Source organism: Planococcus sp. SSTMD024 (assembly GCF_041320495.1).
GTDB lineage: Bacteria > Bacillota > Bacilli > Bacillales_A > Planococcaceae > Planococcus.
The window spans coordinates 84,470-141,884 of record NZ_JBGGNS010000023.1 but is presented as its reverse complement, the minus strand read 5'-3'; the positions used below and the strand labels follow the sequence as shown (position 1 = coordinate 141,884).

Annotated in this window: 55 protein-coding genes, 1 tRNA gene and 1 other annotated feature; of the genes, 17 read left to right on the top strand and 39 right to left on the bottom strand. The window is 48.4% G+C overall.

All coding sequences use genetic code 11. The features are described from left to right. Nucleotides 1–87 precede the first annotated feature (87 nt). The gene (locus tag AB9R92_RS14900; protein WP_370670237.1) at nt 88–549 is read left to right on the top strand and encodes a YkyB family protein; all 462 of its coding nucleotides are present in this window, start codon (nt 88–90) and stop codon (nt 547–549) included. 37 nt (nt 550–586) lie between these two features. Here the strand turns inward: AB9R92_RS14900 and AB9R92_RS14895 are convergent, their stop codons facing one another. Both AB9R92_RS14895 and AB9R92_RS14890 read right to left on the bottom strand, forming a co-directional pair. Further along, complete coding sequence (locus tag AB9R92_RS14895) at nt 587–1,456, bottom strand: NAD(P)-dependent oxidoreductase (RefSeq protein ID WP_370670236.1); 870 nt, start codon at nt 1,454–1,456, stop codon at nt 587–589. A gap of 229 nt (nt 1,457–1,685) precedes the next feature. Continuing rightward, on the bottom strand, nt 1,686–1,874 hold the full coding sequence (locus tag AB9R92_RS14890) for a hypothetical protein (RefSeq protein ID WP_274843807.1): 189 nt from the start codon (nt 1,872–1,874) through the stop codon (nt 1,686–1,688). 136 nt (nt 1,875–2,010) lie between these two features. Between AB9R92_RS14890 and AB9R92_RS14885 the strand changes: the two genes are divergently transcribed. Together AB9R92_RS14885 and AB9R92_RS14880 are read left to right on the top strand one after the other, a co-directional pair. Continuing rightward, nucleotides 2,011–2,625: a CPBP family intramembrane glutamic endopeptidase gene (locus tag AB9R92_RS14885; RefSeq protein ID WP_370670235.1), complete on the top strand. Its 615-nt coding sequence runs from the start codon at nt 2,011–2,013 to the stop codon at nt 2,623–2,625. Nucleotides 2,626–2,725: 100 nt separating this feature from the next. After that, a complete protein-coding gene (locus AB9R92_RS14880) occupies nt 2,726–3,364 on the top strand; it encodes a hypothetical protein (protein ID WP_370670234.1) in 639 nt (212 codons plus the stop codon). 30 nt (nt 3,365–3,394) lie between these two features. On the opposite strand, the gene AB9R92_RS14875 is transcribed toward AB9R92_RS14880, so the two are convergent. The 10 genes from AB9R92_RS14875 to AB9R92_RS14830 form a co-directional block, all read right to left on the bottom strand. Next, a complete protein-coding gene (locus AB9R92_RS14875) occupies nt 3,395–3,838 on the bottom strand; it encodes a MarR family winged helix-turn-helix transcriptional regulator (protein ID WP_370670233.1) in 444 nt (147 codons plus the stop codon). Nucleotides 3,839–3,919: 81 nt separating this feature from the next. Then, complete coding sequence (locus tag AB9R92_RS14870) at nt 3,920–5,269, bottom strand: TrkH family potassium uptake protein (RefSeq protein ID WP_370670232.1); 1,350 nt, start codon at nt 5,267–5,269, stop codon at nt 3,920–3,922. A 220-nt stretch (nt 5,270–5,489) separates the two neighbouring features. Next, nucleotides 5,490–6,836 carry an anti-sigma factor domain-containing protein gene (locus AB9R92_RS14865; protein WP_370670231.1) on the bottom strand — a complete coding sequence of 449 codons (1,347 nt, stop codon included), beginning with the start codon at nt 6,834–6,836 and terminating at the stop codon, nt 5,490–5,492. A 23-nt stretch (nt 6,837–6,859) separates the two neighbouring features. Continuing rightward, the gene (sigI, locus tag AB9R92_RS14860) at nt 6,860–7,606 is read right to left on the bottom strand and encodes an RNA polymerase sigma-I factor (RefSeq protein WP_370670230.1); all 747 of its coding nucleotides are present in this window, start codon (nt 7,604–7,606) and stop codon (nt 6,860–6,862) included. Nucleotides 7,607–7,797: 191 nt separating this feature from the next. Beyond that, complete coding sequence (locus AB9R92_RS14855) at nt 7,798–8,556, bottom strand: TerC family protein (RefSeq protein WP_370670229.1); 759 nt, start codon at nt 8,554–8,556, stop codon at nt 7,798–7,800. A 217-nt stretch (nt 8,557–8,773) separates the two neighbouring features. Further along, nucleotides 8,774–9,853 carry an SDR family oxidoreductase gene (locus tag AB9R92_RS14850; RefSeq protein WP_370670228.1) on the bottom strand — a complete coding sequence of 360 codons (1,080 nt, stop codon included), beginning with the start codon at nt 9,851–9,853 and terminating at the stop codon, nt 8,774–8,776. Nucleotides 9,854–9,954: 101 nt separating this feature from the next. Next, the gene (locus AB9R92_RS14845; RefSeq protein ID WP_370670227.1) at nt 9,955–13,041 is read right to left on the bottom strand and encodes an efflux RND transporter permease subunit; all 3,087 of its coding nucleotides are present in this window, start codon (nt 13,039–13,041) and stop codon (nt 9,955–9,957) included. Between the two features lie 194 nt (nt 13,042–13,235). Further along, the gene (locus tag AB9R92_RS14840) at nt 13,236–14,804 is read right to left on the bottom strand and encodes a peptide chain release factor 3 (protein ID WP_370670226.1); all 1,569 of its coding nucleotides are present in this window, start codon (nt 14,802–14,804) and stop codon (nt 13,236–13,238) included. 146 nt (nt 14,805–14,950) lie between these two features. After that, nucleotides 14,951–16,414: a UDP-N-acetylmuramoyl-L-alanyl-D-glutamate--2,6-diaminopimelate ligase gene (locus AB9R92_RS14835; protein WP_370670225.1), complete on the bottom strand. Its 1,464-nt coding sequence runs from the start codon at nt 16,412–16,414 to the stop codon at nt 14,951–14,953. Between the two features lie 17 nt (nt 16,415–16,431). After that, a complete protein-coding gene (locus AB9R92_RS14830) occupies nt 16,432–17,481 on the bottom strand; it encodes a M42 family metallopeptidase (RefSeq protein ID WP_370670224.1) in 1,050 nt (349 codons plus the stop codon). Nucleotides 17,482–17,584: 103 nt separating this feature from the next. Between AB9R92_RS14830 and AB9R92_RS14825 the strand changes: the two genes are divergently transcribed. Continuing rightward, nucleotides 17,585–19,156, top strand: a complete 1,572-nt coding sequence (locus AB9R92_RS14825) for an ATP-binding protein (RefSeq protein ID WP_370670223.1) — start codon at nt 17,585–17,587, stop codon at nt 19,154–19,156. A 53-nt stretch (nt 19,157–19,209) separates the two neighbouring features. Here AB9R92_RS14825 and AB9R92_RS14820 read toward each other — a convergent pair whose 3' ends face one another. The 6 genes from AB9R92_RS14820 to AB9R92_RS14795 all read right to left on the bottom strand — a co-directional run bounded on the left by AB9R92_RS14820 (nt 19,210) and on the right by AB9R92_RS14795 (nt 25,052). Continuing rightward, complete coding sequence (locus AB9R92_RS14820; protein WP_370670222.1) at nt 19,210–19,692, bottom strand: PepSY domain-containing protein; 483 nt, start codon at nt 19,690–19,692, stop codon at nt 19,210–19,212. Nucleotides 19,693–19,886: 194 nt separating this feature from the next. Beyond that, nucleotides 19,887–20,603: a PepSY domain-containing protein gene (locus tag AB9R92_RS14815; protein WP_370670221.1), complete on the bottom strand. Its 717-nt coding sequence runs from the start codon at nt 20,601–20,603 to the stop codon at nt 19,887–19,889. 2 nt (nt 20,604–20,605) lie between these two features. Next, a complete protein-coding gene (locus AB9R92_RS14810; RefSeq protein WP_370670220.1) occupies nt 20,606–21,976 on the bottom strand; it encodes a sensor histidine kinase in 1,371 nt (456 codons plus the stop codon). After that, complete coding sequence (locus AB9R92_RS14805; RefSeq protein ID WP_370670219.1) at nt 21,960–22,655, bottom strand: response regulator transcription factor; 696 nt, start codon at nt 22,653–22,655, stop codon at nt 21,960–21,962. The genes AB9R92_RS14810 and AB9R92_RS14805 overlap by 17 nt, the downstream gene beginning before the upstream one ends. A 67-nt stretch (nt 22,656–22,722) precedes the next feature. Continuing rightward, nucleotides 22,723–24,111 (bottom strand): aldehyde dehydrogenase, encoded by a 1,389-nt coding sequence (locus AB9R92_RS14800; RefSeq protein ID WP_370670218.1) that lies wholly within the window; start codon nt 24,109–24,111, stop codon nt 22,723–22,725. 20 nt (nt 24,112–24,131) lie between these two features. Further along, complete coding sequence (locus AB9R92_RS14795) at nt 24,132–25,052, bottom strand: Gfo/Idh/MocA family protein (RefSeq protein ID WP_370670217.1); 921 nt, start codon at nt 25,050–25,052, stop codon at nt 24,132–24,134. 98 nt (nt 25,053–25,150) lie between these two features. Between AB9R92_RS14795 and AB9R92_RS14790 the strand changes: the two genes are divergently transcribed. The 4 genes from AB9R92_RS14790 (at nt 25,151) to AB9R92_RS14775 (ending at nt 26,843) form a co-directional block, all read left to right on the top strand. Beyond that, nucleotides 25,151–25,288 (top strand): hypothetical protein, encoded by a 138-nt coding sequence (locus tag AB9R92_RS14790; protein ID WP_167549935.1) that lies wholly within the window; start codon nt 25,151–25,153, stop codon nt 25,286–25,288. A 141-nt stretch (nt 25,289–25,429) separates the two neighbouring features. Continuing rightward, nucleotides 25,430–26,149, top strand: a complete 720-nt coding sequence (locus tag AB9R92_RS14785) for a thermonuclease family protein (protein WP_370670216.1) — start codon at nt 25,430–25,432, stop codon at nt 26,147–26,149. A 16-nt stretch (nt 26,150–26,165) separates the two neighbouring features. Beyond that, nucleotides 26,166–26,672, top strand: a complete 507-nt coding sequence (locus tag AB9R92_RS14780; RefSeq protein WP_370670215.1) for a hypothetical protein — start codon at nt 26,166–26,168, stop codon at nt 26,670–26,672. Between the two features lie 98 nt (nt 26,673–26,770). Next, nucleotides 26,771–26,843 (top strand) — tRNA-Val (locus AB9R92_RS14775). A gap of 378 nt (nt 26,844–27,221) precedes the next feature. Here AB9R92_RS14775 and AB9R92_RS14770 read toward each other — a convergent pair. The 4 genes from AB9R92_RS14770 to AB9R92_RS14755 all read right to left on the bottom strand — a co-directional run bounded on the left by AB9R92_RS14770 (nt 27,222) and on the right by AB9R92_RS14755 (nt 31,536). Next, nucleotides 27,222–29,255 (bottom strand): TRAP transporter permease, encoded by a 2,034-nt coding sequence (locus AB9R92_RS14770; RefSeq protein ID WP_370670214.1) that lies wholly within the window; start codon nt 29,253–29,255, stop codon nt 27,222–27,224. Further along, complete coding sequence (locus tag AB9R92_RS14765) at nt 29,248–29,769, bottom strand: DUF1850 domain-containing protein (RefSeq protein WP_370670213.1); 522 nt, start codon at nt 29,767–29,769, stop codon at nt 29,248–29,250. Before AB9R92_RS14765 ends, AB9R92_RS14770 begins: the two co-directional genes overlap by 8 nt. A gap of 76 nt (nt 29,770–29,845) precedes the next feature. Then, nucleotides 29,846–30,823, bottom strand: coding sequence for a TAXI family TRAP transporter solute-binding subunit (locus AB9R92_RS14760; protein WP_370670212.1), 978 nt, complete (start codon nt 30,821–30,823; stop codon nt 29,846–29,848). 125 nt (nt 30,824–30,948) lie between these two features. After that, on the bottom strand, nt 30,949–31,536 hold the full coding sequence (locus tag AB9R92_RS14755) for a phosphatidylglycerophosphatase A family protein (RefSeq protein WP_370670211.1): 588 nt from the start codon (nt 31,534–31,536) through the stop codon (nt 30,949–30,951). Between the two features lie 105 nt (nt 31,537–31,641). On the opposite strand from AB9R92_RS14755, the gene AB9R92_RS14750 reads away from it, so the two are divergent. The 3 genes from AB9R92_RS14750 to AB9R92_RS14740 all read left to right on the top strand — a co-directional run bounded on the left by AB9R92_RS14750 (nt 31,642) and on the right by AB9R92_RS14740 (nt 33,387). Next, the gene (locus AB9R92_RS14750; protein ID WP_370670210.1) at nt 31,642–32,364 is read left to right on the top strand and encodes an alpha/beta hydrolase; all 723 of its coding nucleotides are present in this window, start codon (nt 31,642–31,644) and stop codon (nt 32,362–32,364) included. A 75-nt stretch (nt 32,365–32,439) separates the two neighbouring features. Beyond that, on the top strand, nt 32,440–32,958 hold the full coding sequence (locus AB9R92_RS14745) for a YjcG family protein (RefSeq protein ID WP_068869551.1): 519 nt from the start codon (nt 32,440–32,442) through the stop codon (nt 32,956–32,958). Next, complete coding sequence (locus AB9R92_RS14740) at nt 32,959–33,387, top strand: GNAT family N-acetyltransferase (RefSeq protein ID WP_058383410.1); 429 nt, start codon at nt 32,959–32,961, stop codon at nt 33,385–33,387. Between the two features lie 42 nt (nt 33,388–33,429). Here the strand turns inward: AB9R92_RS14740 and fabI are convergent, their stop codons facing one another. Beyond that, entirely contained in the window at nt 33,430–34,200 is a 771-nt protein-coding gene (fabI, locus tag AB9R92_RS14735) for an enoyl-ACP reductase FabI (RefSeq protein WP_058383409.1), read from the bottom strand. A gap of 104 nt (nt 34,201–34,304) precedes the next feature. Further along, complete coding sequence (mgtE, locus tag AB9R92_RS14730; protein WP_370670209.1) at nt 34,305–35,675, bottom strand: magnesium transporter; 1,371 nt, start codon at nt 35,673–35,675, stop codon at nt 34,305–34,307. An 87-nt stretch (nt 35,676–35,762) separates the two neighbouring features. On the opposite strand from mgtE, the gene prpE reads away from it, so the two are divergent. Continuing rightward, complete coding sequence (gene prpE, locus AB9R92_RS14725; RefSeq protein WP_370670208.1) at nt 35,763–36,500, top strand: bis(5'-nucleosyl)-tetraphosphatase PrpE; 738 nt, start codon at nt 35,763–35,765, stop codon at nt 36,498–36,500. Here prpE and AB9R92_RS14720 read toward each other — a convergent pair. From AB9R92_RS14720 to yjbM, 3 genes are read right to left on the bottom strand one after another with little or no spacing between them, the layout of a single operon-like run. Then, nucleotides 36,497–37,372 carry an RluA family pseudouridine synthase gene (locus tag AB9R92_RS14720; RefSeq protein ID WP_370670207.1) on the bottom strand — a complete coding sequence of 292 codons (876 nt, stop codon included), beginning with the start codon at nt 37,370–37,372 and terminating at the stop codon, nt 36,497–36,499. The two genes, prpE and AB9R92_RS14720, sit on opposite strands and share 4 nt — an antisense overlap. A 4-nt stretch (nt 37,373–37,376) precedes the next feature. Further along, complete coding sequence (locus tag AB9R92_RS14715) at nt 37,377–38,186, bottom strand: NAD kinase (protein ID WP_370670206.1); 810 nt, start codon at nt 38,184–38,186, stop codon at nt 37,377–37,379. Continuing rightward, nucleotides 38,183–38,860, bottom strand: a complete 678-nt coding sequence (gene yjbM, locus AB9R92_RS14710; protein WP_058383404.1) for a GTP diphosphokinase — start codon at nt 38,858–38,860, stop codon at nt 38,183–38,185. Before yjbM ends, AB9R92_RS14715 begins: the two co-directional genes overlap by 4 nt. 270 nt (nt 38,861–39,130) lie before the next feature. On the opposite strand from yjbM, the gene AB9R92_RS14705 reads away from it, so the two are divergent. The 3 genes from AB9R92_RS14705 (at nt 39,131) to AB9R92_RS14695 (ending at nt 40,989) form a co-directional block, all read left to right on the top strand. Further along, nucleotides 39,131–39,700, top strand: coding sequence for a CYTH domain-containing protein (locus AB9R92_RS14705; RefSeq protein WP_370670205.1), 570 nt, complete (start codon nt 39,131–39,133; stop codon nt 39,698–39,700). 96 nt (nt 39,701–39,796) lie between these two features. Continuing rightward, nucleotides 39,797–40,195, top strand: coding sequence for a globin domain-containing protein (locus AB9R92_RS14700; RefSeq protein ID WP_370670204.1), 399 nt, complete (start codon nt 39,797–39,799; stop codon nt 40,193–40,195). Beyond that, nucleotides 40,192–40,989, top strand: a complete 798-nt coding sequence (locus AB9R92_RS14695; protein WP_370670203.1) for a ClpXP adapter SpxH family protein — start codon at nt 40,192–40,194, stop codon at nt 40,987–40,989. The genes AB9R92_RS14700 and AB9R92_RS14695 overlap by 4 nt, the downstream gene beginning before the upstream one ends. A gap of 423 nt (nt 40,990–41,412) precedes the next feature. On the opposite strand, the gene pepF is transcribed toward AB9R92_RS14695, so the two are convergent. The 10 genes from pepF to AB9R92_RS14645 form a co-directional block, all read right to left on the bottom strand. Next, complete coding sequence (pepF, locus tag AB9R92_RS14690) at nt 41,413–43,221, bottom strand: oligoendopeptidase F (RefSeq protein ID WP_370670202.1); 1,809 nt, start codon at nt 43,219–43,221, stop codon at nt 41,413–41,415. Nucleotides 43,222–43,274: 53 nt separating this feature from the next. Further along, nucleotides 43,275–44,363, bottom strand: a complete 1,089-nt coding sequence (locus tag AB9R92_RS14685; RefSeq protein WP_370670201.1) for a competence protein CoiA — start codon at nt 44,361–44,363, stop codon at nt 43,275–43,277. Between the two features lie 125 nt (nt 44,364–44,488). Then, the gene (gene mecA, locus AB9R92_RS14680) at nt 44,489–45,145 is read right to left on the bottom strand and encodes an adaptor protein MecA (protein ID WP_370670200.1); all 657 of its coding nucleotides are present in this window, start codon (nt 45,143–45,145) and stop codon (nt 44,489–44,491) included. A 300-nt stretch (nt 45,146–45,445) separates the two neighbouring features. Continuing rightward, entirely contained in the window at nt 45,446–45,841 is a 396-nt protein-coding gene (gene spxA, locus AB9R92_RS14675; protein WP_008429739.1) for a transcriptional regulator SpxA, read from the bottom strand. Between the two features lie 406 nt (nt 45,842–46,247). Then, complete coding sequence (locus AB9R92_RS14670) at nt 46,248–47,408, bottom strand: putative glycoside hydrolase (protein WP_370670613.1); 1,161 nt, start codon at nt 47,406–47,408, stop codon at nt 46,248–46,250. Nucleotides 47,409–47,624: 216 nt separating this feature from the next. After that, nucleotides 47,625–48,566 carry an ABC transporter ATP-binding protein gene (locus AB9R92_RS14665; protein WP_370670199.1) on the bottom strand — a complete coding sequence of 314 codons (942 nt, stop codon included), beginning with the start codon at nt 48,564–48,566 and terminating at the stop codon, nt 47,625–47,627. Then, the gene (locus AB9R92_RS14660; protein WP_370670198.1) at nt 48,566–49,621 is read right to left on the bottom strand and encodes an ABC transporter ATP-binding protein; all 1,056 of its coding nucleotides are present in this window, start codon (nt 49,619–49,621) and stop codon (nt 48,566–48,568) included. The genes AB9R92_RS14665 and AB9R92_RS14660 overlap by 1 nt, the downstream gene beginning before the upstream one ends. Before the next feature lie 15 nt (nt 49,622–49,636). Continuing rightward, nucleotides 49,637–50,656, bottom strand: coding sequence for an oligopeptide ABC transporter permease (gene opp3C / locus AB9R92_RS14655; protein ID WP_370670197.1), 1,020 nt, complete (start codon nt 50,654–50,656; stop codon nt 49,637–49,639). Continuing rightward, nucleotides 50,656–51,591 carry an oligopeptide ABC transporter permease gene (gene opp3b / locus AB9R92_RS14650; RefSeq protein WP_112231149.1) on the bottom strand — a complete coding sequence of 312 codons (936 nt, stop codon included), beginning with the start codon at nt 51,589–51,591 and terminating at the stop codon, nt 50,656–50,658. Before opp3b ends, opp3C begins: the two co-directional genes overlap by 1 nt. A 184-nt stretch (nt 51,592–51,775) precedes the next feature. Next, entirely contained in the window at nt 51,776–53,497 is a 1,722-nt protein-coding gene (locus AB9R92_RS14645; protein WP_370670196.1) for a peptide ABC transporter substrate-binding protein, read from the bottom strand. A gap of 243 nt (nt 53,498–53,740) precedes the next feature. On the opposite strand from AB9R92_RS14645, the gene AB9R92_RS14640 reads away from it, so the two are divergent. Both AB9R92_RS14640 and trpS read left to right on the top strand, forming a co-directional pair. Then, complete coding sequence (locus tag AB9R92_RS14640; protein WP_370670195.1) at nt 53,741–54,082, top strand: DUF3899 domain-containing protein; 342 nt, start codon at nt 53,741–53,743, stop codon at nt 54,080–54,082. A 51-nt stretch (nt 54,083–54,133) separates the two neighbouring features. After that, nucleotides 54,134–54,348: a binding site (T-box leader), on the top strand. 68 nt (nt 54,349–54,416) lie between these two features. After that, a complete protein-coding gene (gene trpS / locus AB9R92_RS14635; RefSeq protein WP_370670194.1) occupies nt 54,417–55,409 on the top strand; it encodes a tryptophan--tRNA ligase in 993 nt (330 codons plus the stop codon). 66 nt (nt 55,410–55,475) lie between these two features. Here the strand turns inward: trpS and opp4C are convergent, their stop codons facing one another. Both opp4C and opp4B read right to left on the bottom strand, forming a co-directional pair. Further along, nucleotides 55,476–56,393, bottom strand: coding sequence for an oligopeptide ABC transporter permease (opp4C, locus tag AB9R92_RS14630; protein WP_370670193.1), 918 nt, complete (start codon nt 56,391–56,393; stop codon nt 55,476–55,478). Between the two features lie 15 nt (nt 56,394–56,408). Next, complete coding sequence (opp4B, locus tag AB9R92_RS14625; protein WP_370670192.1) at nt 56,409–57,374, bottom strand: oligopeptide ABC transporter permease; 966 nt, start codon at nt 57,372–57,374, stop codon at nt 56,409–56,411. Nucleotides 57,375–57,415 lie beyond the last annotated feature (41 nt).

The window sequence follows — 57,415 nt, the reverse complement described above, 5'->3', positions numbered from 1 at the left end:
GCACTATCCGGTTTATGTACAGTGACTGAAAATTTTGATATGATGGACAAAGACTGATCAATCCACTATTGCGAAAGGAATGAGCCCATGTCCTCAACGATGAAAGATTCGGAAATCGCACAAGCCATTTTCACTGTCAACCGCCACGCAAAGACCGCTCCTGACAATCAATTTCTGTATGCCTTAAAAAAGCAAGCCTTGAATCTGATGATCCAACAAAAACGGGCACAAAAGCTTGGCCTGCACTTCAGCAAAAACCCCCGAAAGAGCCAACAACAATCATCTGTCCTCGTGAAATGCGGCAATTATTATTTCCACATGCTTCCCAAAAAGGAAGATTTCCAGTCACTCGAGCATTTTGGCGATTTGGATGAATCCTATCGCAATCCGCCGAGCCGCATGAACTTGAAGCATGCAAAAGAATTGCTTCAAAATTACACCGGGCTGGAGCCTCCAGAAAAGAAGCCGGCCATTTCGGCTATTTCCAAACGCTACGAGCCGAAAGAAATGAATCGTTTCTATTCACCGAAAAAATCCTATTTTGATTGACCCTGCCGGCAGTTCAACACTGCCGGTTTTATTCTGCTTATTTTTCCGCAAAATCGAAATGGCGGATCAATGCCTGGGTGCCAAGGTCACCGTCCCCTGCACGTTCCAATTCCTCATAAATGCCCAGCGATAATTTCAATCCCGGAAGGTCCAGGCCCCATCGTTCGGATTCCTCTACCGCTATTTTCATATCCTTGATGAAATGCTTGATGTAAAATCCCGGACGGAAATCGCCTTCAATCATTTTCGGGGCCAAATTCGACAATGACCAAGAACCGGCTGCCCCGGCCGAGATGGAACGCAATACGTTCTCGGGGTCCAGTCCTGCCTTTTTCGCATAGATGAGTGATTCGCAGACACCCAGCATATTATTCGCGATGTTGATCTGGTTGCACATCTTTGTATGCTGCCCAGAACCTGCCGGGCCTTGAAGAATGATATTGCCGGCAAACAGCCGAAACAGTGGAAGCATTTGATTGAAAATATCTTCTTCACCGCCAACCATTACGGATAGAACGGCATTTTTCGCCCCGATATCCCCTCCAGAGACAGGTGCATCAAGGGCATGCAAGCCATTGGCCCGAGCAGCTTCTGCAATTTCCTGTGCCAGTTTCGGCTGGGAAGTGGTCAAATCGATGAGCACCGTTCCTTTGGCGGCATTTGCCAGCAAGCCGTTTTCGCCGAAATAGATTTCTTGCACATCCCTTGGGTACCCGACCATCGTAAAAATCACTTCTGTAGATTCAGCCAGCTCACGCGGATTGTTTTTCCAAACTGCGCCTTTTTCCAGTAATTCTTCTGCTTTTGCAGCCGTTCTCGTGAAGACGGATAATTCATGTCCTTCCTCCAGCAGATGGCGCCCGATGCTATTGCCCATGACCCCGGTCCCGATAAATCCAATTTTCATTTGATTGCCTCCTTTATATTTCCATAATAGCAAAAATCATCAGTCTATTCACTCTTCTTTTTCGGCATAAAAAAAAGGCCGGTCCATAAAGGGCCGACCACAAAAGGGGGAAATGAGAATGTTGCTGTGTTCAAGTATACTATGCCCCCTCAAAACATAGGCTAAACCTTTTTTTGCGAAAAAAATTTCATTGCATGATTTTCTTGCGATTCCGCCGTAATCCAACACATCATTTAGACGGTTCTACCGTATATTCATATTGCGTTTTGCCGTGATGGAAAGCCGTTCCCCTAAAATGTTTGAAATCTTCCCGTTCAGTCAATATCTTGCGAAACTCCAAAAACTCTTCTTTTGGAATATCCAGTGTGTCGATCTCGCCATTTTTCAATCGCTCCAGTTCGTTCGCATAATCAGTCATGAAATGTTCTCCTTTCCTTTCGTTTTGTTAAAATCCTTCTGTTATAATACTATACGGACGAAACCATGCCCGTCCAGCCACATTGCGCTTTGCCCACAACACGGGAAGCCTTTGTTGATTTAGGAGGATTTTTTCTATGCTTACTCTATTAAAGCGCCATACGCTAATCTGGCTATTGCCGCTTTCACTTTATTTATATCATCTAGCTTTCGAAAATACAGCCATCTTCTGGTATATGTACACTTTCGCCATTTTGGTGCTGATGTCGATCGCGCTCGTTAACTACTCTGTATTCGACGAATTGAAAACTTGGAAATCATTGGCATATGGCATGTTGTTCGGAAGCCTCATCTACACCGTCCTGGCACTTGGCTACCTGTTCTTCGATGTTCTTCCGCTTAATGTGGAAGGCCCAGTCTCCGCCATCCAAACCTTATTCGGCCCAACCAGCATTTGGCATTACCTATTGTTGATGTTTGTCATCGTTCCAGGCGAGGAACTTTTCTGGCGCGGCTATATCCAGCAGCAATTGAAAAAATACATGAAACTGCCGTTCGCCATTTTGGGCGCATCACTTTTATTCGGCATCGCGCTGGCCTTCAGCGGCTTCTGGCCAAGTATTGTGGCCGGCATTGTAGCAGGTGCATTGCTCGGTATCCTTTATGAATGGAAACGCAGCATGCCGCTATTAATCATCACTCACTTGGTCGTCCTGGTCTTCCTGTTCATCATCATGCCATTGCCGGTTTAAAGTTGTCGGCGATTTCAAAGCGCGGAAGATGACAAATGGTTTGAAACATTTCCTCTTTCTGCCCGTCTAATAGGGAAATCGGAAGGGAGGAATTTGATTCATGAAAAAGAATGCATTATTCACTCCATCACTGCTCACGATTGGCGTGCTTCTTGCAGGCTGCGGAACTGCAGAGCTTGCCGGGGAGGAAGCTGATACTGAGCCGGCTGAGAGCGCTGAGGAAGAAAGCGGTGAAACGACTGAAGAATTGGAAACGACTGAAGAATCGGCGGAAGAAACAGAAGGCATTTCAGGTGATGAACACAGTGAAACACCTGAAGGCGAACTGACGATGAGCGACGGGCAGGCTTACCAGCTTTATGTGCTGGAGGGCTATGAGTTCACTGCAGAAGAACCAAATCGCGATGTCATCTTCCTTCAAGAAAACGATGCCGTCTTCATGCGTGTTGAAACTTATTATCCGAGTGACATCGATTTCGACGAGCTGGTCAGCAATACACAAGATACCGTCCAGGCCTCCAATCCCGACGCTGAATTGGCTGAGTTCACAGGCTACGATAGCTCAGCATTCAGCAATTCAGCCGCCTATGAAGTGGAAACGGCTGAAGGCCACGTAACAGGCATCGCCTTCGAAGCCGACAATATCGTGGGCCGTGTGACGATCTTCGACCACAGCACCGTCGAAGCGAGGGACGATTTCATCCAAATGGCCCAAACCATCGAGCGTGTACAAAAATAAAAAAGATCCTCCCAAGCGGAGGATCTTTTTTCAATAGGACAAGTCTTTGATCGACAAGCCGATTTTCTTCATCAATTCGATGGCCTGCTCTTTTTCTTTCGAAGATAAAGCTGCCATCAGTTCGTGAAGCTTTTGCTCGTGTGCCGGGAAGATGTTCGCCATGAATGTCTTGCCTTCTTCCGTAATTTCCGCATAGGTGATGCGACGGTCGGTCGGGCAATTGACACGCGTGATGAACCCGCGTTTTTCCAGCTTGTCGATGACATACGTGATCGACCCGCTGGCCAGCAGGATTTTCCCGCCGATTTTTTGAAGCGGTTGGCGCCCCTTGTGATAAAGCAGCTCAAGTACAGCAAACTCTGTCGGATTGACGCCATTCTCCTGGAAAAATTGATTGGTTTGTTCCGAAATCGCTTTATGCGCACGGGACAAAACGATAAACAGTTTCAATGACTCTTTGATGTCTTCATTCATTTTCGTTCACTCATTTCCGCTATGATTACTCGATTGCTACAATTATATCCTTTTAACGGACGAATAGCACGTGCAGGTGACTTATCCGATGATGACGCGTTCTTTCGGATAATGGAATTTTGTCGGGTCCGTCTTGCCGCCGATAGTGAACAGGAACGAAATCAAGCCGACCCGCCCGATGAACATCAGGACCATGACAATCACTTTGCCGATCGAGGATAATTCACTCGTCAGCCCAAGCGACATCCCGCACGTACCGAACGCTGACGTAATCTCAAAGAGAATCTCCACAATCGATGCATTCGGTTCGGTAATGATCAATAACATCGTCGCTAGCAGCACCATCGCCCCTGCAAGGAACAGCACCGCAAATGACCGGAATACGTCAATCAATTCAATTTCACGGTTGAAAATTTGGATCGTGTTCTTGCCTCTCGCAAAATTGATCAAAAACAAGATGGCGATCGCAAAAGTGGTCGTCCGGATGCCGCCGCCTGCCGAACTGGGCGAGGCCCCGATGAACATAAGCGCACTCATGAATACGTTGGTCGCGTCGCTGAACTGCGTGATGTCGATGGTGACCAAACCACCGGAGCGGGATGATACCGAATGGAACAATGCCCCGAAAAAGGTCTGGTGCCAAGACATCCCCTTGAACGCGTTGACCGACTCCAAAATTAAGATGCCGACAGTGCCGACGACCAAGAGCATGCCGAAGATGCTCGTCGTAATTTTGGTAAACAGCGAGAATCGAAAATTCTTTGTCCCGTTCGACAAGAATTCCTTCAGTTCGATCAATACCGGAAAACCGATCGCCCCGAGGATAATCAGCAGCATGTTGACGATCTGGACGAAATAATCATCGACATAAGGCTGCAGTGACGCCCCTGTGATGTCGAATCCGCCGTTGGTAGTAGCCGTAACTGCCCCGAACACTCCGTGTAACAGAGCTTCGCTGAAAGTATAGAAGTATTGTGTGAAGTAGACGGTCAAAATCAATGCGCCGATTGCTTCGATCAGCAACAGGATCTTGACAATTTCGGTGATCAATTTGACAACACCGGCCATGCTCGATTGGTTGTGGTCGACCATGATCAATTGGCGCTCACGGAGCCCGATTCGTTTGCCGAGCAGTATCCAGAAAAACGTCCCGATCGACATAATGCCGATGCCCCCGAATTGAAGGATGACCATCAACACGATGATGCCGAATACCGATAAGGTTTGCGAGACATCGATGACCGTCAGGCCGGTGACACTGACTGCGCTGACGGCGGTAAATAAAGTGTCGATATAGGTCATGCTTACTCCAGGCTGCAGGACTCCCGGAAGCCGCAGGAGCAAAAAGGAAAAAGCAATCGCTACGAAATAATACGCCACGATTGCCTGTGCAGGTGTAAGATTTCGGACACGTTGAAATGATTTATTCATAGGCGTAAAATTCCCTTCCGCAACTGATTCTCTTCCCATTCTATGTAAAGTACAGTAAAAAGAAAAGGGCTTTTTTGTAAAGCCCAGTCTACTATAGCTATTCCAATTGAAAAGCACTGCTTTTTATGCCTGATTTTTTTGTGTCATAAAAAAACGCTTATCCCTTAGTCTGCTCGTTGAATGCAGATTCAAAAGAATAAGCGCTATTCATGGAAAAACATTATTGGTTCTTCTTATCTTGCTTATCAGCTTTCGGGTTTTTCTTTTCTTCGGTTTTAGGTTTCGGCACTTCATTATCTTTCACGGCAGGATTGGCTGGTTTTTGTTTCAAATCCTTCGGTTCTGCTGCTTTCATGCCATTCGCCTTGGATGAATTGCCGCTATTGTTGCTGTTGCTGTTGCTGTTGCTGTTGCTGTTGCTGTTGCTGTTGCTGTTGCTGTTGCTGTTGCTGTTAGGATTGCCATTTTTACTGTTCTTTTCTTTTGGATTGCCCTTGCCTGGATTGTCTTTAGGTGGCTGTCTGGCCTTGTTTTTTTCAGCAGGCGGCGCTTCGTTTTTTGGTTTTGTTTCCGCTTTTGAATTTCCGGAATTATTGCCTTTTCCAGCATTCGGGTTTTCCGGTTTTTCAGGTGCGGGTTTTTCTGGTTTTTTCGGTTGGGCAGGCTCCGTCTTTTCAGGCTTTTCCGGTTGTTTTTGTGCTGCTGGAGCGGTCGGGGCAGGTTCTTTTGGTTTGCTGTCAGGTTTCTGTTTCGGGACAGGTTTTTCCTGCGGCTTTGGCTTCTGTGATTTTTCCGCTTTGTGATTTTCCGAAGTGGATGGCTCGTTTTTCGTATTGGCTTTAGGAACAACAGGATCTTCTGCTTTAGAAGGAGCGTCCTGGCTTTTTGGTGCTTGTGTTTTCTCTGTATCTTCATTTTGTGCGGGCTGCACATCATTCTCTTGTTTATGCGGAGAAGTGAAGGTTCTGTCTTTTTCGATCAGCTTAGCCACTGGCACTTGCTGTTCTTTCGCCTCGCGCCACTGCTTTTTATTTGCTTCTTTCAGATGGACGCGCAAGTTTTTATTGCTGCCGGCAAACAAGGCTGCCAAAGCGATCTGTTCCACATTGACCGAACCATTCGTTTCCCCGTCTCCTTGCACCGTGGTAATCGTCACATGCTCCGTGTCTTCATTCACGGATAAGGCAAGCACGTTTTCTAAAACCACTTCGAGTTCCCGATTTTCCCAATCGGATAATTCTGCTATTAATTTCTTGCCGTCCTCATTCAGTTCTCGCAGCGAAATGACGTGCCAGGCATCATTTACGCCAAGCTCAATTCCTGGATTCGATTCGACTTGCACATAACCATACGCTTCTTCGGCGGGAAGCAGCCATGTGGAAATCAGCAAGACTAGCGCTGCGACCGACGCAATGAGCGGCATGGTAAAAGGCTTGAAGCGGCGATTCGAAGCTTTTACGGATTCGAAATATGCCTCTTCGCCTACTCTAGTGCCTTCTGTCGGCCTGCCGGTTACAAAGCTGCCATCTGCAAGCATGTAGACAGAACGGTCTCCGTCAAGTTCCATACATATGCCTTTTTGCACTCGCATCAGTTCAACCGCTCCTTTAAATAATCTTTTAAATAATACAACTCGCTCATCATCAATAGCGACATTGCAATTATGTATTTCCGGTTTCTCTCAATGGTTTTTCTCGAGACCTGGACATGTTCCTCGATGTGTTTGACCGGAAGTTTTTTCTTATCTAGCAGAAAATCTTTGTATTCATCCGTTTCTGCCACCAACTGGGCGATTTGGATTGCATTTCTCCTGGCATCTTCATGTGCCGGTGAAACTTTGGCAATCATCTGGAAAGACAAGCCGAACTCTGAGAGCATTTCCTCGAATTGAGTAATCTCTTCACGCCGCTTGTCAATCTGTTGCTGTTCCGAATGAAAGGCCGATGATGCACGATCGCCGATATGGTTGTGATGGTCTTCGTTTGGCGAAGCGTTGAAATCGTGGCTGAATTCCATGCGTTTGCTTTCTTTCCGGATATGGTCGATTACTCTCCGCCTGATGACCATATGCGCGAAAGTCAAAAACGAAGCGTCATGCCCGGGACGGTATTGCCGTATCGCTTCATGAAATGCCAAGAGTGCAATGCTGAATTCATCCTGATTATCATCGATGAATCGTTTGCATACTTGTGCAGCGGTTTTTTTCACAAATGGGATATGCGAAGAAATCAATTGCTCTTCGGCTTCTTCATCGCCTTGTTGTGCGAGCTTCACCAATGATTCAGCGGGCATTTCTGCTCCATATCCAAACAAACCGCCCAAAGCAGTCAATAGCATGCAACTCACCTCATTTCAATTCCTTTTTCTCTATTGTAGCTTTCAGTCCAGGAATTTGGAAGATTGAGGGGGCTTGCTACGTATTACATTCGTGTGACAGCCAGTGTTTGTGTCCGTCTTTTTGTGGATTGCTCAAAAATAGCCTTGCGGAGAAAATGCTCCACAAGGCTATTCAAGAATCCTTTATACGCTTAAGCGTTTTGATGCTTATTCTTTTTAATTCCCGTAAATACTCCGGTCAAGACAATTCCTAACAACACAAGCCAGAATGTGATAGTCCATGGCGTCGAATGCGGGAAATCATGCGGCAGTACCCCTAGTTTTTCATGGGATAAAGTCAAAACGACCAATTTGACCCCTACCCAGCCGACCACGACGAATGCCGCCGTTTCCAGCTGCGGATATTTTTCCAATAGCCGGACGAACTTATGGGCAGCAAAACGCATGATGATCACGCCAATCAACCCGCCTGCAAGCATGACGCTGAACTGGCCGCCATTGATGCCGCCGATGTCGAAATCGCCGAGATGGGGCAATGTCACCGCGAGCGCAACGGCCGCGAGCATTGAGTCGATGGCAAAGGCAATATCTGCCAGTTCTACTTTCAGAACGGTCATCCAAAAACCGGATCCTTTTGTTGTTTCAGGTTCTATCGTATGTTCTTTGCCTTTGCGCTGGTCATAGATATGCTTGACTGCGATAAACAGCAGGTAGGCGGCGCCAAGTGCCTGGATCTGCCAAATGTTCACCAGGAAAGTAATCATGAACAAAGCGGCGAAACGGAAGATAAAAGCTCCTGCTAAACCGTAGAACAAGGCTTTTTTCTGCTGTTGTTTTGGCAAATGCTTGACCATGACCGCCATCACCACCGCATTATCTGCAGCAAGCAAGCCTTCGAGTCCGATAAGCACAAGCAAAACCCATGCATACTCCAATAAGATGGTATCCATAATTTCCCTCCTGATTTTACCCGACAAAAAAGACCCATGCCTAATAAAAGGCAAAGGTCTTGCTAAGCGTTGTAGTGTGCCGCTATCACAACCGATGGCCAGAAGCCACGTCTTGACGACTGTGAAATAGGTTTCCCTATAGCTACTCCCCTTTGTCGAGAGTTTGTATTATTGTTCTGTAGATGTATTATAGCCCATGTGCCCGAAGTGTAAACATTTAGGCAATCGTTACGTGGTAATCTGGGTCTCTCTTATGTTCATTGTAAAACGCCACCATTGCCGGAATGGTTTCCAGGAAATCTGCTGGGCGAATACCGCTTCCTTCCAATAAGGACTGAGCGTTTCGCGTATCAAATTGCGCTTGCCAGTCCATATAATCCAAAGTCTCGGCTTCGACCCCGAGGTATTTCCGGATGGCCGGCATAGCCATCGATAAAGCGGCGAGCTTTTTGGGAATCCTTCCTTTTGAATATCGCCCGGTCATTTCATGAACCATTGCCCGGTACACTTCTTCCACAGGATGAGGATTGGGGTCAGTCAAATGGACCGTTGCAGACTCGGCCTTTTTAAGCTCGCTCAAATAAACGGAGGCATCCAAGATGTAATCGACAGGAACGACGTTAATGGCTGTATTCGAGCGCCCGATGTACGGGATGGCAGGCAAATGCTTCATCCGGTCGATCATATTCAAAAAGAAATAAGGCCCATCGAATTTAGAGGTTTCACCACTTGCGGAATGGCCCCTGACAATTCCCGGACGGATAATGGTCGTCGGCACTTCCTTTTTTAACTGTTCGACGAGGAGTTCTGCTTCAAATTTGGTTTCTTCATAATGATTTTTAAACGATTCCGGGCGGATGAGCTCACTTTCGAGCAACAGCCCCTCACGCGTTCCAGCGACATACGCCGTGCTGAAATACATATAGCGCTCAAGCCGATCGAGGGTTTTGACCAAATCATTGACGTTTTGAGTGCCTAGGATATTGACTTTTTCCGCAATATCCTTAGGTACTGCCAAATCATAGATTGCCGCCAAATGCCAAAAGACGAGTTGCTGGTTTTTCAGCCAGGCCAGGTCCTCACCTGAAAGGGCCAACCCTTGCACAGTGATGTCTCCAGCCATCAAACGGATCGGCCCACAGCCTGTTTGTTCTTCAATACTGATTGCCTGGTTTCGTGCTTTTTCCATTTCACTCGGCAGAACAATCGCGGCCAGGCCCCATCCTTTTCGGGTACAGGCTGCCATTAAACGCGTTGCGATAAACCCGGGAAACCCGGTAAACACCATCATCTTCATCCACTCACACCCCTTTTCTGTATTCTACTAAAAAATGGATGGGGGTGGAATAGAATTTTCAGATGAAAAAATCCTGTGCAGACTCATCTGCACAGGATTGATTATTTCTCGGCTTTTGCTGCTTTTCTCTTCTTGCTGTTCATGAAACGTGTTTCCCGGTCAAACAAGCTGTAGACGACCGGCACGACGTATAAGGATAGGAAAGTTGAACTGATCAGCCCGCCGATGACGGCAATTCCCATCGGCTGGTTGATTTCCGTGCCTTCCCCGATGCCGATGGCTAATGGCAAGAGGCCAAGAATCGTCGTTAAGGCCGTCATCAGGATTGGCCTTCTCCGGTCATGGACTGCCGTTACGATCGCTTCAAAGGAGCCCATTCCATCCGCTTTGCGCTGATTGATGTAATCGACGAGCACAATCCCGTTATTGACGACAATCCCGACAAGCACCAGCACGCCGATGACAGCGGTAATACTGATCGGTGTTTGTGTTACAAATAGAGCGATAGAGACCCCGATGACCATCAATGGCACTGTGAACATGATGACAAGCGGGTATTTGAATGATTCAAATTGTGCAGCCATGACGATGTAGACGAGAACAATCGCCAATACGACCGCAAGCAGCATATCGTCGATCGCATCCTCAAACAGCTCTCGGTCTCCTCCGAACGAGACTTCCGTCTGGTCCGACAGGTCAAGATCCGCTATGGCCGTGTCGACAGCTGTCGACATATCGCCCAAGGTCTGGCCGGACGGATATTGCAGTGTAAAGGATACGCTTTCCGCCTGGTCGACTCGGCTGATCGAAACAGGACCTTGTGCAATTTCGATGTCCGCCAGTTCCTGAAGCTCGACGAATGCACCGGATGGCGTGCGAAGCGTCAATTCGCGCAAGCTTTCCACACTGTTCCGCTGTTCTTCGTCATAGGAAACAAAGACGCTAAGCACGTCGTCCCGCTCATCGATGACTTGTGTAGCGAGCACGCCACGCGTGATGTTATTGACCGTCTGGGCAATTTGTGCCGGCACCAAATTATTTTCAGTCGACGCTTCCCTGTCGATTGTCATTTGGATTTCATCGATGGTCTCCTGACGGTCATTCGTCAATTCAACTACATTCGGCAGGTTCGATAACTCCTCATCGATTGAAGCGACCGCTTCATCAAGTCTCGGCTTATCTGTGTCGGTTACGGTAAAGCTTAGTGTATTCGGTGTAGAACCGGCAGCTGTCTGGAGATTGAAACTGACGAGTGCATCGTCGCCGATTTTCTCCAGCACTTGCGGCTGAACGTCATCCACGAATTCGAAGACTGACCGTTCGCGTTCATCCAGCGGCAATAATTTCACGTAAATTTCTGCCGTATTGGATTCCGCGTTGCCTTGTGCCTGTCCTTGTTGAGTCGTACCGATTAAGCTGACATACACATCAACGTCTTCTTCAGCTTGCAGCTCTTCTTCGATGCTCCGGACCACTTCATCCGTCGCGGACGTAGAAGAACCGTTTTCGAGTTCGACCGTGACACTGACAAACCCTTCATCCGTCGCCGGCAGGAATTCCGTACCCACTTGGGAAACGCCGAATGCGCCGATCCCGAGGAACAGCAATGCCGTCAAGAGTACGAGGATTCGGTGGCGCAGCGCCCATAGAACACTTTTTTCAAAGCGCTGGACGCCTTTGGAATCCGCTTTTACCGGTTTTGGTACGCCGTCTTTTTGGCCGAGCATCCTTGAAGCCATCATCGGAATGACGGTCAGGGCGACAGCAAGCGAAGCGATCAAGCTGAATGAAATCGTCAACGCAAATTCAAAGAAAATTTCCCCGATCAAGCCGGAAATGAAAATGACCGGCACGAATACAGCGATGGTCGTCAAAGTTGAAGCAGTGATAGCTCCGGCCACTTCACGCGAACCGTCGGATGCTGCTTTTTTCGGTTTTTTGCCCATCGCCAAATGCCGTTCGATGTTTTCGATGACGACAATGGCATTATCGACAAGCATCCCGATACCGAGCGCCAATGCACCGAGTGTCAAGATATTCAATGCGAAATCGGCAAAGAACATCAATACGAAGGTCACGATGACCGAGTACGGGATCGCGACACCGATGATGATCGGGCTTTTGATTCCGCGAAGGAAGAAGAACAACACGAGCATCGCGAAAATTCCGCCCAGTATCAAAGTTTGGCCGATATTGTTGATCGCCAGTTTGACGTAATCACCCTGGTCGAATAAGATATCGGCTTCTACTGACGAAAAGCGCTCTTCGGCAAGCAATTCATCAAGGCGTTCCTGGAATGCCGTCGAGACGTCCGCTGTATTGCCTCCAGACTCCTGCAGCACAGACAGCAAAACGGCAGGCTCTTCATTGGCACGCGTTTCGCTATTGGTCTCCCGTTCTGTCACCGCTACTTCAGCTACGTCGGCCACGGTGACATTGTCTCCGGACATCGGGTCGACCGTCACAATGAGATCTTCAATGTCTTCCACACTTTCCAAAGTGCTGACGATGCGCGTCGTTAAATTGCGGCCGTCTTCTGTTTCAATCGGGTCGCCTGGCAAGGAAATATTATTCGCTTGGATCAGCTGGACAATATCCGCCTGCTGCAAGCCACGCTCTTCCAATTGTGCCGGATCCAGCTTGATTGAAATGTCTTCAATCAACGAGCCCGAAACATTTACGCTCGCCACGCCGTCCGTCTGGCGCAGCTGCGTTTCCAATTCTTCTGCGACGACCCGCACATCCTGCTCTGCATCAGTCGCGCGCAGCGATAGTTGGATGATCGGGAATTGGGAAGGGTCGAACTTCAAAAAACGGGGATCGTTCGAGTCGTCAGGAATCGGCGTCTGGTCGATTCGCTGCGTGACTTCCGCCTGGACATCATCGATATCCGTGTCCCATCCGAACTCCAGCAGGATGAAATTGGATCCTTCCTGGCTGTTCGACTGAATTGATTCGATTCCAGGCAAAGTCGCCAAGCTCTCTTCCAGCGGTTTTGTCACTTTTTCGTTCACTTCTGTGGGGCTAGCCCCTGGATAGTTTGTGACCACGACCCCGATTGGTGGATTCAATTCCGGAATCAAGGTGACAGGTATGCGGAGAAATGACACTGCCCCTAAAATGATGACCAACAGCATCGTGACGATGGTCAGTACTGGTCGTTTGATGGAAAAATCGCTTAATTTCATCTGTTCAATCCCTCTCTATGCCTGGTCCCTTTATCATAAGAAAAATCGCCCCACACCGCAAACTTGAGGCCGTGTGTTCACAAGAACGCCATGTTTTTCCTGATGAGCTGAAAACCGGAAAAACTGCGGCGTACGATGTTCCAAGTGCAAAAAACAGCCTGCCGGAAAAGGCAGGCTGTTGAAGCTTCCACTTCCTATAGCAGGCTGTACAGGCGGATTTCCGGATTCTTATCTTGGAACCAACGTGTGGCAAAGTCATTTTCAAACAAGAACACCAAATTGTCATAGCGGTCTTTGACCAGCATCGAACGCCCGCTCGACATCGACTCTTTGACATCCTCTTCGTTCTCGATCCAGCGTGCAATTTTATTGCCGACTGGCTCCATTCTCACATCGACATTGTATTCGTTTTTCATGCGGTGTTCGAACACTTCAAATTGAAGTTGGCCGACCGCACCGAGAATGACTTCTTCGAGGTGCAAAGTTTTGTAATACTGGATCGCGCCTTCTTGGACGAGCTGCAGGATTCCTTTATGAAAATGCTTTTGCTTCATGACGTTTTTCGCCGTGACTTTCATGAACAGTTCCGGGGTGAATTGAGGCAAGGCTTCGAATTCGAACTTCTTGCCGCTCGTGATGGTATCGCCGATCTGGTAATTTCCGACGTCGTGCAGGCCGATAATATCGCCGGCAACCGCTTCGGATACCATTTCGCGGTCATCCGCCAAAAATTGGGTCGTTTGGGACAATTTGAACGATTTACCGGTTCTAGATAAGGTAACGTTCATGCCGCGGTCGAATTTCCCCGAGACGATTCGGACGAAAGCGATGCGGTCGCGGTGGGCTGGGTTCATATTGGCTTGGATCTTGAAGACAAATCCGGAAAACGGCGTTTCCACAGGATCGATGATGTCTTCTTCTTTCGTCAGGCGGGGCTGCGGCTGAGGCGCAAATTGCAAATACGTCTCCAGGAAGGTTTCCACACCGAAATTGGCAAGTGCAGAGCCGAAGAAGACCGGCGTCAATTCGCCTTTTTTCACTCGGTCGATGGAAAACTCATTTCCGGCTTCTTCCAACAACTCGATATCTTCAAGAGCTTGTGTATAATAGGAAGTTTTCGTCATTTCGTGCTCCCCGGCGAGGTGCCCGTTTTCGTCAAGATTCATGAAACGGTCTCCATCCGTGCGGAACGGCTCGATGCGCTTGTTATAACGATCGTAAATTCCCATGAATTCTTTCCCCATGCCGATCGGCCAGTTCATGGCATAGGATTGGATGCCAAGCACTTCTTCCAATTCTTCCATCAATTCAAGCGGCTCTTTTCCTTGGCGGTCCATTTTATTGATGAATGTAAAGATGGGAATGCCGCGCATTTTACAGACTTTGAATAATTTCACGGTCTGTGCTTCGATTCCTTTGGCGACATCGATGATCATGACGGCACTGTCAACCGCCATCAACGTACGGTATGTGTCTTCACTGAAATCCTGGTGCCCTGGGGTATCGAGGATGTTGACGCGATGTCCGGAATAATCGAATTGCATAACGGACGAAGTGACAGAAATGCCGCGCTGCTTCTCGATTTCCATCCAGTCGGATGTAGCGAACTTTCCGGTCTTTTTCCCTTTGACCGTCCCGGCATCGCGGATCGCGCCGCCGAACAGCAAGAGTTTCTCGGTTAAGGTTGTCTTCCCGGCATCCGGGTGAGAGATGATTGCGAAGGTTCTTCTGCTTTCAATTGCTTGTTGTAATTGGTCTGACATTGTATACGCTCCTTTAATTTCCTCTCTCTATCTTAGAGAAGGGATGTGCAAAAAACAAGAACTATCGCCTGAAGCTGTGGAAAGCGGCACCTTCAAAAACGCAAAAATGAACGGAGAAAAATGCATCGATTTTCCCCCGTTCCATTTTATGAGCCGAATTTACGCTGGGCTTCGTTTTCTGCTATTTCTTTGTCGCTATGCGGATATTTCGTATTTTCGATGATCTGGTAATCTTCATGGCCTTTACCGGCCAAAATGATGATATCGCCCGCTTCCGCTTGCTGCACAGCGTGGCGCACCGCTTGTTCGCGGTCGCCGATGCAGGCGTACCGGTCATGTTGCATGCCCGCTGCCAGGTCATTTAAAATGCTGTCATACGGTTCATAGCGCGGGTCGTCCGTCGTCAACACGACGTAATCCGCAGTCGAAGCTTTTTCCGCCATGATCGGGCGCTTCGTCTTGTCGCGGTTGCCTCCTGTGCCGACCAAGAAAATAAGGCGGCCGGTCTTGAAATCTTCGACAGCAGCAATGGCTTTTTCAATCGCATCCGGTGTATGGGCATAATCGATGAACACCGATATCGGTGCATTGATTTCCGCTTTTTGCATGCGGCCTTCGACAGGCGAAATGGCTTCAAGGGCAGCGATTACCTGGTCAATCGGGTGTCCTTCTGCAGACAAGGCGGCAATGGCAGCCAGTGCATTATAGACATTGAAATGCCCGAGCAGTTTCATGGCGACCGGAAACTCGCCTTGTGGGCACATCAGCGTAAACGATGTGCCTTTCGCTTCCAGCTGGATATTGGCTGCACGGAACATCGCTTCGTTCTCCAAGCCGTAGGTGTAGACAGGAAAAGGCGTCATGGCCGCGAATTTTTCGGACCATTCATCATCTGCATTCAATACCGCCCGCTTGTTCTGTGTTAAATCCTGGCCAAGCTGCGAGAACAACAGCCCTTTGGCGTGGCCGTATTCTTCCATTGTCCCGTGGAAATCAAGATGATCATGCGTCAAGTTCGTGAAAATCGCAGTGTCGAATTCAACACCGGCCAAGCGGCCCAACACAAGGCCGTGGGAAGAAACTTCCATCGTCATATGGGAGCTTCCGGCATCCAAGGCGCGGCTGATCATTTGCTGGGTGGTCAGTGCATCGCTCGTCGTATTCGCCGACGGATGCACCTGCCCGTTCAAATTAAACCCGATCGTGCCGGTCAAAGCGGAAGTTTTCCCGAGCTCCATGAGCATCGCGTGAAGCATGCCAGCCACACTGGTTTTTCCGTTGGTTCCCGTCACGCCGATCATGTTCATTTTCTTGGAAGGATGGCCATAAAAACGCGCCGCCAACAGGCCGAGCGCACGGCTTGTATCGGCTACCGTGACGACCGCTGCGCCTTCTATAGCCAGCGGTTTTTCCGCCAATATGACCGCAGCCCCTTGCTTCACTGCTTGTTCGGCGAAATCATGTCCGTCGACAGTGTACCCTTTAATGCAGACAAAAAGAGAGCCTTGCACAATCTCTCTGGAATCCATTGTCATATGGGGAATGGATTGTGGCAATTCCCCTTTTATGGATGAAATTGGAATTTTTAAAAATAGTTGCTTGCTGTCCATCTGAAATCCTCCTAATATTATGAGCCGAGCGGTGAGTTGATATACGCATGAAGAAGCGCTGCCGTCGCTTTTAATGAGTCGGTATGCGTTCGCTCATACGCATGGGACGCTTCGATTCCAGGGCCGAACAAGGCGTGTTTCACATCTGCGCCTGCCCCGATCGCTGCAGAAGCATCGGATCCATAATACGGATAAATATCCACTTTGTAATCGATGTCCTGTTCTTTTGCCAATGCGATTAATTGGCGTGTCAGCCCATAATGGTAAGGCCCACTTGAATCTTTTGCGCAAATGGAAACCGTGAATTCATCGGAAGCCTGCCCATCTCCGATCGCCCCCATGTCAACGGCAATGTATTCTTCTGTCTCAACGGGAATATTGGAATTGCCGCCATAGCCGATTTCTTCATTATTGGAGATGTAGAAATGGGTTGTCTGGGGCAAAGCTTCGCTGTTTGCCGCTTGCTTTGCCAGTTCCAGCAGCAGTGCCGTGCTCGCTTTATCATCCAAGTGCCGCGATTTGATAAATCCGCTTTCCGTTTTGGTGAAGCGCGGGTCGAATGAGACGAAATCGCCCACTTCGATGCCGTGCTCGCGCACGTCATCTGCGGAATTGCATTTGATATCCAAGCGCACTTCCATATTGTCAGCCGAACGCTCCACTGTCCCGGACTCGCGGTACACATGGACAGTCGTCTGATGAAGCAGGATTGTGCCGGTGATGGTTTCACCGCTCGCTGTATGGATCAGGCAATTCTCGCCTTCGATGGCATTGAATTTGAATCCGCCGACAAGCGATAGCTTCAAACGCCCTGAAGGTTTAATTTCCTTCACCATGGCGCCGAGCGTATCGACATGTGCCGTAAGCAAGCGGTGGCGCTGGTCGTCCTGCCCTTTGATAGTGGCAATGACGCCGCCTTTATTGCTGATTATGTATGGAATGGTTTCCTGGTCAAAGAAATCCGTGACGAAATCCATCACTTGCATCGTGTAGCCGGAAGGACTCGGAATTTTCACCAGTTTCTCCAGCGTGCTGATTGTTTCTTGTTCTTTCCAGTTAAAAGCCAATTTAATCACTCCCTGATTTTTTAATCATATCAAAAACTGCCATTTTCGCACAGTCCCGACTATAGTAAGATGAATAAGACTCTTAGCATGAAGAGGTGCAATTATGGAACGCTCACTGACAACCCTTAAGCGCAATCAATTATTTATCCATCTGTTCGGCTTTGGCAGTCTTGCCCATTTGGTGCTGAATTATTTTGTCGACTTCAACGCTTCCATTATAGCGCCGATCTTTGGCATGCTCGCCTACTCGGTGCTATTCACTCTACTATATACGAAATTGCCCCCCTCACGGTTGCGTTTTGCCATATTGTTTGCGTTAAATGCCTATATTTTAATTCTGCAATTCGAATCGCTGTCGTTTGTCACGGCCATTTACTTCATCATTCCGATCGTTGCGGCCTCCCTTTATAACGATACCCGGTCCATCATCGCACTGTCGCTCCTGACCATTATCGAAGTGGCTCTTTTGACATTTGCCTTCGGGCGTTTTCAAACGAGCGGTTCATTGGAGTATATCCATGTTTCGATGGTCATGTTTTTCAGCCTTGTAATGCTATTGACAATTTTACATAGCTTTTATTTCAGCAATTATTGGCGGCAACTGGAATTGCGCAATGCGTCGATGGAAAAAGCGCTCACTTCAAAAGAAGGCTACCTCGACTTGTTCTTCCAAGCAGCCAAAGACGCAATCGCTGTATTTGATTTCGAAGGGCGCATTATTGCGATCAATCCCGCTTTTGTAAAGTTATACGGCTGGACGGCGGAAGAATGCCTCGGAAAAGTGATTGCGCTTTATCCGCCGGAACATGCAGAAGCCGCGGAATTGCGTGCCGAACAAGTCCGGCAAGGCGAAAGTTTCACGCTCGAAACGGAGGATGTCAAAAAAGACGGCACGCGTTTTCCGGCGCAAATTACGCTGTCGCCGATTTTCGATTCACAAGGGCAGGTCATCGCGACATCGGTCATTTCCCGCGATATCAGCTACCGCAAAGAAACCGAACGGATGCTTTTGCAAACTGAAAAACTGAAGATGGCGGGTGAAATTGCCGCTGGGGTGGCACATGAAATCCGCAACCCGATGACGGTCATTTCCGGCTTTGTCCAAATGATGCATAACGACCCAAACCACCGTTACCCGAGCTACACCTCCTTGATGCAATCGGAACTCGACCGCATCAATTTGATCATCAGTGAATTCTTGATCCTTGCGAAACCGCAAGCGCCTCAAAAGAAACAACTCGATATCGGGAAAATTCTCGATGAATGCATTTTCCTGTTCGGCCCGGAATTTGTACTCCACGATATTTCGGCTAAAGCGGAAGTGCCAGGCCCGTTTATCGCGGAAGGTGAAGAGCATCATTTAAAGCAAGTGTTTATTAACTTATTAAAGAACGCAATCGAAGCGATGGAAGACGGCGGCACCTTGAGAATAATTGCCATACGCGAAGAGGAAAAGCTGAAGATTTACTTTAAAGACAACGGCCCTGGCATTCCGCCTCAACTGGCGGAACGTGTATTTGAGCCGTTCTATACGACAAAAGCGACAGGAACCGGCCTCGGCTTATTGATTTCCCAGAAAATCACACAAGAACATGGAGGCAGCTTGGCGATCGGCAGCACGGAAGAAAAAGGTGCCTGTGTCATCGTCACGTTGCCGCTATTGCCGGAACAATAAAACACCAAAAACCTCCCGCCCTTAAAGTCAGGCGGGAGGTTTTTGGGTTCACATCAATCATCGTCGAGGTCGTCTTCATCATCATCATCATCGTTGTCATCGTCATGGTCGTCGTCATCGTCATCGTCATCGGATTCTACTGACACCACAGTCCCATCCGCTGCATCTACAATGACATCGTAATCGATTTTTCCATCTTCAAGCTCCACTTCGTAATACACCCAGCCGTCGTCGCTCTCACGTTCGATATCCTCTACTTTTCCTGGAGCTGCGTTTTGTGCTGCTTCGATCGCTTGCTGTTTTCCGATGAACTGCTGGCTATTTCTCCCGGCTTGCTCAGGGTCGCTTGCTTCTGCCGTCGTAGCGCCAGCTGCTGATTGCCCGTTCGAGTTGTCCGCTCCTACATCTTTGATTAGCTGTTCACTTTGGATATTTTGCGTTCCTAACTTCTCACTTGCGTCATTGGAATCTGCCAAAACAATTCCGCCAAATGCCAAAATCCCTGCCGCTGCTGAAATGTAGATGATTTTTTTCACTTTAATCTCCTCCTGTTCTGTTGTTACTTTGAATATAGCCACCGGAGCTTAAGCTGCGCTTAAACAAAGATGAGAAATTCATGAGAACAAGCGGATTCGCCATCACGCATACAAAAAAGCCGCTTTCGGATCACTATCACAACCGGTCATCAATCGGTCATGCCAGCCCGAAAACGGCTCTCCCACAATTCTTTTCAATCATCCCATTCCACTGTCATCGTCTCTCCGCGGATGGCGTGGATTTGAATGGTCGCTTCCCGATCGGATGCGTCATCATCCATTTCAACTAAATAATAGCCGCCGTCTGTTGTTTGGACGAATTCGACTTCATCGACTGTCCCATCCAAAGTCTCTTTGGCGATAGCGATTGCTCCATCTTGGCTGATGATGCGTTCCGGTTCTTGTTGCGTGGGCACTGAATCCGGTTCGGGCTCAGCCGGGGTTTCCAGCGTTTCTGTTTGGACATCCATTACTTCTCCGGTCTCTGCGGAAATGAACAAGGTTTTCCGTTCCGTCTCACCGTGGATTTCAACTTCGTAACGATTATCCGATTCTATATATTGGATTTCTTTTATTTCACCTGGCTCCGCTGCTGAGGCTGCATCGCTCGCCTGTTCTTCAGAAAGCACTTTTGCCGGGCCCATTTTTTCCAGCAATTCAAGCGACTCGACCCGCCCATCGGCACGGTTGATCGCCGCTAAATATGTTCCATCGTCTCTTTTGAATTCGAACTGGTAAAATCCTTCTGTTTCAGTTGCATTTTCAATCGCACCGCCGTAAAGCTGTTCAATCGTTTGAGTCGCTTCATCCAACGTCACGGAATCAGCCGCCGTTCTTGGAAACAGGGAAAAAGCCAGTGCCGCGGCGGAAAATACAATAATGACTATTCCGATAGCCCACCATTTTCGCATGATCATCCCTCCTGCCCTGATTGTAACTCCACAACATTAAAATTCTCTGAGAAAACGACCGTTACCGTCGTCCCCAATTGTTCAATGCTGTCGATTTCGAGACGCAGGTGAAGTGAATCAGCCAATTCCTTGGCAAGGGAAAGGCCAAGCCCAAATCCGCCGGTCTCGCGGCTTCTCGCTTTGTCGACGCGGTAAAAACGTTCAAACACATGCGGCAGCGAATCTTTCGGGATGCCGACGCCGTAATCGCGGATTTTGATATATACCGCACCGTCCTTGCCGGCTTCCATATCAATATTGTCTTCGCTATACTTGCGGGCATTGTCCAGCAGAATATAAAGCAATTGCTTGAGTTGCTGGACATCGGTTTCGACAATCAGCGGCTGTTCGGCTTGCAGGTGGAACTCCCTGTCGTAGGAGGCGTTCATTGCCGTCATGACTTGGCGGAGCACCGGTTCCAGGTCGATTTTTTGCCAATCCATTTGGGCATGGCTGCGCCTTGCGATATGCAATAATTGTTCAATCAATTGGCGCATTCGTTCCGTTTCGTTGCGTATCGCCTTCAAGGCTTCTCCCTGCAGTGCCGGATCCTGTGAACCTCTGCGCTGCAATAAATCGGCATAGCTTGAAATGACCGTCAGCGGCGTTTTCAGTTCATGGGAGGCGTTCGAAACAAATTCTTCCTGCTTGCGGTAGTTTTCCTCCAATAAACCGATCATTTCGTTAAAAGTGATGCCCATTTGGCTCAATTCATCCCGCGATTCTCCGGCGACGGGGAGCTTTTCGAAAGAGCCGTCGCGCTGGATGCGCCGCATTGTTCCGGTAAGCCCTTCGATCGGCCGGGTCAAGACACGGCCAAGCAATGCACTCGATAGGAAAATCGGGATCATTGAAAGCAAAGTGACAGAAATAAGCACCAGCCGTAAAGTCGAAAGGTTTGCTGCCACTTCCCTGAGGGATTGGGCAACAATCAATTCCACCACTTCACCACCGGGCCAGATCACAGGCGCGGCAACGTATGCGAATTGCTCTCCGTCAACGGCCATTCTTCCCGAATTCCCTTCCACATCATTCGGAAATTGAACACTAACAGATGGATCTTGGATGATTGTGTCCAGCAAACCGCTGCTTTGGTTCTTCTCTTTGATCAATCCATCCACCGGCACGTAAGCGCGCAGGATATTATCCGGCGATTCTTCCGTACTGTTGGCATTGAATGTCGCCACCATCACTTCCACTTCGGATTCCAGCCGTTCGACTTCGGTTTCATACGCCAGGCTGCTGAAGGAATAGTAAATGACCACAGCCAGCACCACTAGCACGAAGAACATCAATAAGGTCGAGGACAGATGGATTTTATGCTTGAGTTTCATGCGGCTGCTCCTTCAAGACGTAGCCGACGCCGCGAACCGTTTGCAAATAAGTGGCATCTTCGCCGAAATCGATCTTCTTGCGCAAATAGCGGATATAGACATCGATGACATTCGTGTCGCCGTAATAATCGTAGCCCCACACCGCATTCAGCAATTGTTCGCGGCCCAGCACTTGTTTCGGGTGGCGCATCAGATACAGTAGCAGATCGAATTCACGTGGCGTCAACTCGATTTGCCGTCCCGCTCTTTCGACTTCTCTCGTGCTTTCATTGAGTGTAAGTTCCTCAAAACGGTGTAAATTTTCATCAGCTGGATTTTTCACCCTTAAGTTGGCGCGGATTCTGGCAAGCAGCTCCTCGATTTCAAACGGTTTCGTCACATAGTCATTGGCTCCAAGGTCAAGCCCCGCCACTTTATCTTTAACATCGTTTTTAGCGGTCAGCAAAATGACCGGCAATGTGGCATCAGATGCACGGATTCGTTTCAGGATATCGAGCCCATGGATTTCAGGCAGCATCAAATCGAGCAGCACCAGATCCCATTTCTGTTCCCTGAAATGAATCAAAGCTTCTGAACCCGTCAAAGCAACCGCCGTATCATAACCTTCGAATTTCAGTTCCAGCTCCAAGACGCGGGCGATGCTTTTTTCATCTTCCACAATCAATATGCGCTCCGTCATCTGCGTGCCCCCTTTTTTCTTAATCATAGCAGGTTCAAAAAGAAAAAAGCGACCTAAAGGCCGCTTTCTACTTCAATACTGTCCGAATCCATTTCGCCCGGTTTTTATAAGGGGGATACGTCAGATTGGTCGACAATTTCGTGGACTTCTTGACGATCGATTTAGCATGCGTAAAGGTTTCAAAACTCGCTTTGCCATGGTAAGAATTCATGCCGGATGGCCCGACACCTCCAAATGGCAAGTAATGGCTGCCGACATGAGAGACGGTATCGTTGATGCAGCCGCCTCCGAATGGCAATTGATCCAGGAAGAACCGCACGGCCCGGTCGTTCTCGGAAAACAGATAGGCAGCAAGCGGCTTCGGCAAACGCCGGATGTCCCGCAGCAATTGCGGCAAATCGTTATAAGTGATGACCGGCAAGACCGGCCCGAACAATTCATCTTCCATCGATGGGCTGTCCCATTGTATGCCATCGAGCAAGGTCGGCTCGATATAACGGTCGGCGCGGTCGGTGTCGCCGCCGTAAACGATATGGTCCCGCTCTTTTTCAATGATTTGCGCCAGCCGGTCATGGTGTTTTTCGTTGACGATGCGGCCATAATCAGGGCTGTCCTGGGCATTATCGCCGTAAAAATTACGGATGGTCTGGATGAAAATTTTCATGAAAGATTCTTTCACCGACTCATGGACGCAAATATAATCCGGCGCTACGCAAGTTTGCCCGGTATTCATGAATTTGCCCCAGGCAATGCGTTTTGCCGCAAGTTCCAGGTTGGCCGTCTGGTCGACGATCGCCGGGCTTTTGCCGCCGAGTTCCAAAGTAATCGGGGTCAGCCGCTCGGATGCCGCTTTCATGACCACTTTCCCGACCGGCACGCTGCCGGTAAAGAAAATATAATCAAACGAGGCATGGATCAGTGCCGTCACTTCCTCGCGCTCCCCTTCGACCACTCTCACGTAATGCGGCTGGAAGCTACCTTCCAAAACGGCGCGGATGACGCGTGCGACGTTCGGTGTCGCCTCGGAAGGTTTGACGATGGCGCAATTGCCTGAAGCCAAGGCGCCGATGAGCGGTTCCATCACCAATTGGAACGGGTAATTGAACGGGCCGATGACTAGCACCGAGCCATAGGGTTCACGGATGATGAAACTTTTTGCCGGCTGCAGGTGGATCGGCGTTTTTACTTGCTCAGGCTTCATCCAATCTTCAAGATGTTTCGTCATATAGCCAATGCTATCGAGCACAAAACCCACTTCCGTGGCATATCCCTCAAACTCGCTTTTTCCAAGATCTAATTGCAAGGCTTCGATAATATCGCCTTCATGTGCTTGGATCGCCGATTTCAGGCGTTGCAGCTGCGCAATGCGGAAATCCGCCGATTTGGTCACGCCTGTAAAATAATAGCCTCGTTGATCGGCTATCATGTCCTCTACTTCATTGGCTGTAAAATTCACTGTAAAAAACCTCCTATGGGTCATCGCAATAATTGGTCGATATAACGCTGAACGACTAGTCCTTCGTCAAAGCCGACGAGGAACGTCGATTGCTCTTTCATTTCATCGAATAGGGAAGGCACTGATTTTTCGGTTTGTACTTCTATACGTGTTTCCCCCCGTTCTTCCCGGTACAAACGCGACCAGTTTTCAAGCGTCAGCACTCCGTCTTCGCCGTAAACTTTAAATTGCAGCAACTCGTCCTGCCCTATATCGCTCATGCCCGACAGTAAAAACGGCGAACCTTGCTGTGTCTTGCCGTGGGCGATGATGCCGGTTTCACATTTTTCAACGTCTTCCGGAAAATCCACTTGGTGCGCGGAAATGTCCAATGTGCCGAACAGGCGATGCATTAGCTGCAAATAATGAGGAAAGACTTCCCGCACAAATCCTCCCTGGTCCCTGGTGGCAATCCACGGATTTTGCTGCCACGCCCGCGGCCACTCCGGAAATACCGTATGCAATTCGATGCGGCGGACTTTTCCGATGTCTCCGCTCTTGATGCGCATCGCCATGTCGCGGACAATCGGCGAATACATTAACGGAAAATGCATGGCGGTATGGATCCGGTTGTTCGTCGCCGACTCCGCCATCGCCTGTGCTGCCTGTGCGTCATGGGCAAGCGGCTTTTCGCATAATACATGCAAGCCCCTTCTCGCCGCAGTTTCCGCAAGCTCGGCATGGCTGTTCGGAGGCGTGCCGATGTATACCCAGTCGATGTCGGCTTGGAACAGCTCATCCAAGGAATCGGTGACGGCTACCCCATATTGCTTTTCGATATAGTTCAGCCGGTTGCTGTCCGTGTCATAAACCGCTTCGACCTGTGCGGCATCGTCTTGCTGGATTTGCTTGATGATGCGCTCGCCGACAATTCCAGCACCAATAATTCCAATCGCTATCAAAACCATCGCCCCTTTTTTCGTTTCATTGTTTATAAGTGTAACCTTCCGGGGTATAGAATAGTCAAACAATTACATTCGGAAGAATAGGAGGAAACATCATGAACGAACAGAAAAACTGGTGGGAACCAATATTTACGGGAACATTGGAAATGGGCGTCGACAAAGAAAAGCTGGAAACAATCAACGAAGACAGCCTATTGTACTTCGGTGAAACCACGAGCACGCTGGAACAATGAAGATGTCCAACCATTTCGCAAGTACATAGCAGCGCTTGATCCGGAATAATGCGGAGCAAGCGCTTTTTTATGGAATCCGGGCCGTTCATTGTCGCCTGCTATTGTTTTCGCTATAATTCGAAATAGAAAGCAGGGATTTTCATGAAACCATTCATCCTATTATTGATCAGCCTGCTATTGTTGTCAGGGTGCACTTGGCCTGGCACCACCGATACGGGCGGCACTACCGGCAGGACGGCGGTTGAAGTCACCGAGATCATCGACGGGGACACGGTGAAAATCATTTATGACGGAAAAGAAACCACGGTTCGTTATTTGTTGATCGATACGCCCGAAACGAATCACCCGAGATTCGGCGAGCAGCCGCTGGGGCCTGAAGCGACAGATCGCAACCGCGAATTGATCGAACAAGCACAGCAAGTCGAGATTGAATTCGATGTCGGCGACCGTTTCGACGACTACGACCGGCTGCTGGCGTATTTGTACGCTGACGGGGAAAGCATACAGGAACAATTGCTGTTAGAAGGCTTCGGTCGCGTCGCCTATATCTTCCCGCCGAATACCCGCTATGTCGATGAATTCCGCGACGCCGAGTCTGAAGCAAAAAATGAAGAAATCGGTATATGGGAATACGAAAACTATTCGACGGACCGCGGATTCAATGCAGATGCCTACGGGCAAACCGAAGCAGATAATACCGATGCCGCTGATGACTGCCGCATCAAAGGCAATATCAACCGGAGCGGCAATAAAATTTATCACATGCCCGGCTCCCCTTCCTATGAAGAGACCAATCCCGAGCAATGGTTCTGCACAGAACAGCAAGCCAGAGACGCTGGTTTCCGCAGTTCCGGTCAGTAATAAGAGGAGGAATACGATGCAATTGCTTGTCCTGCGCCTTGATTACCGAAGCTCTACAACGATCGAGAATCTTCAAAGGCAGCTTCGCCAGCCGAATTCCAAACTGGCGTTGCAATTGCCGCATATCCCGTTGCTAGCATATGAAAATACCGCCCCGCTTCAATTGAAGGCAGCACTAGAACCGATTGCCAAAAAAGTCCAGGCCCCTTCTTTTCGTGCCAGTGATATCGGGTTTTCCAAAGACGGTGCGCAATTTTATGTGCAGGTCCACCCGACTGAAGCACTCGACGAACTTTACAGCTCGATGAAATTGGCGGGACACGGATTTTCCAAAGGTGCAGAAGTGCGTTGGCAGCCGCATATTCCCCTCATCGGCAATATCCCCCCTCCGTTTTGGGGCCCATTGTTTGCAAGGCTGGCACTCGAGTTCGATCCGCTGGACGCAACAGGCGCTGCGTTGGAATGCTGGTCTGTGATCGGCAATCGCACGACAATCGAATGGAGCATTTTCTTGGACAGTTAAGAAGTGAATGCGGTTTTTAAAAAGCGAAAAGTTTTTTCACAAAAACTATTGTCTTTTTCCAAAATGGCATATATAATAATAAATGTCCTTGAGATTGCGATTCCTTAGCTCAGCTGGGAGAGCGCTACCTTGACAGGGTAGAGGTCGCTGGTTCGAGCCCAGTAGGAATCATCATAAGCATGCTACGCGCTGCCAAAAACACCAACCGGTTTTCCGGTTGGTGTTTTCAGAGTTTTAAATAAGTCCACTAATCAGTCAGGAATTAGAATAGGGTCACCTTTTCGATATTCAAAAATTAATGACCTATCTAAGTATTTGGAGAAGCGTTCGCTCGACTCCAGTGGATCAGCGAGACGACCGAGACCCCGCAAGCAGCGAAGCGGCTGAGGAGGCTTGGGCGCGAGCCCACGGAGTCGTGCGGTAAGCTTCGGAAAATACGAGTTCTTACCTTTCTCGACATGCTGAAAACACCAACCGGTTTTCCGGTTGGTGTTTTTTTATTGACGCAACCAAAAAAGATGGAAGCCCGCGGGCTTCCATCTTTTTTTATTATGCAGTTTGAACTTTTTTCGTCTTTTTGTCTCTCGACATCCACTGGAATGCGAACAAGACGATAAAGACAGCCGCCCCGATAAGATCCGTGAAACCTTCCGGATAGATCAAGGCAATCCCTGTCACGAATGTGATGATCCGCTCCAGCCAATTGAGCTTGCGGTACCAATAGCCGATCAATCCGGCACCGATGGCGATCATTCCCGTGATGGCGGTGATCAATACCCATATCAATTGTGTCCAGGTTGTATCGATCATCAATAGTTCTGGGGACAAGACGAACATATACGGAATAATAAATGCCGCGATGGCCAGTTTCGCAGCGTTGAACCCTGTCCGTATTGGCTCCCCTCCGGAAATCCCGGAAGCTGCGAATGCAGCGAGGGCAACCGGCGGCGTGATGTCTGCGATGATCCCGAAGTAGAAGACGAATAAATGCGCAGACAATGCGACCACGATCGGTACTGCCGCGCCAGCAGGCTCATCGACCATCAACAAGGTAATGATGGCAGGAGCAGCAATGGTTGAGGTGATGACATAGTTTGCCGTTGTAGGCGAGCCCATGCCGAGCACGATTGCTGCAAGCATCGTGAAGAACAAAGTCAACAGGACGTTCCCGCCGGATGCTGACACAAGGCCATTTGCCAAGGATAGGCCGAGGCCGGTTTTTACGACAACCCCGACGATGATCCCCGCCGTCGCTGTGGCCGCTGCGACCGCAAGTGCGGTTCTCGCGCCGTCCACAAGCGCATGGATGATATCTTTAAAGCCGAGGCGTGTTTCTTTATTGAAGGCACTGACGAAAATCGTCAGCAATATGCCATACAAAGCCGCTTGCATTGTCGGGATACCGACTAGCAAGAACAAGATGATTGCAAGGATCGGCGTCAACAGATAAATTTTCTTCAATACTTCTTTGCGGTCCGGCATTTCGTCCGGCGACAGGCCTTTCAAGCCAATGCGTTTCGCCTCGAAATGGGTCATAATCCAAACGCCTGTGAAGTAAAGAAGTGCCGGGATCGCTGCCGCTTTGGCAATTTCCCAATAGGTGACTCCGCCGATGAACTCAACCATCAGGAATGCCGCCGCACCCATGATCGGCGGCATCAGCTGGCCGCCTGTCGAAGCTGCGGCCTCAACGCCGCCAGCAAATTCTTTCTTATATCCAAGTTTTTTCATCATCGGAATCGTGTAAGAACCGGATGTAACTACGTTGGCGACCGAGCTCCCCGAAATAGTCCCTTGCAGGGCACTGGAGAAAATCGCTACTTTTGCCGGTCCACCGGTCAAGTTACCGGCGAGCGATACGGCGAGGTCATTGAAATACTGGCCCACTCCTGTTTTGACCAGGAACGAACCAAATAAAAGAAATGTAAAGATGAATGTTGCAGAAACACCGATCGGGGTACCGAGAATCCCGTCTGTCGTATAGAACATCAATTGGATTAAGGATTCCAGGTCCTGTCCGCGATGGCGCATGAACCCTGGGAAATAAGGGCCGAAGAATCCGTATGTTAGAAATAGCGCACCAATAACTGTTATTGGCATCCCTACAGCGCGGCGTGTGGCTTCAAGCGTCAAAATGACCGCTAAAATTCCGACGATCAAATCCATTTCCGTCACGCGGCCGATGCGGAACACCAAATCATCATACATGATCGGCCAATATGCACCGACACCGACCGATAATAAGGCGAGTATGTAATCGTACCAGGCCACTTTATGGCGTGCGCCTTTCCGGCGGCGCATCGGGAATAGAATGAAAATGAGCGACAGCGCGAATCCTAAGTGGATAGAACGCTGGATGTACGCTGTATATTGGCCGAAAATGGCTGTATATAATTGAAACAATGAAAAGGCCAACAGCCCGAAAAACACGACATGTTTGACTATGCCTGACAGATCGCGGGTATTCGACTCCGGATCGTACTTTTGGAGAATCTCTTTTTGCTTCTCCTCTGAGATGTGGCTTTCGTCTTCAGGCGGAAGCTTTCTCTCTTCTCTTTCTTCTGGTGATAGTTTATCACTCATAGATATTCACTCCTTCTAATTGCTGATAAATGGATAGGCGCTGGGCACGGAATGTGTAGATCTTGCCTCTTTCCAAACTCTTCTTCAAATCGAGTTCTTTTCCTGCGAATAGGAAAGCGAGTTCCGCGTCCACGTCCCCGACTAGCAACCGGAATTCGGGCAGCTTCCGCTTCATATCCTCAATAAAGTATTTCCCGTCTTTTTCGACAAAGCGCTCCCCTTCTCCTGCATTCGACGGCATGCCGATATTGAAATCTTCGTACTCAAGTTCCGTCATCACCAATTGCCCCCCGTCATCCAGGCGGTAACTTTCGATGACATCCGACAGATGGATCGAATGCGTATAGCGGATCTTGAAGCGGTCTTCTACGACTGGAACGCGCGCAGCAATCTCGTTTGTTTCCGAATCGATGAAGACGAAGTGTTTCTGATATGGGATGAAGAAAAGTGCGGAGCAGATAAGGATGAGGATGGTTGATATAAGAAGGACTTTAAGAATTCTTTTGTTCCGCAAGATGATCCCCCTAGCGACAAAAAATAAATAACGACGATAAAGCTTGCGCTTTATCGTCAGTTATTTTGATTAATTCTTATTGGTTTACTTCATCGAAGTAACGCTGTGCGCCAGGGTGGATGTCAATCCCGATTCCATCAAGAGCCGTTTCTGCTTTGATGAATTCAGCCTTGGCGTGTTGGATTTGATCCGTGTTTTCATAAATCGCTTTTGTAATATCGTAGACTGTGTCTTCAGAGATGTCGTTCTGGACCACGAGCATCGCAAGAACGGAAACCGTCGGAACTTCTTCAGTCAATCCATAAGTACCGGATGGGACCACATCTTCTGCATAGTACGGGTATTTCTCGATCAATTCCGCTGCTTTGTCTGCTGCTACAGGGACAATATTAACGTCAGCTGTAGCACTCAAGCTTTCAACTGCGCCAGTCGGTGTTCCCGCTGTGATGAATGCCGCATCGATTTGCCCGGATTGCAAGCTTTCCTGAGACTCGCCAAAGTCCAAGTTCTGCGCATCGATGTCATCCATCGTCATGCCGTGGATCTCAAGCAATTGCTCAGCGTTGATATACGTACCTGAACCAGGTGCGCCGACGGATACCGATTTACCGGCCAAGTCTTCAAACGCAGTGATGCCGGATCCTTCAGTTGTTACGATCTGGATCGTTTCCGGGTAAAGAGCCCCAATTGCGGATACACTGTCGATGACTTCCCCTTCGAACATGTTCGTTCCTTCAGATGCATAGAAAGCCGTATCTGTCTGCACAAAAGCGATTTCGCCCGTGCCATCAGCAAGTGATGTCATATTGGCTGCAGATGCCTGGGACACTTCAGCAGTCGTATCGATGCCTGTCTCATTCTCGATGATTGTCGCCATCGCTCCGCCAAGCGGGTAGTAAGTTCCCGTCGTTCCACCGGTCAATACACTGATGAATTCCGGTTCAGCTGCTCCGCCGCCACCTTCTTCATTTGCTGCATCATCCCCACAGCCTGCTAGGAATACGGATCCGGCCAATGCGACAGTCGCATAGAATCCAAACTTTTTGTTTAACATAAATCGGCCTCCCTTTATCTATAGTTTCTTTCATCCTTCATAATACCATGACTTTCTGTCCAGCTGTCAATTTAATTTTTTCATATGGAATCGTTTTCAAACCAGATTATTTCAAATATTATCCATTAATCGTATTCTGCTCCAGGCACATGAGTTTCCGGTGTCGTCTCTTCAGGAGTGAGGTCTTCAAAGCTTCTGCCCTCCTCCTCCAAATCGCGCGTGCGGTGTGCAATCCGCGCCGAAGCGCATGCCGCGATACTCGAAACTAAATCATCGAGGAAGGTATGGACATGCTCCCCGTATTTCGTATCGAGCTTATGGATGATGCCGGTCTTATTTTTGTCCAAATGGCCGAACGTCGTCACCGCGATGCTGCCATAGGTAAGCACTGCGCCGAGTCCGATCATTTCATCGACTCCGAACAAGCCTTCATCCGAGCCGACAATCTGCTGAAGCGGCTGGGACAATTTCCCTTGTTCCGCCAATTCATCGAGTTCGATGCCGACCAAGAGCGCATGCTGCATTTCCCGCTTGCGCAAGACACTTTCGACCGACTCGGTGCAATGGGCCAACGTCAACCCTTCATTGAAAGGCAATTGCATTTCCAACACGATTTTCGCGATATCTTCTTTCGTGACGCCCCTTCTCTCCAAAGCTTCATGCGTCGCTTTGTTCACTTCTTCTGAATGCACACGGAAATGTCCTCCATCCATGATGCCATCCCCTCTCTCTATTTGGATTTGTCTTCTTGCCCATTATACCTTGCAGGGGGAATATGTTACAATTTTTGTACAATAGAATTAGAAGGAGGCAACATCATGAACAAAGGAAGCGTAGAGGATTTCACGCTTTACAGCGATGCCTTGGGAGAGGACATGCAGGTGCTCGTCCACTTACCGGCAAATTATTCTCCCCTTTATAAATACAGCCTGGTCATCGCATCGGACGGTAAGGATTATTTCCAGCTTGGCCGTGTGCCGCGTGTTGTCGACGAGTTGCTGGAAAACCAGGAAATCGAAAACATCATCTTCGTCGGCATTCCGTACAAGAGCGTGGAAGACCGCAACCGAAAATACGAACCGAACGGTGAACAGCATGCCGCGTATTTGCGGTTCCTGGCCCATGAACTGGCGCCTTACCTCGATGAGAAGTACCCGACCTACCAAGTCGGCATGGGCCGGACATTGATCGGTGATTCGCTCGCCGCCACCGTGTCCTTGATGGCCGCCCTCAAATACCCAAATATTTTCGGGCGCGTCATTCTCCAGTCGCCGAAAGTCGGGCCGGAAATGTTGGAAGCCGTCGAGAAGTTTCCGATGAACAATTCGTTCACGGTCTACCATGTCATCGGCTCGGATGAAACGGAAGTCAAGCTGACCAACGGGGAAACCGCCGACTTCCTTGGCCCGAACCGCGAGCTGAATGAGTTGATGAAAAATAAAGGGTTTTCGCTCTTTTACGAAGAATTCAAAGGAGACCATACATGGAAATACTGGCAGCCTGACTTGAAAAGGGCGCTGTTGATGAATTTCGGCATGTAGGCCTTAAGGAAACAAATTGAACAATTTGATACAATTGAACAGAAAGCATTTATTAGATGAGGAGGTCTATTGATTATGAAATATGGCATTGCAGCATTTCCATCGAAAAAACTACAAGACTTGGCGAATTCCTACCGGAAACGCTATGACCCGCATTATGAATTGATCACGCCCCATATTACATTGAAAGGGCCTTTTGAAGCGGATGACTCAGAAGTTAAAGCGATGGCGGAGGAGCTTGGCAATATCGCCAAGCGCCAAAAGCCTTTCCGCATCCACGCAACGCGTGTCAGTACGTTCACGCCGGTGACGAACGCTTTGTACTTCAAGATCGAACCTTCAAAAGAGCTGATGGATCTTCACGAAGACCTCCACTCCGATTTTCTTGGCGGCATGCCGGACCATCCTTTTGTGCCGCATATCACCATCGCACAAAAGCTTTCAGATTCGGAGCACGCCGATGTCTACGGCCAATTGAAGATGGCCGGGATCGACCATGAAGAGACGATTGACCGCATCCACTTGCTTTACCAATTGGAAGATGGTTCGTGGACTGTATACGATACATTTCGCTTGTCAGGAGATGAAGCTTAATTGCAGAAAGTAAAAATCGTTGAAACTGAACTCGAAAAAGAACAGGCTTTTGAAATCCGCCGAAAAGTTTTCGTCGACGAGCAAGGCGTTGCCCTTCATGTGGAAATGGATGAACATGACGACAGCGCCACTCACTTTATCGGCTATGAACTCGAGCAGCCTATTGCCGCTGCCCGCATACGTGAATACGAACAAGGCGTCGGCAAAGTCGAGCGCGTTTGCGTACTGCCGGAATACCGCGGACATCATTTCGGCGCGGAGATGATGGAACAGCTGGAGGAATATGCCCGCTCGATCGGCTATTTCCGCCTGCAGCTCAACTCCCAAAGCCACGCCATCCCGTTTTACGAACGGCTTGGCTACGATGTGGTCTCTCCAGAATTCATGGATGCCGGCATCCCGCATCGCCAAATGGAAAAAACGCTATAAAAAAACCTTCCGGACACTTCCGGAAGGTTTTTTTCATGCCTTTTATAAAACGTGATAGCCGCTGTCGACGTGCAGGACTTCGCCGGTAATGCCGCGGGACATATTGCTGAATAGGAAGACAGCCGTGTCGCCGACTTCTTCCGGCGTCGTGTTTCGGCGAAGCGGTGCTTTCTCTTCGATTTCACGCAAAATCGAGTTGAAGTCGCTGACGCCTTTAGAAGAAAGCGTACGGATCGGGCCGGATGAAATCGCGTTGACGCGGATATCATGCTTGCCAAGATCAGCAGCCAAATAACGTACAGACATTTCAAGCGATGCTTTGGCAACACCCATGACATTATAGTTCGGCATGACGCGCTCTCCGCCGATGTAAGTCAAGGCTACGATGCTGCCGCCTTCTGTCATTAACGGTTTTGCGTATTTCGAAACGATCGTCAATGAGTACGAACTGATATTATGTGCAAGCAAAAAGCCGTCGCGCGATGTATCTGAAAAGTCGCCAGACAATTCTTCTGTTTTCGCGAACGCGATGCAATGCGCAAGCCCATCGATTTTTCCGGCGCTTTCTTTGATCGTGTTGAAGCATTTCTCTACGTCTTCGTCACTGGTCACATCACACGGCAAGATCTGTTCGTGGTTGCCATCAAGTGTTGCGACCAAATCACGCACCGACTTTTCAAAGCGCTCCCCGGCATATGTAAAGATCAAGTTTGCTCCAGCTGCATCCAATGAACGCGCAATTCCCCATGCAATGCTGCGCTTATTGGCAACACCCATGATGACGTATGTTTTATCTTTTAATGAAATCGACATATATATACCTCCTAATATTATTACCTGGTGCTAATATTACCCCATAAAAAAAGAAAGTGCAATTGCACTTTCTGCGATCTTGCTTCATTTAGTCGTTTACTGGCTTATAAATTCGTCAGGAACGTTGTCGCCAAGCCCAAATAAATGAGAATGGAAATGATATCATTCAAGGTTGTGATGAACGGTCCAGATGCGACGGCAGGGTCGATTTTCATCCGGTGGATCAATAACGGGATAAACGAGCCGGCCAAGGTCGCCACAAAAATCGAACTTGCCACTGCCGTGCCGACCAGCATGCCGATCAGCAATTCAGATTTCCAAAAATAAACGAGCCCCACGACCACGATGCCGCAGATGACACCCGTGATCAAGCCGGTTCCTGCTTCCCGGAACAAAAGCTTCATCTTGCTTTCTTCTTCGATGTCCCCCGTGGCAATACCGCGTACGGCAACCGCAAGCGCCTGCGTGCCGCTATTCCCTGCCATTCCGGCAATCAAAGGAATAAACACGGCGAGCAGCGCCACTTGGTCAAGTGTCGCTTCGAACATGCCCATCAAATTCGCTGTCAACATGCCAAGGAAGGTCAGCAAGATGAGCCACGGCAAGCGTTTTTTCGCTGCTGTCAACGGGCCGCGGTCAAAGGTGTCCATATCGGATACAGCGGCCAATTTGGAGTAGTCATCAGAGGCCTCTTCATCCAACACGTCGATGATGTCATCGACTGTGATGATGCCAAGCAGGTGGTCCTGGAAATCCACGACCGGAAGTGCAAGAAAGTCATAGTCTTTGATCATGCGAGCGACTTCTTCCTGGTCTTCGCTTACTTGGACACTGACAACCCGGTCGTTCATGATCGATTCGATCAATGTGTCTTCATCTGCAATTATCAAGTCCCGCAAAGTCACGATGCCTGATAGCTTGCGATCTTCATCAATGACGAAGACATAATAGATCGTTTCTGCGTTCGGTGCGGCATTTCGCAGGATATTCATCGCCGAACGCACCGTCGAGTTTTTCGGGATCGCGACAAATTCCGTCGTCATGATCGAGCCCGCCGTATACTCTTCGTAATGCAGCAAGTCCTTGATCTGCTGGGCGGATTCCTTATCCATAATCGTCAAATAACTGGCGACTTGGTCTTTGTTCAATTCATTGAGTACATCGACCGCGTCATCGGTGTACATATAGGACAGGATATCCGATGCATAGCGTGTGTCCATTTCCTTGAACAGATCTTCGTATTCGTCATCGTCCACTTCAATGGCTTCAAAAATATCCGCCATTTCTTTAGGAGAGAGATACTGATAGAGCAAATGCCTCATTTCCCCGTCCGCTTTTTCATAAAAGCTTGCCTGGTCGTATGGATGGTGGGACAAAAATTCTTCTCGGAATGCTTCAACATCCCCATTTTCAAGCAGTTCGTGCAATAATTCTTCGTTAAGTTCCTCGTCACGGATCTTCGTTTCTTCCATCATGTATACTCCCTCCTTTCAATTGTTTCAGCTTTTTTCCCCATATGCGTTACACTGAAATCAACAGTTAGCAGTTAGGAGCTGAAGAATATGAAATATGATGTCATCGGTGATATTCACGGCTGCTTCACTGAGCTAATCGAATTGATCGAACGGCTCGGCTACCAATTCGAAAACGGCCTCCCTGTACATCCCGAAGACCGCCATCTCGCCTTTGTCGGAGATGCCATGGACCGCGGCCCGGAATCCCTCGCAGTGCTGCAGCTATTATTCGCCATGCAGGATGCGGGCATCCTTTATTATTCCCCTGGCAATCATTGCAATAAACTCTATCGATTTTTCAAAGGCAACCCGGTCGAACTCCTGCACGGATTGGAAATGACCGTTGCCGAATGGCGGAGATTGGAAAAAGGCGAACAGAAAGAGTTCAAGGATCGCTATCTCCAGTTTTATGAAGCCCTTCCCCTCTATCACCAGCTGCGGGATGAATTGGTGGTTGTCCATGCGGGCTTGCGAGAGGAGATGATCGGGCAGGCACTGAGCCGCAAAATGATCACTTTCGCTTTATACGGCGAAGTCACCGGGAGGTACCATTCCGACGGTCGGCCGGTGCGCGGCAATTGGGCAAAGCGCTACAAAGGCGAGCGGTGGATCGTTTACGGCCATACCCCGGTCAAGAAGCCTCATTTCCAGAATAACACCGTCAATATCGATACAGGCTGTATTTTCGGCGGGAGCCTGACCGCACTGCGTTTTCCAGAAATGGAGATTTGCCAAGTGCCGTCAAAACAGGTTTACCAGCCAGAGCGCTTCCATCATTATCATTAAATCAATACACGCATATCGCCGGCAAGAGCGGATGTGAATGCCATCCGCTCTCCAGAGACAGGATGGTCGAGCTGCAATTCCGTGCAATGCAGGGCCTGCCTTTTGATCAACTCACGTCTGCCGCTGTATAAATCATCCCCAAGAAGCGGATGCCCGATATGGGCTAAATGAACGCGTATTTGATGGGTCCTGCCAGTATTTAATTTCAACCCGACATGGCTGATGCCACCCGCCGACTGGATCAATTCCAACTCGGTCTCGGCAAACTTGCCGTCTTCCCTTACTTCACGTTCGATGATGCTGGTGCCTTTTCGGGCAATCGGGGCGGTGATCACCATATGCCCAGTTGCCACTTCGCCGTGAACAAACGCTTCATAGCGCCGGTTCATGCGCTTTCCCTGCTGTTGCATAGACAGCAGATGATGGATATGGCGGTTTTTTGCAATGCAGACGAGCCCCGAAGTATCTTTATCAAGGCGGGTGGCGATATGCAGTGTCGACGGGATGCCGTGGCGTTCGAAATGCCCGGCGACAATGTTCGCAAGGCTTCCAAACGGCTGCTCACGAGACGGGATCGTGTTCTGGCCTGGCGGCTTTTCGACAATCAACAACGCATCGTCTTCATAGACGATGGCGAGCGGGCCTTGTTCAGCTGTCAAGCCTTTGCCTTGTGTTTCTTTCGGAAAAATAACGGTCACGGCATCCCCCACTTCGAGCGGATGCCTGACCGTCACTTCCGAACCATTGACCAGCAAATGGCCTCCGCTATATTTCACAGAAGCCAAAGTCCTTTTGGAAATGCCATAATTTTGCAACGCTTCCCGCAACAGGCCGCGCTTCTCTGCAGTAAATTCAACTTGGAATGCGTTCATGCCATCAATCCTCCGACAGTTCGCTGTCGATGAATGAGTCGTGCACGCGGCGCCAGAACGGAAACGCGCGGAAACGGGCGAAGCGCACTTTTTCTTTCGCCACGCGGTACTCGATCGATTCGACGTCTTTATGCAGCAATTGAAGGTGGTCGATTGTCACCATGAAATCCGGCGCCTTGACCGGAAGCAAAGTACAGCGGTGATGGGACGGCAAAACAAGCGGCGAACCGACAGTCCGGAACACCCGGTTGTTGATCGAAGCCATCTCGGTCAATTGCATTGCCGGCAAGGACGGGTGGATAATCGCCCCGCCGAGCGCTTTATTATACGCTGTGCTTCCCGAAGGCGTCGACATGCACAACCCGTCCCCGCGAAAGCGTTCAAAATGGCTGTCGTTCAGGAAGACATCCATGACGAGCGTGACGTCCGGGGATTTTACGGTCGATTCATTCAAAGCCAAATAGGTGGAAGATTCCTGATCACTCCGGTAGTGCACCGTCACTTCCAGCAAGGGATATTCAATCACTTCGAATTCCTTTTTGGCAATGGCCAATACGAGTTTTTCGATCTCGATGGGCTTCCAGTCCGCGTAAAATCCAAGGTGGCCAGTATGGATCCCGACAAATGCAACAGCATCCAAACGCTCGCTGTATTTATGGAATGCATGCAGCAAGGTGCCGTCCCCGCCGATCGACAAAACGATCTGCGGGAATTCTTCGTCCCATATCATGCCGAAGTCTTCCAAGTATTCCCGGGCCTCCTTCATCAATCGATTGGACAAATCATCACTTCTCGATATGATATAAAATTTCATGTATCCTTTCGACCTCCTTCTGCATCCGCGGGAAATCGCGTCCCCGGGGATTCTTTGTATTCACTGAAATACGCTTGCGCTTCCTGGATTTCATCCCTGATCTGCGTCATCTCTTCATCGAGCTGGAAAGCCGCTTCCGCTGCGCGTTGCAGGCGGAGCTTGATCTCCTCCGGGAAGACGCCTTTGTATTTATAATTCAAGGAATGCTCGATCGACGCCCAGAAATTCATCGCCAATGTGCGGATCTGGATTTCCGCAAGAATCAGCTGCTCGCCGTCGATGGTCTGCACAGGATACTCGACAATGACATGATATGAACGGTAGCCGCTTTGCTTTTCATGCGAAATATAATCCTTTTCTTCGACGATGCGCAAATCATTGCGCTGGCGCAAAAGCTCAACTACAGTTTCGATATCCCCAACAAATTGGCACATCATTCGCAAACCGGCGATATCTTGTAAATTGCGGGCCAATTCTTCCGACGGTTCAAACAACAGCCCCTTTTCCAAGGTTTTATCATAAATGCTCGCCAGCGGCTTTACGCGGCCGGTAACGAACTCAATCGGTGAATTCGTGTTATTCGTCTCAAACTGCTTGCGCATGCCTTTGAATTTCACTTTCATCTCGTCGACCGCTTGTTTATACGGCGCCAAAAAACGATTCCATTGCCCCATGTCTGGCCCTCCTTACTGCTTTGCCCATTTTACTATCCTTTAAGCCCAGCGCAGGGCTGTTTCTTCATACCGCTATTTTACCACAGCAGGGCTCTGCGTTGCAGATTGCACCCAACTATCCGATAATGAAATTAACGGCTAAGCCAAGAGCAAACAGGGTGAGCTTAAAATTCCCGCCCCATCGCGGTTGACCTGGGCTGGTTCAAAACCCGCTTCTTTCCAATTAAGAAGGGCTCGCGCATCACAAAATGGGACTAATGAGGTGAACAAATGACTAAAGAACTTGAGATTGAATTCAAGAACATGCTGACAAAAGACGAGTATAACAAATTAATAGAAGAGCAAAAAACCGAACCGATCAGCCAGACCAACCATTATTTCGATACAGCCGATTTCCGGCTGCGCGGCCAAAAGGCAGCCCTTCGCTTGCGCAGCATCGGCAGCCGCTTCGAATGCACGCTAAAAACACCGGCCGCTTCCGGAAATTACGAAACGACTGATGCCTTAACCCAGGAACAGGCTTCCGCCATGTTGGAGTTGGGCCAGTTCAACGCGCCGGAAGTTTCTGTTGAACTCGAGCGGCTCGGGGTCTCGCCAGCCGATTTGGTGCCTATCGGCTCACTGACAACGCACCGCGTTGAAACTGCATACGAGGGTGGTCTTCTCGTGCTGGACCATTCGGAATATTTAGGGGTGGAAGATTACGAACTGGAATATGAAGTGACGGACGAAGCCGCAGGCAAGCGGAAATTCCTCTCCTTGCTGGAAGAAAAACAGATCCCAGTGCGCCCGGCGGACAAGAAGATTGCACGTTTTATGAAGGCGGCTGCCAAACGATAAAGGACGCATCGCTGTCCTGTGGCATGCGATTTGTTTGAGATATTTACCAGGCGTTGATAGAATGGATTTACAGCAAACACAAAGGGGACAAGACAGATGACTGAAAAACCGCTTCTTCCGTACGATGAAATCGGCGCGGAAACTTTATCAAACCTGGTGGACGCCTTCTATGCACGCGTCTCAGCACATCCGCAACTTGCACCCATTTTCCCTGACGATTTGACCGAAACCGCAAGAAAACAAAAACAGTTTTTGACCCAATATTTAGGCGGCCCGAATATTTACTCAGCAGAACACGGCCACCCGCGCCTAAAAGCGCGCCACCATCCATTCCCAATCACTCCAGACCGTGCCCAAGCCTGGCTTGAGTGCATGAGTGAAGCGATGGATGAAGTCGGGCTCAGCGGCCAATTCCGCGAGACGTTTTTCAACCGCCTCGTTTTGACCGCACACCATATGGTGAATGATTACGACAGTGAGGAGGAGTTGGAGTGAGCAACCTGGATCTGGCAGAGGATATCCGCGAACACCAAGTTTCCTGCAAGCCGATGGAACTATACGTGTTCATGGATCCGATGAATCCCGCATGCTGGGAACTTCAATCCATCATCCGCAAATTACAAATCGAGTATGGCCATTATTTTTCCATGCGGATGATCTTAAGCACACAATTATCCGCCCTGAACATGAGCGTGAAAAACGCCGATATGACCGGCGACGAACTTGAACATCCCGCACTTCCGTCTGTCGCCATCAAAGCGGCGGAACTCCAGGGCAAACGGGCAGGCAATCGATTCCTATACAAACTGCAAGAACACCTTTTTCTTCAATCGAGAAACGTCACATCCTACGATGTACTGCTTGAAATAGCGGAAGAAGCTGAATTGGACCAAGACGAATTCAAAGATGATTTCCATTCGGTCCACAGCGCCAAAGCATTCCAATGCGATCTTCGCATCACACGCGAAATGGAGATTTCCGAAGTGCCAAGCATCGTCTTTTTCAATGAATGCATCGAAGACGAAGGCGTCAAAGTTTCAGGCCTTTATTCATACGACGTCTATCTGACCATCCTACAGGAAATGCTGGGAAAAGACCGGCTCAACCGGCAATCCCCGCCTTCTCTCGATGACCTGTTCATAAAATATCCAACGATGGCGACCCACGAAGTGGCAAGCATCTACAATATCAGCGAACAAACCGCAGAGCGCGAGCTGAAAAAGCAAGTGCTGCAACAGAAACTAGAACGCATCCCGATGCAGGACGAGACATTGTGGAAAGTAAAATAAGCTAAGCTCCCAACAGGGGCTTAGCTTATTTTCTTCTATAGAATAGCGAAAGGCGCCTTCCACGTCCGGAAGGCGCCTTTCTTATCTTACACAAAGGGGATGGGAGAAATGTTCACGCTCAAACAAAGGGGTGTATGTTTGTATGTGATTAATTTCACAACCTAATAATATCACGACATAATAGTTAATGCAATAAATCACAAACCTTTTCACAAATCTGTCATAATATCAAGCGCTTACATATATTCAACTTACATAAAAGTTATTTAAAGATAATTTATATTTATAAAAAATCCTTACTTTTCATTATTCATCCTTTCTTGTTTCCATTTCGCTATAACATTTTCAATCCCGTATTCAGATTCCCCCGGCTCATGCAAAAAACCTCTGCAGATCTCACGCCGCAAAGGTTTTCGCTGTTTTTTATTTTTTCAATAGCAAGGCTTCGAGTTCTTCAAGCTTTTGCCCAAAGACTTTGCATGCCTCTTCGACCGGCTCGGATGAGGTCATGTCGACGCCGGCTTTTTTCAAGACTTCAATCGGGTAATCGGAGCTGCCCGCTTTTAGGAATTCATTGATATAACGCTCTACCGCCGGCTGCCCTTCTTCAAGGATTTTTTTGCTTAATGCCGTGGCCGCGCTGAATCCTGTCGCATACTGGAAGACGTAGTAATTATAGTAGAAATGCGGAATGCGCGCCCATTCGAGGCCGATTTCCTCATCCACGGCCATGTCTTCGCCGAAATACTTTCTATTCAACTCGTAATACACTTCCGTCAAGCGGTCAGCCGTCAAGGCTTCACCGTTTTGGTCCATTTGGTGGATTGTGTGCTCGAATTCAGCAAACATCGTCTGGCGGAAAACCGTTCCGCGGAAACCGTCCAGCCAGTGGTTGAGCAAGTAAATGCGCTCCTGCTCGTCTTCTGTCGTATTGACCAAGTGTTCGTTCAACAGGGCTTCATTCGTTGTCGATGCCACTTCCGCCACGAAGATGGAATAGTCGCCGTAGACGAACGGCTGGCTCTCTCTGGTGTAGTGGCTGTGTACGCTATGGCCGAATTCATGCGCCAAAGTGAACAGGTTGTCTACATTGTCCTGCCAGTTCATCAAGATGTAAGGGTTTGTGCCGTAAGCACCGGAAGAATAAGCGCCGCTGCGCTTGCCCTTATTTTCTTTCACGTCGACCCAACGGTTGTCGATGCCTGATTTGACAATGCCGACATATTCTTCACCGAGTGCATGCAAGCCTTCTAGCATCATGCCCGTCGCCTTGTCGTACGGAATCTCCATTTTAACTTCTTTCACGAGCGGTGTGTACATATCGTACATATGGACTTGGTCAAGGCCCAACACTTCTTTCCGGAGTGCTACGTAGCGCTGCAATAGATGCAGGTTGTTGTTGACGGTTTCGACCAATTGATCGTACACAGCTTCTGGAATATGGTCATCCGACAGTGCCGCTTCACGGGCTGATGAATAATTACGGATTCTCGCATGGACGTTATCGCGTTTGATATTTCCGGATAAAGTGGAAGCAAAAGTATTGCGGAATTTACCGTATGTCGCGTAAACGGCTTTGAACGCATCTTCGCGCACGCGGCGGTCTTTGCTTTCCATGAAGCGGATGTAATTGCCGTGTGTAATCTGCACTTTTTCGCCGTCTTCATTTTCGATTTCCGGAAACTCCAAATCGGCATTATTGAGCATGCCGAAGGTTTCGGAAGACGCGCCGACGACTTCAGACAATTGCGCAAGCAGCGCTTCCTGTTCCGCTTTCAATACGTGCGGCCGCATCGTGTTGAGTTCTTCAAGGGCATGTTTATATAGCTTCAATCCGTCGTGTTCTTCTACATAGCGGTTCAGTTCTGCCTCATCCAGTGACAGGATTTCAGGAGTCATGAACGACAAGCCTGCTGCCGTTTTGGCGAAAAGCGATTTGATGCGGCTGTCCATCGCCTGGTACGTCGAATTCGTCGTATCCTGGTCATATCGCATATGGGCGTAGGCATAGAGTTTGCGCAAGCGCTCCGAGAGCTCATCCTTATAATTTAACGCCTCGTACAGCGCATTCGCTCCGCCCGACAAAGTACCTTCGTATTGTCCAGCTTTCTCAGCCAATGCCGAGACGGCTTTAAACTCTTCTTCCCATTGTGAATCTGTAGCATAAATGTCCTCCAAGCGCCATGTCAGTTCTGCAGGCACTTGATCTCTAGTCATTAATTTTTCCGTCATTTGGCTGCCTCCTCTTTTCCCTTGTTTCGGGAAACGAATTACACCTTATTTTCTCAATTTTCCCACGCTTTTGCAAGCAGATGATAGGAAATATCCACCACTTCTGAAACACCAGCTAAACCTGCATTCCGGTAGATGGTTTCATACATCGAAAGCACCTGCAATAAATGGCGGTGTTCTATGCCGGAAGGTGCAAACTTCATCAACTCATCGGCCAATAAGGTTTCTACAGGCTTGCCCGTCTCAATCATCAGCGCAACTTTCATTTGCCATATAAGAGGATGTTCAAGAAATAGATGCCCGCCTGCAAGCGGCAAACCGAAAATTTCCGGGATGCCCCCCCTGTCGAGCTGAAGTTCGTAACTCAAGCGCCAAAAAGGGTTCCTCATCCGGTTTTTCGCGAATAATTGGGAACGGATATATTTGTTCTTTTCTATCCGCATGAGGGATATTGCCTGCTTGTATTCTGCTTTTGTAATTTTTTTCGGCACCGCAAAAGGAAAGACTTGTTTCTTCAAAGGCAAAAGTGACGCCTTTCCGATCCAACGGTTGCCTTGTACATAAAAAAGGTTGGAGTAGTAGACGAAGAGGGAATGATTGGGGTTGAATTGCAGGAGATGGGGATGAAGCTGCGTGCTGCGGAACATCGCTCTTTCGAACGGTCGGATTCGGAAAACGCCAAGTCCCGGAGCTGGCATGGCATCTATTCCACGGACCCATATGGCGTCAAGGCCCATCTTGGCGTATCCTTGGCTTCGCTTTATTACGTGCTCCACCGGCAATGTGCTGCATTGGATTTCAATCGCTGATTTCCTGGCAAGTAAATCGGGACGCTGTTTAATCTGGGGCAAATAATGCTCGACATGGACAGGGATGTTTTTGTCGTAAAAAAAAGAAGACAGGCGGGATTTCCCGAGCAAATGAAGCGGCGTTTCAGGTTCACTGCCTGGCGTGCAGGAGAAACGTTGGAGATGGGCGAAATGAGGGATTTTTGTCGTGCCGACTTTCAACACGACTGGAGCTTCACAAACGGGGCAAAGAAACGTTCGGCCCCTTCGCAGCTGAATCAGCTGTTGCCTTGTGTGATGTGCTTGCAACGTAAATAAACGGCCTTTATCGAGCGCTGTCAGTATTATAATCACTCTCCTTTTTTTCAGTTTACGCTGGAGAGCCATTTTGTACAATACTTAAAAACATTCAACTTCTGGATATCTGCTGGTCCATCCCCCAATATAATGACATAAAAAAACCTCCTATATAGGAGGTTTTATCCGAAATAATGCAACACATTCGACAGCGCATCTTCTTTGAAGATCGGCTTGCCGTATTCTTCAAGACGATGAATCGTCATCGGTGTTTGCTGCAGGTATTCCGTGATGACACTTAATTGGTCTTTGATGTCTTTTTCGGAATGCAGGATTTCATCAAACTTCACGTGCATATAATACTTTCCGTCAAAGTGGTACAAGGCCGTATCAACAGGCATATACATGAGACGCTTCGCAATCGGAAGCAATTCTTCCACTTCAGAGAGAACGAATGAATATTCGAGTTTCTTCGCATCGCCTTCGTCATAAACCGGTTCGAATTCATCGAATTCCTGCGATCCAGTTTCTTCTCCAGAGAACATTTTGCGTCGTTCTTCTATATCATCCGGCAAATCAAGTTTTTGCCCGTCTTTCGTCAATTGTGCACGAGTGACAGTGACTTCAAGTCCTTTGTCCATGGCTTGTACTTGTATCCACAGCGGCCCTTCCATAACGAAATCGGCTTCTTCGTTGACTTCATCCATCATTTCCCAGAAAAGCTCTTCGCTTTTGTCTCTGTTAAACCAAATTTCGTCACGGCTGAACCCTCGCTCTTCAACATCAAGATAGGAAATGTAAAATTTCACTGTGTTGTCGTTAATGCGTTCTATTTCCATTTTACACCTCTCCTTTTCGGATCGGATTAAGAGGAAGTTCCTCAAAAGCCGTGATTTATTACTACCTTCATTATACCTTTCCTGAAGGCTTAAAAACATTTTTCTGCCTATAGGCGGCACGAGAAGATAATTATCTTAGAGTCTAATCGAATCGACAGACTTTTGCAACTAATCAAGTTGAGAACTATAAGCCCGCGAGCAAAATTATAACGCGGCAATCTACCAAAAAGATAAAGAAAAGCCGTCCCATGATCCCTTATGAAAAACCATAAAGACCGGACAGCTTTTTTCTCCTTATTCTCAGTTGACCATGCGCTGAGCTTCCAGCAATTGATACGCGCGCACTTTGCGTGGCAGGAATCGGCGAATTTCATCTTCGTTATAACCGACTTGCAGGCGTTTTTCATCCATGATAATCGGGCGTCTCAATAAGCCCGGATGCTCCTGGATCAATTCATAGAGGCGCTGCAACGGCAAGCTCTCTACGTCTACATTCAGTTTTTGGAAGATCTTCGAACGGGTCGAAATGATTTCATCCGTTCCGTCCTCTGTCATGCGCAGAATTTCTTTGATCTCACTGATTGTCAAAGGTTCGGAGAAGATATTGCGTTCTGTATATGGAATATCATGTTCTTCAAGCCACGCTTTCGCCTTGCGGCAAGACGTACAGCTTGGAGAAGTGAATAATGTAACCATCATAATGAAGCACTTCCTTTCGGATTCATAGGTGTTGAGGGAATTCATTCTTAAATTAGAATCACTATCGTTTAGAAGCTCTACAATCATTATACAACATTAGGCTTCAGTAATATATAGCTAACAGCGAGATTTTTAAAAAAACATTGATTTTGTCACAGTCTCGCTACATTTTCAGAGGTTTTGTAAAACTTATACATTAATAATTTACCCGCTTCTTTTATCAATTAAACTTCAATAAGGAAATTTTATTCTCATTTACAAAATCCTTTTGAAAATAAAGCTTCTACTGTATAGTACGTTTCATCTCGCAAAAAGTTTCAATTGCGAGGCTTATTGAAAAAAAGCTTTGGAGCCGTCAAAAATGCCCCTGCTGGTCGCCTATACGACAGCAGGGGCAATTCGTTTATTCTGGTGTATAGTCGACTCCGGCTGAATAGCGATTGCCAGCGTTCCACAAAAGAAATTCATCAATTCCATGCTCGTTTAAAGCGCGGATTTGGGCTTCCACTTCTGCTTTTCCATAGCGCTTAAAGTTTCCTGCCCCCAGGTAGCTGGCGGTGAAATCCTGTAGCCATGGGCGTGATACGGGTGCCTCCTCCAGCTTGGAAAGGACAGCATTTTCCACTTTCGCATACTCCGCGACCAAATTGTACGGTTCCAGGTCAGGTTTGGCAATACCGAAATATTGTTTCCAGTGACTCGGATAAATCATCGAGGAGATGACATCGACATTCTCGGAGATCTTCGAAAAGTTCTGTCCGATGCCAGGCGCTTCCGAAACAGTTGCTGCATAGCCGAAGATATCAACCGATACTTCTACATCGTACGGCTGGAGTTTTTCTCTCGCATAGGCGACAAAATCCGTCACAGCTTCCACACGGCGCTGAACGGGGTCTAAATCGGACTCTGTGTAGTCACCCATTGAATAGTCCAGCTCCTCACCATACAGCTCAAATCCTTCGGGGAAACGCACATAGTCAAATTGGATTTCCTTGAATCCCATTTTTGCGGCTTCTATTGCCACTTCCACATTATAGTCCCAAACTTCTTTCATGAACGGATTGACGAACGCTTCCTCGCGGCGATTTTTCCACACCTTGCCGCCTGAGGTAAAGGAAAGTTCAGGGCGCTGTTCGGCAAGCACCGTATCCTTGAAGACGACCACACGCGCAATCGGGTATATTCGTTCCTGTTCCATCCGTTCAAGCATCGCACGGGGATCTTTGATCAGTGAAGTCCCAATGCCTTTGTCTGCCAAGGGAGATTCTTCTTCAGGCGTATACGTCAAATGCCCCATGTCCTCCTTGACGTCAATGACCATCGCGTTTAATTCGGTGCTGCCTACAAGGTCCACTAGCGAAGAAAAACGCTCTCCTCCGGCCGAGTTTCCAGTGACGAATATCCCTCGGACTGCATCAGGATATTCGAAAGCCAATCCCGAATCGAACCGGAAACGTTCCGATGTCCCTAGCAGTCCCGAATCGATGCTCGCCACTTCATATGTACGGGTCGAAAAATCTTCTGTTGCGGTTTCAGCCGCCTGTACTGCATTGGCACTTCCCATTAGAATCAGGGATGCAGCAAGCCATTTCAAGGATTTCACTCAGATTCACACACCTTTCCCACTTTTCTTCAGTTTACCATTTTTATGAACTTCTGGGAGGATAACTTAGTAATTTTAGAGATACCGAGACATTTATTTGCCATGCACAATATTACACAGGAAGCTCTCATTTCACGAAAAAACACGCCTCCTATAATAGAGGCGTGTTTTAAGGTTTCACTTTTTGGCTGCCATCCGTTCTTGCAGCGCTGCAAATTCTTTTTCCGAACAATCGACAAAGTGGTTCGGTGAAACTTCGCGCATTCTTACATCTTCCCCATCAGTGTAGTTATGGACTGCTGGGTCGTAAGCTTTACGCGTACGGTTGCGCTCATAGTTCGGGTCCGGAAGCGGAATAGCCGAAAGCAATGATTGCGTGTATGGGTGCATCGGGTTTTCATACAATTCATCGGCTGGCGCCAATTCCACCAACTTGCCGAAGTACATCACGCCGATCCGGTCAGAAATGTATTTTACCATCGACAAATCGTGTGCGATGAACAAGTAAGTCAAGCCTTTTTCTTCCTGCAGCTCTTTCAGCAAGTTGACGACCTGTGCCTGGATCGATACATCGAGTGCAGAGATTGGTTCATCTGCAATGATGAAGTCCGGGTCTACTGCCAACGCACGCGCAATGCCCAAACGCTGGCGCTGCCCGCCTGAGAATTCGTGCGGATAGCGGTTAGCGTGCTCTTTGTTCAAACCAACCGTTTCCAATAGGTCATAGACCATTTTTTTGCGGTCGCTGGCGTCTTTTGCCAAACCGTGGATGTCGATGCCTTCTGCGATGATATCCATGACTTTCATCCGCTGGTTCAAAGAAGCATACGGATCCTGGAAAATCATTTGCATTTTGCGGTTGAATTTCTTCAAGTCTTTTTTGTTTTTCTTGCCGTGCACACTTTCCCCTTCATAAAGCACTTGGCCATCCGTCGCATCGTACAAACGAATGATGGAGCGTCCGGTTGTGGATTTCCCGCAACCTGACTCGCCTACGAGGCCAAGCGTTTCCCCTTTATAAATATCGAAAGAAATGCCATCGACTGCTTTTACTTCATTTGCTTTGCCGACATTGAAATGCTGTTTGAGGTTCTTGATTTCAACCAATTTTTCAGCCATCAGTTCGCGCTCCCTTCATAATAACGGCTGCCAGGGAACTTTTTCATCCGTTCGATGACCATTTCAGGCGGTTCAACTGTCGGTGCTTCAGGGTGAAGAAGCCACGTGGCTGCCATATGCGTATCGCTGACTTTAAAGAACGGGGGCGGTTGTTCCATATCGATCTTCATGGCGTATTCGCTACGCAATGCGAATGCATCGCCTTTTGGCGGATCGAGAAGGTCCGGCGGCGTACCAGGAATCGCGTACAGTTTCGCATCTTCTGCATCCATGGAAGGCATCGAACTGAGAAGCCCCCATGTGTACGGATGCTGCGGGTTGTAGAAAATTTCATCGACCGTACCGATTTCCACGATTTTTCCGCCGTACATGACTGCTACGCGGTCTGCTACGTTCGCCACAACCCCGAGGTCATGGGTGATGAAAATAATCGAAGTATCGATTTTTTTCTGCAAGTCTTTCATCAATTCCAGGATTTGCGCTTGAATCGTCACGTCGAGAGCAGTTGTCGGCTCATCGGCAATCAGGATCTGCGGGTTGCATGCCAGTGCAATGGCAATAACGATCCGCTGGCGTTGCCCGCCTGAGAATTGGTGAGGGTATTGTTTCATGCGAAGTTCCGGTTTAGGCATGCCGACTAGACGCAATAAGTCAATCGCCACTTTTTTCGCTTCATCTTTGCTGATTTTCTGGTGCTTCAAAATCGGCTCCGTAATCTGGCGGCCGATCGGCATTGTCGGGTTAAGTGATGTCATCGGATCCTGGAAAATCATCGAAATGTCTTTCCCGCGGATCTTCTGCATTTCCTTATCGCTCAGTTTCGTCAAGTCACGGCCGCCGAAAAGGATTTCACCGTTTTTGAACTCAGAAGTCGCTTCTGGCAACAAACGCATAATCGATTTTGTGGTTACGGATTTACCCGAACCGGATTCACCCACGATTGCCAATGTTTCACCTTTATATAGATCAAAGTTAACGCCTCGGATCGCCTTCACTTCGCCACCAAATGTGTGGAAGGAAAGTTCGAGGTCTTTTACTTGAAGTATCTTTTCCATCTAAGGCTTTCCTCCTTAATCTTTCATCTTCGGATCAAGCGCATCACGCAAGCCGTCACCAATTAAGTTAAATGCGATCATGATCAAACTTAACACAACAGCCGGGAACAAGAGGATATGCGGCTGGTATTGAATCAGTTTATACCCATCATTGATCAATGTCCCAAGAGACGCATCCGGAGCCTGGAGCCCGAGCCCGATGAAGCTTAGGAATGCTTCGAAGAAAATCGCGCCCGGAATCGTGAACATCGTGTTGATGATGATGACGCCGAGAACGTTCGGCATCAAATGCTTCCAGATGATGCGGCTGTCGCTCGCACCGAGCGTACGGGCCGCGAGGACGAATTCCTGGCTCTTGTATTTAAGAACCTGCCCGCGCACTACCCGCGACATGCCGGTCCAACCGGTTATCGTCAAGGCAATGATGATCGCGAGTATCCCCGGATCCATGATAAGGATAAAGAGGATAACGACGACCAAGTTTGGAATACCGGTCAAGATTTCGACGATACGCTGCATGACATCATCCACGCGGCCCCCGAAATAACCGGAAATCCCGCCGTAAATGACGCCGATTAACATGTCGATCGCTGCTGCCACGAATGCGATGAACAAGGAAACTTGTGTCCCCTTCCACACCCGCGAGAACATGTCGCGGCCCAGGCCGTCTGTCCCGAACCAATAATTCTGCTCGACATTCTTCATTTCGTACAAGTCGACTTCACGCCCGCCGAGTGTACCTACTCCGTCCATGATGCCGAGGTTTTCAATAATCGGCACTTTCGGCGGCAAGTTGGCATGAGTGATTGTTTGGGCATTCGGTTCATAAGGGCTGATGATCGGGCCAAGTAGTGCCATGATGACAATCAAGCCGAATAGGATCAGGCTGATGATCGCGCCTTTGTTTTTTTTCAGGCTGCGCCAAGCGTCCTGCCAAAAACTGACGCTCGGCTTGGAGATTTTCTCTGCCTCTTGTGTATCTCTAGGAATGCGCGTAAAAGCATCTTGAGGTAGCTTTTCATAATTCTGTGTCATTAACTTTTACCTCCTGAAAGACGAATCCGAGGATCGATGACTCCATACAAAATATCTACGATCAAAATGACCACGATCAAGAATACCGAGAAGAAAATGGTCGTACCCATGATGATCGAGAAGTCATTGACCATGATTGATTTGACGAACTGTTCACCGATTCCAGGAATCGCAAAAATCTGTTCAACTACAAGTGAGCCTGTCAAAATGCTGACTGCCATTGGCCCGAGAACCGTGATCAACGGTATTAAAGCATTGCGGAAAGCATGTTTGAAAGCGATTTCAGAACCACTGGCTCCTTTAGCTTTTGCCAAAGTGATATAGTCCGAGCCAAGAACTTCGATCATTTCTGTACGGATAAACCGTGCAGCCGTTGCCAGTGGGAACATCGCCAATGCTATTGACGGGAGTACGCTGGACATGAATCCATCTTTCCACAGCGCCACTGGGAACAGGTCCCATTTTAAACCGAGCCAGTATTGTAGCATGGATGCAAAAACAAACGATGGAATGGATATACCGATGATCGCGACGATCGTACTTCCATAATCCACCCATGTATTTTGCCTGAGCGCCGCGACCATCCCGAACAGGATTCCAAGAACAGTCCCGAGGAGCATTCCTTGGAACCCGATCTGGGCTGACGGCCCCATGCGGCTTAAAATAACATCCGTTACGTTTGCGCCTTTGAATTGGTTAATCGAAATACCCAAATCACCTTTAAGCAAACCAAACATATAATCGAAATATTGAACAGGAAGGGGTTGGTCCAGTCCGTACCGTGCCTCTACGACTGCCCGTTGTTCAGGAGATAGCTTATCTGCGGAAGCAATTGGGGAACCTGGTAATATTTTCATCAAGAAAAATGTAAACGTGGCAATAAGCGCTAAAGTGATGAACATATAAATTAATCTTTTTCCAATATAGCGTGCCATGGTGCACCTCCAAAATAAAATCGCTCTATGATCTCAAGCATCAAAAGACGCTTGTACTTTTCTGATTAAGCAGAATACCGTTAATTTTCGGTGAATTTATTCACAGTAGAAAAGAGAGTATATCAATCCCTTGATATACTCTCTTTCTATTATGTTTTCCTAAAGTACATTCAGTTGGGAATTCTTATTCCTTACCGGAAATGTAAGCCCATTTGTAGCTGTAATCTCCACCGAATGGGTGTTTGACGATGTTGTTAACATATGGCTTTTGAAGGGACATGATACCGCGCTGATAAATCGGTGCGATAGCAGCGTCTTCTTCAATCAAGATTTTTTCAGCTTGAGCCATTGCTTCCCAGCGTCCTTCAGCATCCTGTGCCAATTCGCCTTTAGCTTGCTCTACCAAGTTATCGAACTCTTCGTTAGAGTAAGACATCAAGTTGTGAGAAGCGCCAGTTACGAATAGGTCGATGAATGTCATCGGATCCTGGAAGTCAGGGCCCCAACCAGAGTTTTGGATATCGTAGTCTTGTGCTTCATCAAGCTCAAGGCGTACGCCGAATGGTACAGCTTTCAAGTTAACTGTCAAACCTTCAAGGTTTGTTTCAAGCTGTTCTTTCAAGTAAGCATCCATTTTACCAGCAAGCTCAGAGTCGCCGCCGAGAAGTTCAAGAGTGACTTCTGTTTCGCCGATTTCCTCTAGGCCTTGTTCCCAGTAAGTTTTCGCTTCGTCAGCGTTGAATGGAAGCATGTCTCCGTTGATGTCACGGAAGTCTTCGCCCGCTTCGTTGAAAGTGAAATCAGTTGGTACTAGGTAGTTAGCCGGAAGAGATCCGTTCGCTAGAACTACATCTACAAGGTCTTGCTTGTTGAATCCTGTTGCAATCGCTTTACGGATGTTTTCGTTAGCGAGTGGCGTTTCTTCGCCATCACGTTCTTGGTTGAATTTCAAGTAGAACAAAGTTGGTTCAAGTTCTTTCACAACTTCTGGGTCTTCAGCGTACTGCATTGCAAATTCACCAGAAAGTCCTACGCGGTCTTTTTCACCAGATTGGTAAAGGTTTACTGCAGTTGAAGTTTCTTTAACTACGTCAACATTAACTGTTTCAAGTTGAACAGTTTCAGCATCCCAGTACTCTGGGTTTTTCTCCATTGTCCAAGTAAGGCCAGTGCCATCCCAGTTTGTTAGAGTGAACGGCCCGTTGTATAGGATTGTTTCAGAGTTAGAAGCGTAGTTATCGCCTTGCTCAGTTACGAATTCTTCGTTCAATGGATAGAATGTACCGAAAGCCATCAATGACATGAAGTAAGGAGTCGGGCGCTCAAGTTCTACGACAAGAGTCTTGTCGTCTTCAGCTGTGATTCCTAGTTCAGAGACTTCCATGTCCCCTTCAGAAACTTCTGTAGCGTTTTTGATTGTTCCAGCCATCATGTAAGGCCCGTAAGGTGAACCAGTGTCTGGGTCAATCGCGCGCTGCCAAGCATAGACGAAATCGTTAGCTGTGACCGGTGTACCGTCCGACCAGTTAGCATCACGTAGTTTGAAAGTGTACGTCAAGCCGTCTTCACTGATTTCAGGCTCGCCTTCAGCAAGAGCAGGCTCAGCAATGTTTTCTTGGTTCAAACGGAACAAACCTTCGTTTACGTTGTTAAGGATGTTGAATGCTACTGCATCCTCAGCAATCGAAGAATCCATTGACGGGATCTCTGCTCCTTCGATCAAGTTTAGTTCTTGTACAGAGTCAGGTTCGCCGCCGTTGCCTTCTGCGCCTTCTGCACCTTCTGTCTCTTCTGTGTCTGTGTTTTCCGTCCCAGTATCAGTGTCGTCTCCGCCGCCGCAAGCAGCTAGGAAAGCACTAAGTACCAAAACCAGGCCAAGTAGCCATAAAATCTTGCTGTTTTTCACTGATTTTGCCCCCTTAAATTTTCTGAAAAATTGGTACATGATTAATTATACATAAATATTTTTTGTTGTACAGCGTTTTTTTTGGAATATTTTACACTTTCAATCACAATTAAGCAGATAGAAAAGCTGTCAATAAGCTGAAAAGCGCGTCATGTAAGCGTTTTCTTCTCAATTAGATTTAAAATAATTTTTTGATTTTTTTTGTTATTTCTTCTACAATTAAGAACGAATAGGGGTGCCATAATGAAAAAAATAATCATCGGAATCGTCTCCGTACAATTGCTCATCGTGTTGACGATGCTTGTGCGCAGCGAACCGTTTTCACTGCTGTCGTATATCAATAACTCCTTTATCTACGGGGGAATCCTCGTATTCTTCGGGGCCTGGGTCTTTGTGGTCCGGACGGGAGTGTTCGATGTATTTACGATGAGCATGCGCAAAGTATTCAAAAGTAAATCAACTCTTGATGACGATGAAATGCGGTTGCCATCGGAAGTGCTGGCATTCTCAAGTTCCCCCCTCTTGATCGTAGGCGGGGCGACATTGATTGCCATGGCTGTTTCCTTGGCGATATACCAATCATAAAATTGCATATTGCGGCGACAATCTCTTTTGTATTATAATAAATTCAATACAAAATGGGCGTTGACAAAGAGTAGTAAATGCAGTTTCTTCTATAATAAGAGAGCTTGTGGTTGGTGTGAACAGGCAGAAGATTGCATTGAATGGACTTTCGAGCTAAAACGGTGAAAATAAGTAGCCGTTTTCGTGTTCTTCACGTTACGGAGACAAGAGGCCGCTTTGCGGCAACCAGGGTGGTACCGCGGAACCGCACATCATTCGTCCCTTTAGTTCCAGGGACGAAGATGTGCTTTTTTATATCCATTTTTAGGATCACCCACTTAGAGGAGGAATTGCATTGAAGAAAATCTTTTCAGGCGTACAGCCAACGGGCACGGTTACACTCGGCAATTACATCGGGGCATTCAAGCAGTTTACTGAACTGCAGGAAGAATACGATTGCATTTTCTGCATCGTCGACCAACATGCCATCACCATGCCGCAAGACCGGCTGGAATTACGAAAGAACATCAAATCGCTTGCGGCGCTTTATCTTGCAGTCGGCATCGATCCCGAAAAAGTGACATTATTCATCCAATCGGAAGTGCCAGCACATGCCCAGGCCGGCTGGATGCTTCAATGCGTCTCGACCATCGGGGAGCTTGAGCGCATGACACAGTTCAAGGATAAATCATCAAAGGCCGCTTCCATCTCTGCCGGCCTCCTGACGTACCCGCCATTAATGGCTGCCGACATCCTTCTGTACCAAACGGACATCGTCCCTGTCGGGGATGACCAGAAACAGCATATTGAATTGACGCGTGACTTGGCAGAGCGTTTCAACAGAAAATACAATGACATTTTCACGATTCCGGACATCCGGATACCGAAGCACGGCGCACGCGTCATGTCCTTGCAGGATCCGACCAAAAAGATGAGCAAGTCCGATACAAATAAAAAATCGATCATCACTTTGCTTGATGACTTGAAGACGATTGAAAAGAAAGTGAAAAGCGCCGTTACCGACTCGGAAGGAATCGTCAAATACGACCCCGAGAACAAGCCTGGCGTATCCAACTTATTATCCATTGAAGCTGCCTTAACCGGTGCCTCCATTGATGAACTCGTCGCTAAATACGAAGACGGCGGTTATGGTGATTTTAAAGCGGGTGTTGCCAAAGCGATCACGGACCACTTGGCACCGATCCAAGAGCGCTACTACAAACTGCTCGACTCCGAGGAGCTCGATACAATCCTCGACGAAGGCGCTGAAAAAGCCAATTTCATCGCCAATAAAACCTTGAAGAAAATGGAGAATGCGATGGGCCTGGGCCGCAAGCGCAACCGATAAGGCATCAACATCAAAAAGGATGGACGCGTGGCATGCCACGCGTCCATCCTTTTTTATTGCTTTATATTAACGCAATGACTTAGGGTTCAACGCATCCTTCAACCCTTCACCGATAAAGTTTATGGACAGGATCGTCAAGGTAATGATGATCGCCGGAGGCATCCAGATCCATGGCTTGCCTTGCAAGACATCCGGCTCGTTGGCGGATGACAGCATATTGCCCCAGCTCGGTGTCGCTTGCGGGACGCCAAACCCTAAATAGCTGAGTGCTGATTCGATGACGATCATCGTCGCAAAAATCAAGGTCCCTTGAACGATGATCGTCGAGATGACGTTCGGCAATAAGTGTTTCGTAATGACCTTAAACGGGGAACAGCCGATCGATAAAGCGGCCAGGATATACTCATTCTCTTTCTCCGCCAACACTTTGCTGCGTACCAAACGGGCGACACCGCCCCAGCTGAGCGCGCCGATGACCATGATCAAGACCCATAATCCGTCCACGATGCCGTAAAGGATCGTGTTCAAGACGATGACGAATACAAGGAATGGGAAATTCAGCACGAAATCCGTGAAGCGCATCAGGATGCTATCGATAAAACCGCCAAAAAATCCGGCAAGCGCCCCGACCACTGTTCCTAAAGTAATGACGATGAGCGTTGCGCTAAAGCCGACCAATAGCGATATCCGCCCTCCGTAGAACAAGCGCGTCAAGACATCACGCCCGCTTTTATCCGTGCCGAGAAGATGCTCGCCGTTCGGCTCGATATTCATCGCGCTGATATTGACTTTAGAAATATCCGGCAGCGGCGACAACACCGGTGCGAGGAAAGGTGCCGATAGCGACATTAAAGTGACAAGCAAGATGAAAAAGGAACTGATCATCGCCAATTTGTTGCGCACGAACTTTCTTCTGGCAATCTGCCAGGGAGACATGCTTCTTTCCGGCTTCTTTTGTTGGGTAATGGTAGTCGATGATGCCATTTTAATGCTTCCTCCTCAGTCCAGGCGAATTCGTGGGTCCACGACGCCGTATAGAATATCTGCCAGCAAGTTACCAAATAATGTAAGGAAAGACAAAAGCATCGTCAAGGCCATCAATGTCGGATAGTCCCGGCTCGTCACGGATTCCAAAAATAGCTGGCCGATGCCCGGATATGTGAAAATCGTCTCTGTAATGATGGCTCCGCCGATCAATGCGGCAAAATCAAATCCAAGGAATGTGACCAGTGGAATGATTGAATTGCGCAAAATATGGACATTATAGATTTTTTTCATCGGGGTGCCTTTCGCGCGCGCTGTCCGGACAAAATCCTTGCGGGAATTCTCGATGATGTCATTGCGCAGGAATTGTGTATAGCTTGCCGTACTCATCGCCCCAAGAACAATCGCCGGCAACAATACGTGGTGCATGCGGCTTACATAATATTCAAAGCTTCCCTGTTCCGCCAAAATATCCACCGACCCCGCAAAGGGGAACCAATTCAACTGGAATGCGAAAATATAAATCGCGAAAACGGCAGCGACAAAAGATGGGATCGCCAGCATTACATAATTGAATCCTGCAATGGCGTTATCGCCTAAAGTATAAGGCCGCCTGCCAGAATACATGCCCATGATGAACGCCATGATGTAGGTAATGACGAGTGCTGTTATACCCAATAATAGAGTATTTGGCACTTTTTCCATGATAATGTCAAATACCGGAGTCTTAAAACGCGTAGATTTGCCGAAATCCCCTTGGACAAATCCCGTAATCCAGTTAAAGTACTGGACTGGCAACGGATCGTTATAGCCAAGCTTTTCACGCATTTCCGCTATGTATTCCGGGTTGGTGTTGAGCGGGTCGATTTCCCCGCTGAGTGAATCGCCCGGCATCAGTTTGGCGAGGCTGAAGACCACGATGGAAATCAAAATCAGCATCGGAATCATTCCAAGCAACCGTCTAATTGAATATTTAAGCATAGGTACACTCCTTCTGATAGGTTCTCGGTTGTGCTCTCGTG

What these genes read in the sequence shown, in the direction of transcription:
- AB9R92_RS14835 (WP_370670225.1), bottom strand. Translation starts at nt 16,414, where the DNA reads ATGGACAGCAAGCAACTATTTTTAAAAATTCCAATTTCATCCATAAAA.
- pepF (WP_370670202.1), bottom strand. Translation starts at nt 43,221, where the DNA reads ATGACGGAAAAATTAATGACTAGAGATCAAGTGCCTGCAGAACTGACA.
- mgtE (WP_370670209.1), bottom strand. Translation starts at nt 35,675, where the DNA reads ATGATGGAAGAAACGAAGATCCGTGACGAGGAACTTAACGAAGAATTA.
- AB9R92_RS14890 (WP_274843807.1), bottom strand. Translation starts at nt 1,874, where the DNA reads ATGACTGATTATGCGAACGAACTGGAGCGATTGAAAAATGGCGAGATC.
- AB9R92_RS14865 (WP_370670231.1), bottom strand. Translation starts at nt 6,836, where the DNA reads ATGGAACTTGACGGAGACCGTTCTGTCTACATGCTTGCAGATGGCAGC.
- AB9R92_RS14780 (WP_370670215.1), top strand. Translation starts at nt 26,166, where the DNA reads ATGCAATTGCTTGTCCTGCGCCTTGATTACCGAAGCTCTACAACGATC.
- AB9R92_RS14715 (WP_370670206.1), bottom strand. Translation starts at nt 38,186, where the DNA reads ATGAAATTTTATATCATATCGAGAAGTGATGATTTGTCCAATCGATTG.
- AB9R92_RS14815 (WP_370670221.1), bottom strand. Translation starts at nt 20,603, where the DNA reads ATGCGAAAATGGTGGGCTATCGGAATAGTCATTATTGTATTTTCCGCC.
- AB9R92_RS14790 (WP_167549935.1), top strand. Translation starts at nt 25,151, where the DNA reads ATGAACGAACAGAAAAACTGGTGGGAACCAATATTTACGGGAACATTG.
- fabI (WP_058383409.1), bottom strand. Translation starts at nt 34,200, where the DNA reads ATGTCGATTTCATTAAAAGATAAAACATACGTCATCATGGGTGTTGCC.
- AB9R92_RS14750 (WP_370670210.1), top strand. Translation starts at nt 31,642, where the DNA reads ATGAACAAAGGAAGCGTAGAGGATTTCACGCTTTACAGCGATGCCTTG.
- spxA (WP_008429739.1), bottom strand. Translation starts at nt 45,841, where the DNA reads ATGGTTACATTATTCACTTCTCCAAGCTGTACGTCTTGCCGCAAGGCG.
- AB9R92_RS14885 (WP_370670235.1), top strand. Translation starts at nt 2,011, where the DNA reads ATGCTTACTCTATTAAAGCGCCATACGCTAATCTGGCTATTGCCGCTT.
- AB9R92_RS14720 (WP_370670207.1), bottom strand. Translation starts at nt 37,372, where the DNA reads ATGAACGCATTCCAAGTTGAATTTACTGCAGAGAAGCGCGGCCTGTTG.
- sigI (WP_370670230.1), bottom strand. Translation starts at nt 7,606, where the DNA reads ATGCTATTGACTGCTTTGGGCGGTTTGTTTGGATATGGAGCAGAAATG.
- opp4C (WP_370670193.1), bottom strand. Translation starts at nt 56,393, where the DNA reads ATGGCATCATCGACTACCATTACCCAACAAAAGAAGCCGGAAAGAAGC.
- AB9R92_RS14640 (WP_370670195.1), top strand. Translation starts at nt 53,741, where the DNA reads ATGAAAAAAATAATCATCGGAATCGTCTCCGTACAATTGCTCATCGTG.
- AB9R92_RS14670 (WP_370670613.1), bottom strand. Translation starts at nt 47,408, where the DNA reads ATGGGAAGTGCCAATGCAGTACAGGCGGCTGAAACCGCAACAGAAGAT.
- prpE (WP_370670208.1), top strand. Translation starts at nt 35,763, where the DNA reads ATGAAATATGATGTCATCGGTGATATTCACGGCTGCTTCACTGAGCTA.
- AB9R92_RS14825 (WP_370670223.1), top strand. Translation starts at nt 17,585, where the DNA reads ATGGAACGCTCACTGACAACCCTTAAGCGCAATCAATTATTTATCCAT.
- opp4B (WP_370670192.1), bottom strand. Translation starts at nt 57,374, where the DNA reads ATGCTTAAATATTCAATTAGACGGTTGCTTGGAATGATTCCGATGCTG.
- AB9R92_RS14805 (WP_370670219.1), bottom strand. Translation starts at nt 22,655, where the DNA reads ATGACGGAGCGCATATTGATTGTGGAAGATGAAAAAAGCATCGCCCGC.
- AB9R92_RS14770 (WP_370670214.1), bottom strand. Translation starts at nt 29,255, where the DNA reads ATGAGTGATAAACTATCACCAGAAGAAAGAGAAGAGAGAAAGCTTCCG.
- AB9R92_RS14785 (WP_370670216.1), top strand. Translation starts at nt 25,430, where the DNA reads ATGAAACCATTCATCCTATTATTGATCAGCCTGCTATTGTTGTCAGGG.
- AB9R92_RS14840 (WP_370670226.1), bottom strand. Translation starts at nt 14,804, where the DNA reads ATGTCAGACCAATTACAACAAGCAATTGAAAGCAGAAGAACCTTCGCA.
- AB9R92_RS14665 (WP_370670199.1), bottom strand. Translation starts at nt 48,566, where the DNA reads ATGGCTGAAAAATTGGTTGAAATCAAGAACCTCAAACAGCATTTCAAT.
- AB9R92_RS14875 (WP_370670233.1), bottom strand. Translation starts at nt 3,838, where the DNA reads ATGAATGAAGACATCAAAGAGTCATTGAAACTGTTTATCGTTTTGTCC.
- AB9R92_RS14900 (WP_370670237.1), top strand. Translation starts at nt 88, where the DNA reads ATGTCCTCAACGATGAAAGATTCGGAAATCGCACAAGCCATTTTCACT.
- AB9R92_RS14855 (WP_370670229.1), bottom strand. Translation starts at nt 8,556, where the DNA reads ATGGATACCATCTTATTGGAGTATGCATGGGTTTTGCTTGTGCTTATC.
- AB9R92_RS14755 (WP_370670211.1), bottom strand. Translation starts at nt 31,536, where the DNA reads ATGGATGGAGGACATTTCCGTGTGCATTCAGAAGAAGTGAACAAAGCG.
- AB9R92_RS14880 (WP_370670234.1), top strand. Translation starts at nt 2,726, where the DNA reads ATGAAAAAGAATGCATTATTCACTCCATCACTGCTCACGATTGGCGTG.
- AB9R92_RS14845 (WP_370670227.1), bottom strand. Translation starts at nt 13,041, where the DNA reads ATGAAATTAAGCGATTTTTCCATCAAACGACCAGTACTGACCATCGTC.
- AB9R92_RS14810 (WP_370670220.1), bottom strand. Translation starts at nt 21,976, where the DNA reads ATGAAACTCAAGCATAAAATCCATCTGTCCTCGACCTTATTGATGTTC.
- AB9R92_RS14705 (WP_370670205.1), top strand. Translation starts at nt 39,131, where the DNA reads ATGACTAAAGAACTTGAGATTGAATTCAAGAACATGCTGACAAAAGAC.
- AB9R92_RS14870 (WP_370670232.1), bottom strand. Translation starts at nt 5,269, where the DNA reads ATGAATAAATCATTTCAACGTGTCCGAAATCTTACACCTGCACAGGCA.
- AB9R92_RS14745 (WP_068869551.1), top strand. Translation starts at nt 32,440, where the DNA reads ATGAAATATGGCATTGCAGCATTTCCATCGAAAAAACTACAAGACTTG.
- AB9R92_RS14700 (WP_370670204.1), top strand. Translation starts at nt 39,797, where the DNA reads ATGACTGAAAAACCGCTTCTTCCGTACGATGAAATCGGCGCGGAAACT.
- AB9R92_RS14660 (WP_370670198.1), bottom strand. Translation starts at nt 49,621, where the DNA reads ATGGAAAAGATACTTCAAGTAAAAGACCTCGAACTTTCCTTCCACACA.
- AB9R92_RS14850 (WP_370670228.1), bottom strand. Translation starts at nt 9,853, where the DNA reads ATGAAGATGATGGTGTTTACCGGGTTTCCCGGGTTTATCGCAACGCGT.
- opp3b (WP_112231149.1), bottom strand. Translation starts at nt 51,591, where the DNA reads ATGGCACGCTATATTGGAAAAAGATTAATTTATATGTTCATCACTTTA.
- AB9R92_RS14760 (WP_370670212.1), bottom strand. Translation starts at nt 30,823, where the DNA reads ATGTTAAACAAAAAGTTTGGATTCTATGCGACTGTCGCATTGGCCGGA.
- yjbM (WP_058383404.1), bottom strand. Translation starts at nt 38,860, where the DNA reads ATGGGGCAATGGAATCGTTTTTTGGCGCCGTATAAACAAGCGGTCGAC.
- mecA (WP_370670200.1), bottom strand. Translation starts at nt 45,145, where the DNA reads ATGGAAATAGAACGCATTAACGACAACACAGTGAAATTTTACATTTCC.
- opp3C (WP_370670197.1), bottom strand. Translation starts at nt 50,656, where the DNA reads ATGACACAGAATTATGAAAAGCTACCTCAAGATGCTTTTACGCGCATT.
- AB9R92_RS14895 (WP_370670236.1), bottom strand. Translation starts at nt 1,456, where the DNA reads ATGAAAATTGGATTTATCGGGACCGGGGTCATGGGCAATAGCATCGGG.